Consider the following 57,671-nt stretch of genomic DNA (forward strand, 5'->3'; position numbering starts at 1 on the left):
AGGTGCTGTCGGAGCGCGTACGATCGGTGAAGCCTTCGGGTATTCGTAAATTTTTTGACATCATCAATACAATGCCTGATGTCATTTCGTTAGGAGTGGGTGAGCCGGATTTTGTCACGCCAGAGCATATCCGCCAGGCAGGTATCCGCTCCATCGAGCTGGGACATACCCGCTATACATCTAATTATGGCATCCTTGAGTTGAGAGAAGAGATCGCACGTATGCTGAATCGCCGCTATGGGCTGACCTACGACCCGGCGACAGAAATTCTGGTCACGGTTGGTGTCAGCGAGGGCGTTGACCTGACAATGCGCACGCTTATTGACCCCGGCGATGAGGTGATTTCTCCTGATCCTGGCTATGTCGCCTATGAAGCCGATATCATCTTCGCGGGGGGAGTTCCTGTTCCCGTTCCAACCTATGCCAAATACAATTTTGGTGTGCGCGCCTCCGAGATAGCCGCCGCCATTACGCCGCGCACAAAAGTGATCTTGCTCGGCAATCCCAATAATCCCACCGGCGCGGTCGTGCCCCGTGAGGAACTGGAAGGGATTGCCCAGCTTGCCATTGAGCATGATTTGATTGTAGCCGTTGACGAGGTATACAGCCGTCTCGTCTATGGAACGGAGCATATCAGTATTGCGGCTCTGCCTGGTATGCGCGACCGCACCGTCCTGCTGGATGGCTTCTCGAAGGCCTATGCGATGACCGGGTGGCGCATTGGTTACGTTGCCGCGGCGAAGTACATCCTGGAGGCTATGCTTAAAATTCACCAGTACGCGATCATGTGCGCCGGTACTGCACCCCAGGAGGCAGCTCTAGAGGCGCTACGTCATGGCGAGGCCGATGTGCAGGAGATGCATGATTCTTATGCTCGTCGTCGCCGTATGTTCGTCGATGGCCTTAACCGCATTGGTCTGCCGACCTGCGAGCCACACGGCGCTTTCTATGCCTTTCCCTCTATCGCCGGTACGGGCCTGTCGGATGAGGAATTCGCCGAAAGACTGCTTTTTGAGGAGAAAGTAGCTGTGGTTCCAGGCAGTTCTTTTGGAGCAGCTGGCAAGGGATATGTACGCTGCACCTACTGTACCGCCTACGACCAGCTCGAAGAGGCCCTGGTGCGCATGGAGCGCTTCCTGAAGAAGCTGTAGAAGTGTTGAGGAAGAAGTTGAGCGGCGCTTCGCGGAGCGCCGCTCAACTTCTTCCTCAACACTTCACCTCAACACCCTATTATTCTACTCCGCGATAGGATCCCAGCGCACACCGCCCCTATCGCGCTTCAACTCGAACAGGTTGGGCTGGCGCAATGCCCAGGCGGTATAGTCCCACAACTCGCCTGCATCTTCGCCGCGTGGCACGTTCTGGATAATTGGTCCGTAGAAGCCAACATGCGAGCCTTCTATCGCTATGGTCGGTACACCGAAAGCGCGGTAGCGTTGTACGGCTTCCTCGTGGTCAGCAAGCACATCCTGAATTGTGCTATCATCGGCCAGGGCTGCATCGACAATTCCCGGGTCCAGGTCTGCCTGTTTCGCAGCCGCCCGGATTACATCCAGCTCTTTAATGTTCTCCCCGTGTCCATGCCGGGCCGCTCCTAATGTTAAATAGAGTCGCTCGACCGCGTCGTTACCATACTGGCGGCGTGCCAGCGCCAGGGTGCGCTCGGCTGCCCATGTGCCGTCCTTCTGATAATCTGGCGTCACACCCTCCTTGCGGTTCACCACTTCGAGGCTGAAGAATCGCCAGGTGATGTCAAGTGGGCGAATCTTGCGCGCTTCGCGAATCCATAAAAATGTGCGCCATGCCAACGGGCAGGCGGGGTCAAAATGGAAATGAATACGAACCGGTGTTGTTGCTTCTGGTAATGGCATTGAAGTAAAGACTCCTCTTTTTGATTGTGTGAGTGACTATCGTCTTACTCACTTCACAAAATGAAGTAACATACATATCATACGTCGCGTTAAGAAGGGATGTCAAGGCAGGGAGGTTATCCATAAGGCTACGACTCGTTAAGAATTATGTCGAAATCTAAAAGGGATAATATGTTGCAAAAAGGACAAACGAGCATGTCCCGAATCAGGTGGCACCAGAAAATCATAGTAAGCAGACGCCGGAGAATACTGCTTGTAGCAGGTGCAATCTTTTCAATCTTGATGCTTGTGGCAATGCTGGTATCAGCATGTGGCAACGGTTCCGCCAAACATAATACCGGTACTGGCGCCACATCAAGTTCAAGCCCGAGTGCTGTTGCCGGTCAAGGATACTGGCATACAAATGGTTCCCAGATTCTTGATGCCAGTAACAGGCCTGTACGCATCGCCGGAATTAACTGGTTCGGTTTTGAAACGCCTACGTATAGCCCGCATGGCCTCTGGGCGCGTAATTATAGAAGCATGCTGGATCAGATAAAGAGCCTGGGCTATAATACGCTCCGTTTGCCCTATTCCAATCAACTCTTTGACCCAGGAAGCGCTCCCAATAGCATTAACTATACCCTCAATCCTGATCTGCGAGGATTAAGCAGCTTGCAATTGATGGATAAAATTATCGATTACGCCGGCAAGATTGGCTTGCGCATCATCCTCGACCAGCATCGCCCCGACTCGAGTGCGCAATCGCCGCTCTGGTATACCGCAGCCTATCCAGAGTCGCGCTGGATTTCCGACTGGCGCATGCTTGCCAATCACTATAAAGGCAATCCGATGGTTATCGGCGCGGACCTGCATAATGAGCCGTATAATCCGGCCTGCTGGGGCTGTGGCAATCCCGCGCTCGATTGGCGATTGGCGGCAGAAAGAGCGGGAAATGCCATACTGGCCGTGAATTCCAACTGGCTCATTTTTGTGGAAGGCGTTGATTGTTATGAGCCGGGTGGATCGACCGCCCAAGCAGGCTGTTATGAATGGGGCAGCAATTTAGAGGGAGTAGCTACCTATCCCATCGTACTGAACGTACCCCATCGCCTGGTCTATTCTGTGCATGAGTATCCTTCGAGCGTTGCTCTCCATCCCTGGTTCAACGTTTCCAATTACCCCAATAATTTGCCCGGCGTGTGGGATGTTCATTGGGGCTATATCTACAAAAAGGGCATTGCGCCTGTGTGGGTAGGCGAATTCGGCACAAAATTGCAGGTGAATTCAGATAAAGAATGGCTGGCCGAGTTTGTTCATTACCTCGGCACCGGCTCCCATGGTATCAACTGGACATTCTGGTGCTGGAATCCCGATTCCGGCGATACGGGCGGCATCTTGAACAACGATTGGAAGACCATCAATACGGTCAAGGAATCGTATCTGACCGGTATTATGTTCCGGTTGAGTGCTACCTCAGCCGCCTCAACAACTCCATCCTGAAATACAACGCTGTATATACCGGTGCCGGAAACTTGCAGTCAACGAGCTGCTCATTCACGGGCCAGAAGGCGATTGTATTACAAACGAAATCTGATCAGGCCTGGTAGGTAAAAGGAGCGTATCGTCTCCGGGAATTTGAATAGATACCTTGTCGATTCCTGGCTTATTTGTCAGTGTTTCCAGAGCTACTTGCTTACTTTTCCCTTCGATAAGCTGTGCGAGTTGTTGTTCCTGTGCTGTGTTGAACTGGTACACCCATAAACCCGCGGCGCTCACCTGTATGCTTATCGTTCCATTACCCGGATTTGACAGCGTCGCATTTATGAAAGTTGTCTTGATTGTTCCTACTAGTGCATAACCCGGACCGGGCTTGGACGCAGCCTGGGCTTTGAGTAGTGCTACAGCCATAGCAATCGCTCCGGTGTAATCGTAGACCTCACCAGAGCATGTGAAATGCACCGTTACGGTGACGTTCGATGCTCTATCACCCGCCTGATGATTGGAGACAATGTTTGGTTTACATTGCGGAGTGCTGACCATACGTTGATTCGACTGGATTTGCGGTTGCAGCACTTGCTGTGGATCAGGTGAGTTTGCGTTAATCAACGTAGTAGCGGCGTTATTGATATCGCTCTGCTGCACGGCAGTATACTGTTGCGGGTCTTTCCCATTAGTAAATCTGAGTGATGAATTAGTAAAAACGCTGTATGACAACTGCCCGTATTGATTGTTATTAAAAATATTGTTTCCTATCGTCCCTACTTCAAGCACATGGGCAGGGCCGCACTTTTGTGACCATGTAGAAGGTGAAGGAGCAGGTGGAAGTGTTTCCGTTGCATCCAATACCATGTGAAAGAAAGGAGCATCCGGATATGTGTTGCTGTAGACGGAACCTACTAGCAGTGTAAGAGAAGAAGAGGTATCAAAATTGTCGATGCAAACTGTGCCTGACGCGTGTGTACCCGGAATCGTGCCTGTGCCCGTGGCATTGACCGTCAAAGAGTTTGAGGGCGTGCTGGCCGAGATCACCTGCGCTCCTACTTGATGCTGGGAATGACTTGGAGTTCCTGTTACCGCCGAAATCGTGAAGGCGTTTTTCAAATCATCGGTGGTTGGGATGATCGTTACAGTAGCGGAACTGGCAATTGCAGGTCCCTGAGAATGAGCAGGCGGGTTACTCCTGCTAGTGACGCTGCCAGTGCCCTTATTGAAGAGGGCCGGGCCTGCATAAACAATTCCACCGCCGACGAGTGCCACAATAAGCACAATCAATGCGGCGATTAAAAATGGTTGGCGCTTTTTCTTGCGAGCAGCCTGTACAGGTGGTTCTACTGCTGCTGTAGCATCCAGTTCTCTCAAAGGCGGAAAAATAGTGCCTGATCTGGAAGCTTGTTCCATTGTTCCGCTTGCCGGTAGCTTTAGTTTATCTGGCTCAGCCAGGACGGGGTCCTGAATGGGGGTGGCAGTAACGGTGGCTGCTGGTGGAGTATCTGGTGGTCGTACATATGCTACCGCGTAGCTTTCAGGAGCGGGGGTGTTCGAGGAAGGCTTGACCGGTGCAGAAATATCAAATCCTGGTGCGAAAACAAGAGGTGTTGTCCTGTCTGAGCGATCCAGATCAACACCGGAAAAGGCTCTCTGAGCGCCTGTCATTCCATCTACCGCTTGGTTGAAGGCATTGGCGAAGGCGCTAATCGAGGTAAAACGCTCTTTAGGGTCTTTTGCCAGAGCATGTAGAAGAACAGCATCGATTTCACTTGAAAGCTGAGGGTTCAAGCTGCCTGGTGATTTTGGCTGTACGTGAAGATGCTGGTACATCATGTTTGCTGGCCCACCTTGGAATGGCAGGCTTCCAGTAAGTAATTCGTAAGCCATAACCGCCAGGGCGTACTGGTCCGCAGAAGGCGTTGGTGTACCCTCCCACTGTTCTGGGGCCATGTAAGATGGCGTTCCTCGAATAGACTGGCTCGCGCTCGAAGTTGCTGTAATAAAGCGTGCAATGCCAAAGTCTGAGAGCAGCAGGTCGGGAAAGCCATTGACATCTTCACGAGTGCGTAGCAGGAAATTGGACGGTTTCACATCCTGATGAATTACCTGGCGATTGTGAGCGTGTTGGAGCGCGGCTGCGGCTTGTTGTACGATTTGCTTGACTACCTGCGGTGTTAGCAATGTCCCATTTATATGCTGGCGTAACCATTGGGCTAACGACCCTTCGGCGCGATAAGGCATCACCATGAACATGATGGTCGTATCGCCGATCAGCTCTTCTCCCACATCGTACATGGGGAGAATATTGGGGTGATCGAGCTTGGCAATAGCTTTAGCCTCGCGCAAGAATAGGCGCACTCCATCCTCACGCGCTTTTTCCGTTGAATACGGGCCTATCTCAGCCCGTATCACCTTGATAGCTATATGCTGTTCGATACGTGCATCTTCAGCGAGGTAGACATCGCCCATGCCGCCGCTCCCCAGGATGCGTATCAGGCGATAGCGACCAATTTGCTTTCCCTCGAGCGACATCGTAACTTCCCCCTAAAGTAGAAAAAATAGAAAGAAAGCGCATAGCAAATGTATCTCTCATAATTATAGCATGGGCATTTGAAAATGTATAGTTTCTTTTCATTCCCTGGTCGAAGGCTTGGTCGCGCGCTCAAGGGATGCAAGGCGAACAAATGCCTCTCTTGTAGAGTGTCCGCATATGTCTTCAGATGGTTGCAATCTATTGCAGACTTCCGGTCGCTCCGGCCTACCGAAGAGCGCGCAGCGATTGTCCTTCGTCAGGTGAATACAGCGCACCCCGGCTGGTTTGCCATGAGGCATACCAGGAATAGGTGACGATATCGATAGCGCAATACAACAGGCTCCGCAGCCAACCCGGCAGTCCATTCCTCCTCCGCTTCTCTCCAGAACATTGCTAAACGATATGCGAGCTATAATGCTACCGTGTAGCCGGTATCGTCAAGGACTTCTACGATTTTCTCCAGCGCGACCTTTTGAGGGTCATAGATCAGGTGAATACTTTTCGTCGGAATATCAACCTGAACGCTGCTCACTCCCTCGACGTTTCCTACTGCCTCCTCGATAGCGTGCTGGCAATGCTCGCAAGAAATGTCTGGCGCTATCAGTGTTGTCGATTGAGTCATAGTTATTTCTCCTTCTATTGATTTCCCCTACGCCACGGCGTAGGAGCCGATTTATCGTACACATCGCCGATTGATCGGCCCCGCGTCAATTCTCACGATAATTCACAAAGTGCATTATCGCGCCCCGCCAGGTCTTCTACTGATTCCCAGCGATAGTATAAAGCTGAATCAATTCCTGGATCACTGCCTCTTCGCGGTCGCCCTTGATTCCTTCGGGGACGCAGGTGCGCAAGTGTCCTTCCAGGATGATCGCCTCCAATTTTTCCAGCGCTTTGCGCACGGCATGCGTCTGGCGTAAGATGTCGATACAGTACTTGTCGTCCTCCACCATCTTACGTATTCCAGCTACATGTCCCTCGATATAAGAGAGGCGTTTCAACACCTCCGGTTTGCGCTCTTCTTGCATCTAGATGCTCCCTTCGAAAGAAACTTCTCTACCGTCCAAACCTGCGCAATCGCAATGAATTGCTCACGACTGTTACCGATGAAAGTGCCATTGCCGCTGCCGCGAAAATGGGTGCATTCTCTCGCAAGAAAGGGATCAGCGGCGAGAGGATCGCCGTAGGAATGAGAATCACATTGTAGGCAAAGGCCCAGAAAAGATTCTGCCGGATCGTGCGCAGCGTAGCCCGCGAAAGGTTCAGCGCGGTCACAACACTCTTCAGATTGCCCTTGACCAGCGTAATATCCGCGGCCTCCATCGCGATATCTGTGCCCGTACCCATCGCGATACCGGCATCGGCCTGTGCCAGTGCCGGAGCATCGTTGATGCCATCGCCGGCAAACGCGACGAGCAGTCCGCGCTCCTGCAAGCGTTTGACCTGGCCGGCTTTCTCTTCCGGTAGCACCTCCGCAAGCACGTGTTCGGCAGGAATGCCAACCTGGGCCGCGATTGCCAGTGCCGCGCGCCGGTTATCTCCGGTAATCATCCAGACCTCTAAGCCCTGTTCCTGCAATTGTCTGATAGCCTCTTGCGAGCCCGCTTTGACAGTATCGGCTACGGCCAGCAACCCGGCCAGCTTGCCATCGATAGCGACCAGCATAACCGTCTTGCCCTGTCCCTCCAGGGTTTCCAGTTGCTTCTCTAATGCATCGTATGCTATAGCTCGCTCGCGCATCAGTTGTCCTGTGCCGGCCAGCACGTCATGCCCGTCGACGACTGCTTCCACACCTCTTCCGGCCAGTGCCGCGAATTTTTCAGGAACAACATCGAGCGCGATGCCTCTTGCCGTGGCGCCCTCAAGAATCGCGGCGGCTAAAGGATGTTCGGAACCCTGTTCTGCCCCGGCAACCAGCCGTAATATGTCGCCGGCTTGCCAATCCTCAACCGCAATCGTGTCAGTCAGTTCAGGCTTGCCCTTCGTGATGGTGCCGGTCTTGTCAAGCAGCACCGTACGAGTTGCTGAGATGCGTTCCAGGCTCTCGCCGCCGCGAATCAGAATACCCTGCTCCGCGCCCTTGCCCGTCCCAACCATGATAGCGGTCGGGGTCGCGAGTCCTAATGCGCATGGGCAGGCAACGACCAGTACGGCAACGGCGGCAACGATAGCGACAATCCAGGGATTGCTCGCGCTCATCATACCGGCGGTCGTGGGAGCTATGCCCGTGAGATTGCCAATAATGGCCCAGGCGATGAATGTTAATGCCGCGATTACCAGCACTGCCGGTACAAAAATGCTCGCAATCCTATCGGCCAGGCGTTGGATGGGAGCCTTTGAGCCTTGCGCCTGCTCGACCATACGAATAATATTTGCCAGTACCGTATCGGCTCCAACTTTCGTGGCCCTCATGCGCAGCAATCCGCCCTGGTTGATGGTCGCACCGATCAACTCATCGCCTTCACTCTTCTCAACGGGTATGCTTTCGCCTGTAATCATTGATTCATCGACCGAAGAAGACCCCGAAAGCACAACTCCATCGGCGGGAATCTTCTCCCCTGGCCGCACGATGAGTTCATCACCGGCCCGTACCTGCTCAATGGGAAGCTCTATCTCTTTTCCCGAACGTATCACGCGGGCGGTATGTGCCTGCAAGCCCACCAGTTTTTTGATAGCCTCGTTAGTCTGTCCTGTTGCGCGTGCCTCAAGATACTTGCCGAGGAAGATCAGGGTGATGATCAGGGCCGTCGTATCATAAAAAGTGGTGCCACCAACAATCTGCGGCAAAAAGGTCGCGACTACGCTCAGCACATAGGCCGCCGTCGATCCAACAGAGACCAGCGTATCCATATTGGCGCTGGCGTGGCGCAGGTTTTTAATGGCCCCACGATGAAACTCCCAGCCCACAAGCGCCCATACAGGTGTAGTCAGGGCCAACAGCAGGTAATTTTCGCCAGGGAAACGATTCATGAAAAACATGCTCAGGAGAGCAACCGGCAGGGTAAGCAGGATTCCTACAATCAGCAGATTGCGCTTGCGAGTAATCGCTGCCTGCCTCCGCCGGCTCTGTTCATCCTCTTGCGACATGATCGATGCGGCTACATCTTGAGACTCGGGCAGGTTGCTGGTGGATGCTATCAACTGCATTTGCTGTGTTGGTGAAGCATGCGGATAGGCTTTGTATCCTACCGCCTCCACTTTCTGCGCCATCCGCTCTATATCCGTCAATGCTGGATCATAGATGACGGTTGCTTTCTCTGTAGCAAGATTGACACTGGCGTCCTTGACCCCAGGCACCTTCTTCAGCCCTTTTTCGATCCGCATGGCGCATGAGGCGCAGGTCATTCCTTCTATCTCAAAAACAGCAGAGTTCTCTCCAGCGGCCGCTATCCGAGCCTGTGAAGTTTTTTCCGCCGGCATACCTTTTGTACCGGTAACCATAATCAAAGCCTTTAGTTTTACGTCGTTCAACAACCCATACCCCCCTGGTAGGGGTATAGATAGTATAAAACTTTGATGGCTGGTTTGTCAAATCAAAGCCGGAATTGCCAAAAAGTATGTTGTTACCGCCGGCTTAGCCATAGCGAAGGGAACCATAGGGGTTCAGATCGTGAAGACATGCCGAGCAGGTGCTCATAAAAGGCCAGTGTCTGTTGAACCATACGATCGCGGCTAAAGTGCGAGACGACTTTTCTATGCGCGACAGCTCCCATGGCGGCCCGACGCGCGGGATGTTTTAACAGCATAAGAATTGCCTTTGAGAGCGCCCAGGGATCATCTGGCGGTATCAGCCAGCCATCGACAGCATGGGTAATGACTTCAGTGGTGCCGCCGACATTTGTAGCGATCACCGTTCTGCTCGCGGCCATAGCTTCCAATAATGTCATTGGAAATGTTTCTCGCCGCGATGGCAGGACAAAGATATCGAGGAGCCTGTTCAGTACGGGGACATCTTTGCGCGTGCCCAGAAAATGCACGGTATCTTGCAGGCCAAGCTCATCGGCGAGATGGCCCAGTTCTGTGGCTTGAGGCCCATCGCCAACGATGAGTCCAATAATATCCGGGTACACGTCGGCCACCTGCCGCATGGCATATAGAAAGGTATCCACACCCTTTTCTTGCGAAAGGCGGGTGGATGTGCCAATAATCAACCTGCTCTCCAGGCCTAGTTCCGCGCGCAGGCGTTGTAGGGTTTCGATATCGTCCTCAAAATGTTCGGGGCCAATACCTTTATAGATCACCTCAATATTTTCCGCCGGCACCCCTACACTCTTGAGAAGGTGAGCAATGCCCTGCGATATGGCAATGGTATGAGCGCCGGTCATATGGCTGAGAAGGGCGTCACGGGGGCGAATAACGCCGTTATGAGCCGTGTTGACGATAGCGTGTACACCCGTTTCCTTTGCCGCCAGGCTGGCGTGCAGGTAAGCGGGGTAGAGATGGCTATGTACCACATCTGGCCGTTTCTTTTTAATGAGGGAAGCCAGATTCGAGATAGCGTCCCGATCAAGAAGGTAGTCTTCATTGACCCATGGGTGAACCATTTCCACAAACTGCGCTCGTATATCGAGCCTGGCGAGTTGCTCGCTCAATGGGCCTGGTCGCGGGCAAATAACTTCGACATTTATCCCCGATTTCTCAAGCCCTTGCACGAGATCGAGCACATGATTCTCGGTTCCCCCGATGACAGAGTTGCCAACAATTTGCATAACTGTAAGCATAGCAACACTTCCTTGTAAAAATAATGTATTGGCAGCATGCTGCCAATCTTTTGCCCGGTCATCTCTTAATCACTTTCCCTCTGGCTTCCCAGCGGAGCAGTTTAGTCTCCCCGAATATCTCATGGAATAAGTATAATAGATTTTATGGAAAAAGTCGAGGATTTTGTGGCAGCATAGCAAAATATGCTGCCCTGATAACTATAATAAGAGGTTGATTACAGTAAACATTTTGCTATGAAACAATATGAAGCAAATTGTGTACGAATGATATAATTATGCGCCGGGCAAGCGCTCAACCTTGAGCTCGTCCGGTTGTCGCTTATCCAGGAACCTTACCGGTAATTCTACTGAAATTCTTTTTGCTTCGCCTGCAAACGTAACTTTCCTCTGGGAGAATGCGTGATTCTTGAAGAAGCTTATTTTATCTATCGTTAGACGTTCATGTATAAATCCCTGCTTTTCTGAGGGCTAGAACAGGTCGCCAATAGTTTATCATGGCATTTGGTAAGTGGTTACGGGCGGGATTAGAGGATGAGCCAAAGAAAAATACAATTCCCGTGCTTGATGGCGTCCGTGCGTTCGCCTGCTTGATCGTTATCTGGTTTCATATCTATCGCATACCGCGCGATCTGCATATCTGGAATACGCCGCCGTCGGACCATCCATTACTCAACTCTTTTCTTTACTTCGGCAGGTATGGTGTGACGCTCTTTTTTGTCCTTTCAGGCTTCCTGCTCTTTCTGCCATTTGCGAAGGCGCTGCTTTTCGAGAAAACGTGGCCTTCAATGCGCCGCTTCTACCTGCGGCGTGTCTTCCGCATTATCCCGGCCTATTACCTCTCGCTGATACTCATTGTCCTGTTTCTCCAGAGACAATACTTGCAACCACAACATTGGCCAGACCTGGGATTGTTTTTGAGCCTCTTCATGGATGCTTCCCGGGCCACCTTCAAACAACTCAACGCGCCGTTCTGGACGCTGGCAATTGAGTGGCAGTATTACATGCTTTTACCGCTGCTGGTGCTGGCTATACGGCTCATCGCCTGGCGCGTCAAACAGAACTATCGCCTGCCTGCGACAATCGTTTGCCTGCTGGCATTGATCGCCTGGGGGCTTTTCTCGCGCTACTTCGGCACCTATTTCAGCCAGCATCCATCAGCAACGTTCCTGGTTCCGCGCTCTGTACTCAATATCTTCCTGATCTTTACCTATGGGCAAAGCGGAAAATATCTCGAGGATTTCGGCGTAGGAATGTTGCTTGCCCTCTTTTATGTGTATGCACAGCATCCTTCGATTTCTTCAAGGGTCCGTGAGACCCTGCAAAATTGGAGTCCCTGGCTTATGCTCGCCGGTCTGTTGTGCCTGTTCGCTATGATTCTATGGAGTTACAATCAGAGATTTGTGAATGTGTGGCCGTTTTTCAGCAGTCCGATCTTCTTGCAGAGCAATTACCTGGTTGGAGAACTCAGCATCTCGCTCTTCTTCGGTCTCTGCATTCTCGCATTACTTTTCGGAACAACCTGGCTCAAACGCCCATTGGAATGGTTACCGCTGCGCTGGCTTGGGATGATCTCCTTTAGCCTGTACATGTGGCATCTCCCACTCATCTTCGTTTTTATTCGCCTGGTGGGACTGCCTTTGCTCAAAGGGTGGTCGCCTGAGCAGTCCTATGGTATTTACTGGCTATGGGTGCTGGTCGTGGTTATTCCGTTCAGTTTCTTATTTTACAAATGGGTAGAGCAGCCGGGTATGAAGTTTGGTGAGCGGTTCTACCGCCGCAAGCAACACACACCTGGCAGGACAGAACAGTCTTCGCTACCTGAGCACGAGAAACAGGCGGCCTGAGTAAGTTGCCGTTCCACATCTTCCAGAAGATATAATAAAAACATCGTGCGCACTTCATACCAGGATTTTGAAATCGATGAACTTCAGCGAAGGCCATTTAAAAGAGAAAAGAGCATCCAATGTCTTCAACCGAATTACCGCAAGGAATGGCAGAGAACAGCATTCCCCTGCTGCTGGGCCATCCAGCCCCTGCCACGCTGCTCATTCCCGAACTACAACAGGCCATGCAGCGCTTCATCAGCGCTCCTCAATACGCGATGGCTCTTCAATACGGCCCGGAGCAGGGAACACGCAGCCTGATCGATTTTCTCGTCGAAAAGATCAGGCGCGCACAGGCGCTAACTATTTCGTCGCGGAATGTGATGGTAGTAGCGGGTTCGACACATGCTGTCGATATGCTTTCCCGGCTGTACGTCAAACCAGGAGGCGTGATACTCGTTGAGGCGCCAACTTACGTAGATGCCTTGCATATTTTTCGCGATCATTCCATCAAATTGTGTGCTGTCCCAATGGATGATAATGGCCTCATACCGGCAGCATTAGAAGAACAGGTGACAAAGCTTTATGTCGCTGGCAAACATCCCGGCATGCTCTATACCATTCCGAACTTCCATAATCCAACCGGGAGAACATTGTCTGAAGCCAGGAGACGCGAGATTATCGAACTGGCCCATCGCTACGGCTTCCTCATTGTAGAGGATGATGTCTATCGCGACCTCTCTTTTGAGGGCAACGTGCCGGCAAGTTTCTATGCGCTGGCGAATGGCGAGCAAGCCGTGAGCATCGGCAGCTTCTCGAAGACCCTGGCCCCCGGTTTGCGCCTCGGCTGGCTGGTTGCTTCTGAGAAGATCATCCAGGAATGCGTCAACTGTGGCACAACACAAATGGGAGGTGGCGCGAATCCTTTCGTGGCCAGCATGGTTGCCGAGTATTGCCGGAGCGGAGATTGGGAGAAACACATCGAATACGTGCGACCGCTCTACAAATTGCGGCGTGACGCTGCCCTCGCTGCCCTTGATAACTATATGCCTGCCGGTGTGACATGGACGCGTCCCGCGGGCGGCTTTTTCCTCTGGCTCACTCTCCCTGACAACATCTTCGCGCAAGATGTGAAGCGTTTAGCCTTTCACAATGGTGTATCGGTCGCGGCGGGAGATGGATTCTTCGTCAATCCTGCTGATGGTACGCATAACCTGCGCCTCGCCTATAGCTGCGCTTCCCTCAACGATATCGACATGGGGATACGCATTCTGGCGCACGTTATTGAGCCGTAACCTGCTTCCTTCACCCTTTCTATAATTTCTTCTACCCCCTTCATTGCCCTGTAACCGTCTGACGTATTGCCATTAGGAAAAGAACTCCTGCATGATCATGTAATATTCTCTTCAATACAGTAAGGATGTGAAGCCGAGGAGAAATCATTGGTTATTGAACAACTTTATCGCTATGAAAGGAGAATATATCATGCCTCATCGCAGGTTATTCTTGTTTGCCAGCGGTCTCCTTCTGGTAGTGCTTCTTGCTGCTTGTGGTGGTTCCACAAACGCCAGTACTTCTAATAGTGCGAGCTCAACACCGACAACTGCGCCTACGACCGCGCCCACCAGCGCCCCGGCTGCCATGATACAGACGGCGACAGTCACCGTGAAAGGTCAATCCATAACGGTCCTCACTGACGCCCAGGGCAAGACGTTGTACTACTTTACTCCTGATATGCCCGGCAAAAGCGCCTGTACGGGCGGTTGTGCCCAGGCCTGGCCGCCGCTACTGTTTTCCGGCTCAGGGTCGCCTACCAGCGCCACTTCCTTGCCTGGAACATTAAGTGTTCTCAATGACGCAAATGGCAATCAGGTGGAGTACAGCGGCTACCTACTCTATACCTATTCGGGGGATACCGCTCCTGGTCAGGCCAACGGCCAGGGTCTGTTCGGCAAATGGTTCGTTGCCGAGCCTGATCTGGTTTCATATGTTGTCAGAGTGGCAACAGTCACGGTGAAAGGTAAATCAGAGACGGTACTCGCCAATGCTCAGGGCATGACGTTGTACTACTTCACCCCTGATTCGGCGACTAACATTGCCTGTACCGGTGGGTGTGCTCAGGCCTGGCCTCCCTTGATCTTCAAAGGCTCAGGCTCTCCCGAAGGTGATGCACCTCTCTCTGGAAAACTGAGTACGGTCAATGGAGCAAATGGTGTTCAGGTAGAATACAATGGACATCCGTTGTATACCTATTCGGGGGATACCGCTCCTGGTCAGGCCAACGGCCAGGGTCTGTTCGGCAAATGGTTCGTTGCCACGCCCAGTCTGGCAGCATAGAAAAATGGTCATTGCTGGCACATGCATATATGCCAGCAATGACCATCTTATTAGAAGTCAAGCCCGGCAAGCTCATCCTCCATGCAAGAGGAAGCCCAGACCTACACCGGCCAGAGTGCCAATTGTGACAACGGCGAGAAACTCCAGTCCGGCCCGGATCGGCCCTTGAGAGGTATAGCGGGCTTTGATCGCACCAAGCGCGAGCGCGGTAATGGCTGTCAGCCCATATGCCCACCATTGGACGAAAGGCAGGCTCAGGAATACTGGTATGGTGGGGATAAGCCCGCCGATTACAAAGGAGATTCCGACCTGCGCGCCCTGCGCCCACGGGTTGATTTTTGTATCTTCGACAACTCCCAATTCGTCATGCACCATGGCTCTATGCCAGCGATCCTTATTCGCGGTGAGATGACCAACGACCTGGTGTAGCAGCGGGCCTGAGAAGCCTTTGTTGCGGTAGATATCACGCAGTTCCGCGCGCTCTTCTTCCGGCTCGTGTTCGATCTCAAAACGCTCAATCGCGATGCGCTTATCGAGTACCTGTTTTGCTGTACGGGCGGCCAGAAAGCCACCCAGGGCCATAGAAACGCCCCCTGCCAGCACCTCGCCCAGCACTACCAGCAGCAATCGCCCTGGCGCAACCTCGCTCACAGCCATAATAAACACAAGGGTGGTGACCAGCCCGTCGTTCAATCCGAAGACGATATCTCGCAGCCAGTCACCTCCATGTGGATGTTGTTCTGTATGCTGCTGCATCGCTACTTCACCTCCTTCAGGTATACGTATCCTATTGTAGCATAGCGTGTACAAGCCAGGAGATTCATATCGCAACCAGGAGATAATTCTTTAGTGATATCCTTATCACGAGGGATTTGGTGCGTTGGCTACGATGAAGCAGCATTGAGGAGTTTCGCCGCCGGTGCATTGTTCGTGGATTGGCGTACCGACCAGCTCCGTAAGTAGGGCTTCGGCGAGACGGCAGACTTCGGGATGACCAGGTACTATAGCGGCAAGCGGACAACTATATCCGCGAATAGCATATGTTCCATCGCTCTCTTCGAGTTCTGCCAGGCCACCGAGTTCATTGAGAATCTCAATGGCTATTTGCAGGCGCGCGTGCAGGTCTCCTGCCGGCACGTTCCATTGCGCAGCCAGGCGCCGGCCCGTTGTGCGCAGTAAGACTTCTACCTGTTCCGCGGACATATTTTCGCATAGAACCTCCAGCAGTTGCCGCATTACAACCCCGTATGCCCTGGGGAATAAATTTTCGGCATCTGTTGTGAGGTCATAGACATAGGAGGGTTTGCCACTGCCGCGACGTACCCCTTGCTGGTGTACCAGCCCATCACGTTCAAGGGTAGCAAGATGCGCGCGCACCGCGTTATCAGTGAGTCGAAGCGCCTGCGCAAGTTCCTCTACTGTGCGGCTCTCGCGACGAAGCAGTAGAATGATCTGTCCGCGTGTGCTTGCGAAAAAGCGTTGATTCCAGTGCTGTTGAGACATACATTCCTCCGATCCTGCTGCCAGTATACCCGACGCGCTGTTGTTTTGTCAAGAAAGTCAAATAAATCATTGACTTTCTGTGATAAATATGGTATACGAACATGTAGGAATTGCTTGACGCAAGGAAGCGCTATTTCTGATCCGATTTTTATTGATAGAAGGAGTGTTTCTCATGTCTGAGACGCCGACCCCTGTTTCTGTACCTGAATCTTCTGCTCCCCGGCAGCCTTTTGCGGAGCGATTCAGTGATTCACTACAACATCTCATCCAGGTTGTAGTTGGTTCCCAGCGCAAGCCGCCGCGGCGCTTGAAAAGTTTCCTAAATGGCACCTGGTTTGGGCATCCCCTGCATCCTGTTATCACTGATGTACCCGTTGTAGCCTGGATACTGGCAGCTGTCTTTGATATCATCTGGTTGATCTCTCCGGCCAGCAATACCTGGGCAGCATATGGAGCTTTTGTTGCTGTTATTACCGGCCTGTTGGGTGCGCTTGGAGCAATCGCGACCGGATTGACCGATTGGAGCGATACCTATGGTTCTGAGCGACGCATTGGTCTGAATCATGCCATCTTCAATGCAATCGCAACTATTCTCTATCTCATTTCGTTTGTGCTGCGGCTGCTGGCCGGTCCGGGTGATACTATTGCCTCGGCCATTCCTGGCTTCGTTGGGCTGGTCAGCCTGATCTACGCGGCCTATCTTGGCGGTGAGATGGTTTTTTCGAAAGGAACCGGTGTCAATCATACGGCCTGGGAGGTGGGAAGCGAGGACTATGAAGCGGTGCTACCGCTTGCAAGCGTCGAGGAGAACAGGCTGTACCGGGTGATGGTGGCAGGCACTGCGGTTGTGCTGCTGCGTCGTGGGACGCAGTTATCCGCCATTTCCGCGACATGCCCGCATGCTGGTGGTCCGCTGGATGAAGGAACTTTGGACGGCGATGTTGTGGAATGCCCCTGGCACGGTTCGCGCTTTTGCATGCGTGATGGTCGTGTGCTGACCGGCCCGGCGACTGTGAATGCCCCTCGTTACGATGTGCGTGTTCGTGACGGTCAGATCGAGATCAAACGCAGTGGCGATCATTAAGGAAGAAACAGAGATAGATACAACGAGGGAGAAACGTCTTGTTTTACCAGAAGAGCGATGAGAGACGGAATGAGGATGAGGCGAATCTTCATTGGTCTTTGGAACTGAATCGCCGCGTTATTTCGCGCGAGCAAATGCGCACGTTTGAGGGTTATATCAGTGAGATATTCGCTGCGTTTGGTTTAGACCTGAACACCTCAGCAACCGAAGAAACGCCACAACGCTTTCTTCAGGCGCTGTTCGATGCAACGCAGGGATACGATGGCGATCCAAAACTGCTCAAGGTATTCGATACAGAGTACCGTGGTGATTCGGACCATCGCCTGGGCCAGGTAATTGAAGGGCCTATACCATTCTTTGCTTTATGTGAGCATCACGGGCTGCCATTTCATGGGCATGCCTACATTGGCTATATTCCTCACGAACATATTATTGGTATTTCCAAGCTAACGCGGCTCGTGCGGCTCTTTGCCAGGCGCTTTACGGTGCAGGAACGGTTGGGTGAGCAGATTGTCACGGCTTTCGATGCGATGCTTCAACCACGTGGCGTGGCAGTCTACCTTGAAGCCCATCATCTCTGCGTCGAGATGCGAGGAGTGAGTGAGACGAGTTCTCTTACACATGCGACGTTCTGGCGTGGTGAGTACGAGCGCAACGCTTCGCTGCGCGTTGAATTCTTGCTCGCGTGCAGTGCTGATACATAGGGATAGCGAGTGTTGGAGCGTTGTAACCACTAGCACAATCCCCCAAAATGTGCTATATTGTATATACATCGACAATACTCGCTTGCCTCTTTGTCGATCAGTATGAGCAGAGCTGCTCCTGGGCGATGATGCGCGTTCTCGTAGTGTTACCGTGTTGTCGTGGTTTCCCCGATGTTGCTGGCCACCAAGATACGGCTGTCCCTTATGTTTCAATACTGACCGTCAGCACAAACCAGGAGGATACCTTATGTCTTACAATGAATTTCGCAGTCCTGTTTCTATCGATTCAGCCCCGCGTGGCAGTCGTTGTGAGTGGTGCGGAAAGCCAGCCGAGGTGCAATTAACAGCTATCGGTGGAACGTCCCATAACGAAAGTGGGCTCTTCTGCCGTTCTTGTGGCGAAGATTTTTCTCGCGCCGTCATAAGCGCTTCAAAGCAGACCAGGACGTCTGCTGCACAGCTACAAGCCTGATGAAGTAAATAAAGGATCAACAAAAGAGAACAGGATGCCGAACTGGAACCCTGTTCTCTTTTTTCGCCTTCTTTATGCAGGCTCATGCGTTATGCATAACGCGCCATATACTTTTCGATATCGAACTCTTTGGCCTGCGCCTGTAGCTGTTGAGCTGCCTGATCCATCGTTTGCCGCTCATCCTGGTAGAACAGGCCCACGAATGGTTTCTCCGTCTCCATGGCCAGTTCCATTGCCTTGAAGCGATTATGCGTATCATGGTCGGCAGGAATGGGCGTCACGTTCGCTTTCCATACATCCATTGTATTATAGAACGTGGGGCATGGGCTGAGCGCGTGAATAAACGAGAAGCCATGATGGTTAATGCCTTGCTCGATCAGCGCGGCCAGTTCCTTTGGCTTGGAAGAAAATCCTCGCGCTACAAAACTGACGTTCAGGCTGAGCGCGGTCGCGATTGGATTGAACTGCGATGCCAGCAGGCCATAGGGGGTTGACTTGGTGGTATGCCCGGTTGGGGAGGTTGGCGATGTCTGCCCTTTTGTCAACCCATAGATTTCATTATCCATCACTACCACTGTAATATCGATATTGCGCAAGGCGGCATGTATCAGGTGACCAGCGCCGATGCTGAAGAGATCGCCATCGCCGCCGACCGCTACAACCGTCAGGTCGGGACGCGCCATTTTCAGCCCTTGCGCCAGGGGCAGGGCACGACCATGCACTGTATGAAAGCCAAAGGTCTTGACAAAATGCGGCAAACGGCTCGAGCAGCCGATACCCGATATCACAACCGTCTCATCGGGTGGCAATTTGAGGGTCGCCAGGGTATTATAGACCGAATTCAAGACGCCGAAGTCGCCGCACCCTGGACACCAGGTAGGCTTCACCTCACTTTTAAAATCTTTGGGAGTAAGAGTCACTGTTGATTGAGCCACGATTAGCGAACCTCCTCTATTGCCTGCAAAATTTCGCCGGCAGTAAATGGAATACCTCCAAATTTATTGACACGGATGGGCTGTAAACCATATTTCGCACCCAGCAAATTGGCCAGTTGCCCAGAATAGTTACATTCAGGTACAATTACGGTCTTCACTGAGCTGATAAACTCTCGTATGGCCCGGTCGGGTAGCGGTGAGAGAATCTTGGGATGCAAAGCCGCTACTTTGTAGCCCCTGGCCCGTGCCCGGTCAACCGCCTCTTGAATCGTGCCCTCCGTCGAGCCCCAGCCGATGATCCCGATAGTAGCATCCGCGTCACCGTAGCGCTGCGGCTGCGGCAACTCTTCCGCGGCAGTTTCGAGCTTGCGGAACCTTTTCTGCATCATCGCGGTATGATCTTCCGGCTCGTAGTCGGGGTGCCCATGCTGGTCATGCTCCAGACCGGTTGCGACATAGGTAGGTACGCCATGTCCGGGCGTTGTGATAGGAGAGATGCCGCTTGTGGTATAGGCGTAGCGGGCATATTCATGCTCTTCCGCCACCACTTCAGCCAGGTCGCCGATATTTGCTGCATGACCATTGTGTCCATTGCCGTTTGCCCCATTGGCTTTCACCTGCACGCGCTCAACGATCTCCATTGGCTTGAAGACGCTGCGATCAACGCTTTCCACACGCGCTGTCAAGGACTGGTCCGTGAGGAAAATGACGGGCATCTGGTAGCGCTCTGCCATATTAAAGGCCTGTATTATCAGTCGATAGCAGTCCGCAACATCGGCGGGAGCCACTATCATGCGCGGGGTATCACCGTGGCTTGCGCTAAGGGCGAAGCTCAAATCCGACTGCTCCATCTTCGTCGGCATGCCGGTGCTGGGGCCTGCGCGCTGGGCGTCGACGACCACGGCCGGTAGCTCAGCCATCGAAGAGAGTCCAATCAACTCGGCCATCAATGAAAGGCCTGGACCAGAGGTTGCAGTCATGGCGCGTTTTCCGCCGAACGAGGCGCCGAGTACTGATGCCAGGGCTGCCATCTCGTCTTCCGCCTGCAGGAAAGTTCCTCCTACCTGCGGCAATTCCTTGGCCATTGCTTCCATAATATCGCTGGCCGGCGTGATCGGATATCCGGCAAAGAAAGCGCATTTCGCCGCCAGCGCGCCGGCGACAACTGCCTGGTTCCCGTTGAGTACCACCTGGTCAGCCTTCTCTACCGCGCCTAAACGGTACGGGTCACGTTTGGTCACATGTTCTTCTACATACTTCTTCGCAATATCCAGGGCCAGCATATTCTTTTCCATCAAGATGGGATTGGATTTGCGCGACCGCGAGAGCTTGGACTCCACGACCTGGACGATTGCCTCGAGGGGTGGGCCAAATAAAGCGGAGATGGTGCCAAGCATGACCATATTTTTCGTCTGGAAAAGCTGTACTTCTTTGCGGGCTATCTCATTGAAAGGAACTGCATAGGTGATCAAATTATCTGCGTCGGGTGTGAAATCAGAAGGGTCATAGATGAGAACGCCACCGGGACGCAGGTCTTTTCTATTGCGATCATACGCCTCTTCATTCAAACAAATCAGTACATCGGCATAATCACCCATTGACTTCACGGGTTCGTCACTGATTCGCACCTGAAACAAACAAGGTCCGCCGAGAATTTCGGCAGGGAAGGTGCGGAAGGTATACACATGATACCCCCAGCGCGCGGAGGCCAACGCGAGGATATCGCCACCGGAAATGGTTCCTTCGCCCGATTCGCCTCCAATTCGGATCGTCACTTCATTCGCCATCGAATGCCCCCTTACAGGAAAATTTTCGACCGCGCCATCCGTGATAAAGAAAGTGGCGCGGCCTTTTACTGTTCATCTGAACGTTTCGTATCTGCTCCAGAGTATCTTAATGGTGTGGAATGTTCCAGCATCTTAATAACAGGAGAAACATACCCTACTTTAAACTGACTTCTATTATATCATACTTCACACGTTACGGTACAAGCATTTCCACCGGCTTCTAGCAATAGGATGAAACTGAAAAGGGATTTGCCGGTGTCTCCAAAAAAACGTCGTAAAGGCTCTTCCCAATTTGCGGTAACTATGCTACAATACGTTCCACGAGGGCCCATAGCTCAGCGGTTAGAGCAGCCGGCTCATAAAAAAGTGCGCCTATGCGCTTTTACGCACCATGCCTACAGAGGTAGGCGGCACTGAGGTTAATGTGTCTAAAGCAGGGTCTTACCTGGAAGGGAAACCGGAAAGGGACAATAGCATGACCTGGAAAAGTCTGGCGAGGTAGCAGTGCCTCTTCAGGCAGCTACGCTGTATATGGTTAAGGCTGAATTGCTTGAATCCCAGTCTGCGCAATGTGGAGTTAGTAAGCGCGGTTATGAGGCTTATTAAAGACCTCCTCCACTGCGGATAGGACGAATGGGGAACCTACGTACAGACGTGGTGCGTAAGGGAACTTAGGGATCACCTAAATGTTGAGAGACACATGGTGACGGAGTGCCCATAGTACTCAAACGATCAGGGTAATGTCTGATACACGGGGAAGGGGCACAGGCAACGAAATCGGTTGTTGAGAAAACGCAAGAGTTTCTCAAAGACAAAGTAGTTGCTGGAGAGCCGTGTGCATTGAAAGGTGCATGCACGGTTCGGGAAGAGATAATTGGAAGCGTACTAAAGTAACGTGCCCACTATCTCTCTACCTGGTTGGTCGAAGGTTCAAATCCTTCTGGGCCCATTTTTAGTTTATAATCAGATGCCATTCTATTAACCATGCTGATTCCGGTTTTTGAGCTGAGTTAGTCGACGGTGCGCTCCAGTATTGCCAATCTCGTCAACCGGAATCTAATAGACCTTATTAAGTTCAGCACTGTATACCCCAAAGTATTCACATTGCCCTCGATAGTGGAGCCAGTCCCTTTTCTGCTAAAGATCAGGTAAAATATATAATCTCTTCATTTGTTTGTTTATAATTGACGAGAACATGCGGAAAAGGTAACAAATAATAAAACATGCATCTGAAAAGGTTGTGAAACTACTGATCCTTGCTGTAACGTGCCATCAAAGAAGAGGTCATCACTTCTGAAGGAATGTAGACGCGAAGAAAAGGAGCGAGCGATGGAAACATGCATGCTTGGATACGAACGGGCTATCACGGTAACGGAAATTGCTGCCTGGGCGAACGGGTTAATCGGCAAAGAAGTGCCTGGCTACCCTGAGTACCTGGTCGTGAAGGTGCTTCAATTCCAGGTGATGCCCACACAAAATGGTTATGATGCCATGCTCCTCATCGATGTTAGAGAAAGGCCGGGCGAACACGATCAAATAGCCCTGAGCGAGGCGGATATTCAGGTGATCGAACAACTTACGTCGACCATCACAGAAGCACCTGAAGGCGAAACTACATTGCCGGAATAAGATTCGTATATCGCATCAAATACCAGGCATTTCTGTCATCATAGCCGCTGCAGAATGTGCTCCAGTACTCTGCCGGGAGATAAGTTTTCCATTGGCATTTCTTGTAGTGTCTCGACGTAGGGGCCAGCAGGTCGTTTGAGTGTCGGATCGGTCGGACCGAAGAGTGAGAGTGTTGGAATGCCTAATAGACCTGCTAAGTGGCCGATGCCCGAATCATTGCCCAGGAAAAACCTGCATTGCCGCAGCTGGCGGGCAACCTCCAGCAATGGCTTGTTTGCCAGAATCATAAGATTCTCTGATTTCATGTCGCGCGCAATATCCTTGAGGACAAGCGAAAGCGTTTCGCCCTCGGATGGTCCTGCCAGCAAGAGGACAGGATATTTGCGGCGCAAAAGACCATTGATGACTGTCGCGAAATAAGAAGCTGGCCAGCGTCTTTTTTCATCGGTCGAACCAGGATGAACGGCGATAGGAGGTATGTAATAACAGAAGGTATTACCTCTTTCCCAGGTGGGAGGAACGTATTCGGCAATAACATTCTCGATTCCAAGTGCCTGCAATCCTGCTGCCTTCGCCATAAAATCTGCCACGTGCATTGACCCTGACTCAATGGGATCTTCGGGCACGACAAAAACAGACTTTACACCCGCATTATGTAAATTCCGGCTGATTACCCCTCCCATATCAACCTGCCAGCAGATCATGCAATCCGTCTTCCCGAGTAGGGCAAGCAATTTCGGACTGCGAATACCTTTCGAGGAGGATAGCTCTTTCCACTGCTCATCTTTGCAGTCAAGCACTTCATCGGCAAGTTCCCACTCCAGAGCAAGCGGCAAAACAAGCCCGTAACTGACAAATGTAAGATGAGCATCAGGATATTTCGCTCGCAGCGCAGAAAGAATAGGAAAGACGAACAATGTATCTCCAATATGATCGGCGGAAAGGAAGGCAACAATATTCAAGATGGTTTTTCCCCTCTAGATGGTTTATCTGTAGCATATTTTATCCCAATGCGAAAACTTCTGCCTCCCTTCGACGCACAAACAGGAGCTGATTTTTTACAACTATGCCAGATAGCGTCAGGAGATTTCTGAAGGGCATCACTCCGTGTGATGCTGTGTTTAAAAAAACGTGCAACAGAACACGAAAGTACTACGTGATAAGAGTGAGCGATAGCAAACTAGCATTGCTCTCAAGTCACGCTTGATGAGCAGAAAAGGAGGTCAAAATGCCTGCTGAAGATACTCCATCTTACGAGCGACATCCAGAAGAAAGGACAGGCGAGCCGTATATCTATCACTCTGTAGACCCTACGAATCCCAGTCCAAATCCCGGAGGCCCCAGTCCAATGCCTGGTGGGCCAAATCCTCTTCCAGAAGCCGTCCATCAGTCTGGCGGAGATGATCCTAGTCCAAATCCTGGCGGGCCCGATCCAGCTCCCGGAGGCCCCGATCCTGTTACCGGCGATATGTCTGCCACCCCGGATTATGTGCCTGTAGGCTCAGGCGACAATCCCGGAGGCCCCAGTCCAATGCCTGGTGGACCAAATCCAGTATCGGAGCCGGGAATTAGCCGGCCTGAGATTCATCACGTTCCTGTTGAAGATCCCAGTCCGAATCCCGGTGGTCCCGATCCTGCACCAGGCGGGCCGAATCCTGTTGAGTAGCGTTCAGCACTAAACTTCGCCAATAATGCATGGATATATTACCAACGACAGGACCCGGGCTTTCGTTGGTAATACAGCTCTCAGGGGTCATATCAAAGAGGATCACCGGACAACAATTCTTCGATGAGATCAAGTAATTTGTTCAGTTCTACCGGTTTGCTCATGCCGACTAGCTTTCGCCGGCGAAAATCATGTTCGAGCACCCCGGCGGTAAGCAAAATGCCGGGGGTATGTTCGAGTCCCTCGGTAGCATGAAGGCGGTCGTATAATTCAATGCCATTCATGCCTGGTAAATGGTAATCCAGGAGGAACAGGTCGGGCTTGACATATTCGATAATGTTGAAAGCCCTTGTGCTATCGGCCACCAGGATTGCGCGATGAGGAGTTTCCTGCGTGATTACCTGCACAAGCAATTCTCCGATAGCAGCATCATCTTCGGCTATCAAGACCGTTTTCATCGCTGCGCGTTTACTTTGTGAGGATTGGGTCTCCCTCTCTGACATTCCTTCTCTCCTATATCTATCTACTGTGGCGAACAGCATGAGCAGAGCAGTTTCTTATGAAAACGTCTTTGGCGCAAGCGAGGTTTCAAAACGGAGAAGATCAGGTGTGCTATAATTTTTTCTAAAGCAATAAGCGCTCGGCTAGCTCAACTCACATGAAGTTCGACCTGTATGAGCAAACAAGAGAAATTAGAGGAAGTCGAGGTCACCAACCTGCCCGAAACGAATAACGCCGTGACGGGTTGGTCCTCGCGTTTATCACATCTATTCCTTGCCTGGCAGCATTCATTCAATCGCCGTTCCTGGCATTTTATGACCCTGTGTGCTATTTTTGTATTGGCGCTGGTAGCAGTGATTGTAATCGTGTCCAGCCTGCAGGCGAACCTCACACCCGGACCTGCCACATCCATAGTTCCGAGCCATGCTGCCACAGCTATTCCCACTCATTACGTCTCTCTTAATCGGCCTCTCGCCGAATATAGCGGTCATGCTGGCCTGGCGATCAATGTGGTATGGTCACCGGATGGGACACGCCTGGCCTCTGGTGGTAGCGATTCTACCGTCCAGATCTGGAATGTCAAGACGAAGCAGCGCCTGCTCGTTTATCGTGGTCACTCTAATGAGGTGCTTGCGCTGGCCTGGTCGCCGGATGGAACACGCCTGGCATCCGGCAGTCGCGATGGCACCGTTCAGGTATGGGATGCCCGAACCGGCAAACGGCTTCTTACGTATCAGAGCAATTCTGGTACAGTCTATAGCGTCGCCTGGTCGCCGGATGGGACGCGGATTGCCTCTGGGAGCGATGATGGAGAGGTTCAGGTATGGAATGCAAGTTCGGGCAAGCGCCTTTTCAGTTATTATGGTCATGATAGCGCAGTTCTCGCCCTGGCCTGGTCGCCGGATGGAACGCGTATCGCTTCCGGTGGCCTGGACAGAACGGTACAGATATGGGATTCCAGCACCGGAATTCCCTATCTTACGTATAATGGGCATGCAGACAGTGTCACAAGCATCGCCTGGTCGCCCGATGGTACCGAGATCGCATCCGGCAGTTTTGATACCAGCGTGCAAGTCTGGAATGCGCAAACAGGGAAAACTCTCCTCACCTATACAGGCCATCTCAATACGGTCTATGGCGTCGCCTGGTCACCTGATGGACGGCGCATCGCCTCTGGTAGCGGGGATGGTACCATACAAGTCTGGGATGCTCTCACAGGGAAGCATCTTCTTATCTGCCGTAGTGAAGCGCTTGCAGTTGCCTGGTCGTCGGATGGAACTCGTCTTGCCTCAGCCGGTAGTGATGGTCTTGTGAAAGTATGGAAGCTGGCTTAATCGGATTCATCCTCTAACGGCTTGCCTTCTAAGCTGCTAAGATGATGTGCCGCGTGGTACTACCCTTGATATTGTCACTGTTGTCAAGGTCAGTAACGTGTACTAATTGATGACTATTCGTGATTAATGAAGTGATATTCTTCAAAAAGGTATGAGGTTATATGCAAGAGGCAAAAGATACTACTGGAAAAGCAGCGAATCACCCACCCACACAAACTTCCGCCGTCGTACTGGCCAATGAAAAGTCGGGTAGTTTTGCAAAGAATAAAGAACAACTGGAAAAAACACTCGACTTTCTACGCCAGCATGGTTGGAATGTCGAACTCGAATATACAAATTCAAGCGATGATGCGCGCCATGTGGCTCGCGAGGCCGTCTCACAAAAAATGGATGTTGTTATTGCCGTTGGCGGTGATGGAACAATTAATTCAATCATCCAGGAACTGGCGGGAAGCGAAACGGCGCTGGGCCTCATCCCAACGGGCACTTTCAATGTATGGGCCACTGAAACGGGCATTCCTATGGATATTGTGGGGGCGGGCGATGTCCTTGTCAATGGGAAGGTGCGCCGTGTCGATCTTGGCTACGTTTACAACCGCTATTATCTTCTCATGGCCGGCATTGGTTTTGGTGGAACGGTGACATATGCGGTCAAGAAACGATCGCTGAAACGTCTCGGCATTCTGGGCTATCTCATCACCGGTATACGGCTGGGCCTCGGCTTTGAGAGTTTTCATACTACGCTTGATATTGATGGACATAGAAAGAGAACACATGCCCTGCAAATTGTCGTGGGCAACACGCAGTTGTATGGAAGCCTGCTTCGCTTTACCTGGAAAGCCAAAAGTGATGATGGTCTCCTTGATCTCTGTGTTGTACGCAGCCCTAAAAAGCTAGAACGCATTGTAGTGATGCTCGATTTTTTACTACAGCGCAGGGAACGCCGCAAATGGGTTACCTATACGACCTGTAAAACTGTTGAAGTGCGCACCCGCAAGCCGGTTAACTTTCAAGTCGATGGTGAGCCACTGGGACATACTCCCGCGACGTTTAGCGTTGTTCCAGGGGCCTTGAAAGTCATTGTGCCGCAAGAAACACCGGAAGACCTCTTCTCGAAACCGTAAGCCCTACCTCTCAATTCATCCACGCCTGATGCTCTTTCGATAAGCTCTACCGCAATAAAGCTAAAGAGCTTATCGAAAGAGAAAAATTTGTGATGCTAAAAAATAGGATTTTTGTCCTATCCGCTTGTCTGCTCATTTTTTTGCCACTATAATTTCCGTAGAAAAGTTCCATGGAATTATTCTTTGAAAATATGGAAATCTGAAGAATAATTGCCCAGGAAATACTTCTAACATACAGGGGGAAGGAATCAGAAAGCCCTATTGCTCGCTTTACAGCAAGCTTTTACTCTCTCTTTGAGAAAACGAGATCGGGTGTGAACAGCTATCTATCCTTTAGAAAAATCATGCCTCACGTGGGAGCTTCCCCAATGCTAGGGGATGGAGAACCTGGATTCTAATTTCTAACTAAAGAAGAGGTAGATCAGATGATGACTACAGAATACCAACATTTTGGCAAATATGAGTTACACAAGAGAATCAGTCGTAATGCAAATGGCGAGTTCTGGAAAGGCTACGATCCCGAACTACACCAGCCAGTCGCCATCAAAGTGTATTACATCAACCAGGTAGATGCGACTTTTATTTCACGATTTGCGCAACGTATGGGAGTCCTTACTTCTATACACCATGCCAATATCGTACCCATCCAGGATTTTTACATCGCTCCCTCTAAGAATGCTGATGAGGCTGCATCCTCTGTGGCCTGCATCGTTATGGACTACATCGAAGCTCCGACCCTGGCGGACTATATTCGTAGTACATCGAGCCTGGGCAAGCTGCCGCCGGGTGCTGAGCTTCTTCATCTTTTTACCTCGCTTAGCCTGGCCATTGATTACGCTCATCAGAACGGTATTATCCATGGGCATATCAAACCATCCAGTATCTTACTTGGTAAAAACACTTCTTCCCAGAACAAGATCGGTGAACCCTTGCTTATCGATTTCGAGTTGTCCGGCATCCTGCAAAACAGCAGCAGCTTCTCCGAACCCTACTACCTCGCGCCTGAGCAGATAAGAGGATATCCCGCCAACGAGCGGAGCGATGTCTATACGCTTGGTATCATTCTCTATGAACTCTGTACCGGAGTACTGCCATTCCGAGGGAACAGGCGGGTCGCTATCATGATGCAGCATATAAATGCGCTACCTACGCCACCGGCTCTCTTGAACCCCACTATTTCGCCCGCATTGACGAATGTCATCATGCGCAGTCTTGCCAAGGACCCTGGAATCCGATTTGCCAGCGCGTCATCCATGACCGTAGCCCTGGCGAAGGCCCTCAACATGGCTGTTCCTGAAAATCTGGTTCGTTCTGCCTATCTGTTGGATTTGTTGAGTGATTCGGATGCCACACGCCCGAATAACCCGGTAGTCGCGCCGCGCATTATGCAGCCACTTCACATAACCTCTCAATTTGATCGCTCAACTTTTGCGCAAAATAGCTGGCCGTGGTCAGGAGCTTCTATAGTGGAGGCAGTACAGGCGCCGGAAAAGTTGTCTCGTGAGCAGGTTGGACGAGATCATTCAAGCGCAGCCTCTTCGCGTCCCACCCCCATTACCCCCATCCCCTCTATGGAGCCTTTTCCTTTCACGCGTCGACGCCGCTTTTACAAAACCTTGATTATCATCCTCATCATTTTCATCTTACTCAGCAGCATCATCACAGTGGGCGCGATATTACTTTCCTCGCGGGCGAGTCCATCCAATTCCCTGGTAGGCCATGCCTACCTGCTCAACAGTGGACAATTAACCGGTACTACGCAGGGCATTAATAGTGAGTTACAGATAAACCTGGCTAACATACAGAATCTTGCTGCCGGCACAAGCTATTATTGCTGGTTATTGGGCGATAAAACTAACACACATGTAGCCCCGCTCCTGCTGGGTCAATTAGCGCTCAATCATGGCGCGACCAATTTTCTCTATCCAGGTGATCAGCAACATGATAATTTATTGGGAACGTACAGTCGTTTACTCATCACTGTTGGTCGCACAAACGCTGCTGCAAGCGATCCGTTACGTGATACTGCTAGCTGGCGTTACTATGCTGAAATCCCTCAAACACCTATTCCTGGCGATGTGCTGCACTTCAGTATGCTGGATCACTTGCGTCACCTGCTTGTTAACTCTCCTGAGTTAGCACTTCGCCAGATTCAGGGAGGCCCTGCGATCTGGCTTGTCAGGAATACATCCGATGTCCTTGAACTTGCAAATAGTGCCGGGAACGATTGGCATAATAAAGATGCCAGTTCCTTGCGCGCGCAAGTCATCCGTATTCTTGACTATATTGATGGAACCGCCGGTGTTCAAACCGATGTACCCAAAGGTACACCTCTTCTGACCGATCCCGCGATCTCTCAGGTTGCCTTGTTAGGACCAACACCAGGGCAGCTACAACCACCCGGTTCTCTCTACACTAACAAGCCTCTTCCTGGCTACATTTACCTTGTCGGCATGTATACAAACGCGCTGCTTCAGGCGCCTCAGGCGACACCAGATCAGCATCAACTGGTAGCGCAGATTACTACAGGTCTGAACGAAGTAAAAAGCGCCCTGGATCAGATTCATCGTGATGCAGTTCGTCTTATACAGTTAAACAGTGGTCAATTATTGCAACCCGCGTCACTCTCTATGCTCAATGATCTGACTATGCAGGCGCAAAATGCCTATGCCGGCCAATTTGATTCCGTTACCGATCAGTTGAAAGGGGGAGTACTCTCGATTTATGGCAACCTCCAGCGCCTGGCAACTTTTGCCGTAATGCCATATACAGGTTCAGCCCTATAAGCAAAAGATGACGCCCTGGTGAATATTACAAACCAGGGGATCATGTCATTCTTCGCTGCGCTCAGAATCCCGCAGGCCACGGGAGATTCTGAGCGCAGCGAAGAATGACATGATCGATCCTCGTTGTTCATTTTCAGTGGGGACAGAGTTCTGAACAATCACGGTTCCTGAGAAATGTTGCGTAGTTCTGCCATACAAGGTATAGTATAAGAAATAGCCATCATCACAACAAACCGGAGACTATTGGAGCATGGACTCATCGCAACTGACAGTGGGAGTTGCCTTTTTAGCGGGGCTGGCATCATTTCTCTCGCCCTGCGTCCTGCCTCTCGTACCTATTTACCTGGCACAACTTGTTGGGCAAGGCATCTATCAATCAGCAGGAGATGGGGAGCTGCATGCGGGCCGCTTTATCACATTCCTGCACGCGCTCACCTTCATGCTGGGCTTTACCCTGGCTTTCGTCGCCCTTGGGGCCACCGCCAGTACATTGGGAGGATTTCTACGCGCCAACCAGTTCCTGCTGCGCCAGGTGGGTGGGATTGTCCTCATCATCATCGGCCTGCACCTGACAGGGCTGCTCAAATTGCCTTTTCTCTATTGGCAGAAACGCTTTGAATTTCATCCCAGTCGTCCCAGTTACCCGGCCTCTTTCGTCATCGGCTTGATTTTCGCCATTGGCTGGACGCCCTGCATCGGGCTTATCCTTGGGCCAATTCTGGCTCTCGCGGCCAATGCAGCAACGCTGCGCCAGGGGGTCTTGTTGCTGCTAGCATATTCGCTTGGCCTCGGCATTCCATTTCTACTCCTGGGCCTGGGATTGGACCGCTTTAGCAAGATATTGAAGTGGCTAAAGCCGCACCTGGGAAAAGTTGAAGTTGGAACCGGCATCATCATGATTCTGGTAGGGGTGATGATCTACTTCAACATGCTCATCTACCTGAATCACTATTTCAACCTGGGTATTAACCTGTAGGGGCCACGAAGGATTTTTCACAGCCCTGAGCCTGTCATTCTGAGCGCAGCGAAGAATCTATGTCTCATACCGCTGAGATTCTTCGCTGCGCTCAGAATGACAGGTCACAGAGTACTTTCCGATTTTGACAGTAGAAATTCGTTATCGGCCCGGTAGTGCTGGCTACCAGCATTCCTCAATATCTGCTCGAATCTCCCTTTCGATTTCGCGGTCGAATTCGATAGGCTCGCCAATAGGAGTGCGCGCCAGTCGCAACACCGCTTCGCGCAGGTGAGCCGGGGCGCGTTCGATTGTACAGCGCTCGTGGATGAGTCGCTTGATTTTCATATCAAAGTGGAACCGGCAATTACAACTGGAGCAATTCGAGAGGTGCTGCTGTACTATCGTGACCTCCTCGGCACTCAGTTCCCGGTCAATATAAAGATGGAGACGAGCCACGCTCTCAATACAACTCATAACAAATCCTCAATTTCCCAGAGCCTGCTAATTTTAAAACATTCTTTACCGGCTCATCGTGTAACTCTTATCTGATGATACTAACATATGAAGAGGGGCTTTCATTCCCGTTAAGAGTACGCTATACTAGCCAGGAAAGATCAGTGATGGGTATAGAAGCCAGATGATGGACTTTAGTGATCGACTTCCATTATCGTTTATGGTAGAAATCCCCAGTAGGTTGGTTGAAAGAGGAACATTGCATGTCCGATGAGCGAGAGCCAGTGGCGAAAGCTATAGAGCAAAAGCCGGTGGAATCTAATATATCGAATAACGAGGCCACACAAAATGGTGTCACAGAAGATTTTGAGGCAGGCGTCCTGGCCCAGTTGGATAGTCTCTATCGTACTGCGCTACGCTTGACCCATAACCAGCAAGAGGCCGAAGACCTGGTGCAGGAAACCATGCTCAAGGCATTTCGTTTTGCCGATAGCTATCAACGGGGTACCAATCTTCGTGCATGGCTCTTTCGCATCTTGAACACGTCTGCCATTAATCGTTTTCGCAAGCAATCCACTCACCCTGTCACAACTTCTCTGCCAGAAGGGGAAGATTTTTATCTCTACAACCGTATTCGTGACATGACGGGCCAGGAGTTGAGCGCGGCGGCGGAAGATGAAGTATTGAGCCAGTATCTGGATGAGGATGTATACCGCGCCTTAAACAATCTCCCTCTCAATTTTCGCATGCCCGTGATCCTCGCCGATATCGAAGGCCTTTCATATAAAGAGATTGCCGAAGCCTTACAGATTCCCATTGGTACCGTCATGAGCCGTATCTCGCGCGCGCGTCGCCAGTTACAGCAGTCGTTGTGGGAATATGCCAAAGAAAAAGGGTATGTGCCCGCCGGAGCGCCGCCAGACTCGAACAAGTCAGATGGAAAGCAAAAATAAGGGTTTGCTTTCCGGTTTGAAAGATGCCTGGCATCCGCAGCCAGGCATCTTGCTATTCGAACTCATGCTATACCATGCTGCCGGCATCGCGGCGTAAGGCTTCATTACCGGAACGTGTAAGCGTCACGTCAACACAACGGCGATCCGTCATATTCTCGGCCCTCTTGACCAGTCCTTTACGTTCGAGGCGCGCAACTGCTTTTGTCGCTGCCGCGGAACTCACACCTAAGGCGCTTGCGATCTCACCTACTGACCAGCGTTCCCGTTGAGCAAGAAAAGTGAGAACTTCGAACTGGCGGGGTGTAAGATTTATTTGTTCTCCATGTACTGTCGTCATTGGTTTTTCTCCTGAAACAAGCGAATTTCGAAGTGAATGATATCCGTGCAATATGTCTTGACTATGCCTGTATTCAGAAGACGTTCTGGAAGGGAAAAACGGGTCACCTGCGGGATTACCGGAGTAATTTGTTCAACGTGATGATCGCATTCGGGGTAGGACTTTCCGCGATAGGAGCAGCGTGTAGTGTAAAGAAAAAGACACTTCCCTCACCTGCTACTCCATTGCTCTCTAGCCAGATGCGCCCACCCATGGCCTCAATCAGCCGCTTGCTGATATAGAGACCTAACCCTGCGCCACGGGCAGGGCTGTTCATATCACGCTCGAGGCGTACAAAACGTTCAAAAAGGCGTTCCTGTTGATCCAGTGGTACGCCCAGGCCGTAATCCCGTACTCGCACCTTCACCATCTCGCCATCTAACTCACCGGCTATCTCAATCCTACTGCCAGCAGGAGAGTATTTAATAGCGTTACTCATCAGGTTGAGCAATACCTGGCGCAAGCGCAAATCGTCAGCCATCACCTGTATCTGTGCCGGGATATCGACGCGAACAGGCCGGCCTTCGCGTCGAATGACACCGTCGAGTATCTCCAAAATATGCTGTACCGGGCCGGCAAGCGGGATCGGGGCGAGTCGTATTTGTTCAACATCTACCTGTACGCGGCTCGCATCCATAATGTTTCCCACCATAAGCGTCAATTCGTCGCAGCCACGGTGCGCTTTCGCGATAAAGTCGGCGCGTGTATGGCCTGGGAGCGTCTCATGGTATTGCTCCAGCAATTCGATATAACCCTGTACAGCAGTCAAAGGAGTACGCAACTCATGTGATGCCGTGATAATAAACTGATCCTTCAGGAGATCCAGTTCCTTCTGCCGTTCATAAGCAGCTCGCAATGCGATAGTGATCTCTGCATTCTCCATTGCCGCCACGCACTGATTTGCGAACATACTCAATACACGCTTCTCTTCATGCGAAAACACATGCGGTCGAACATAGGAGAGCACCAGTATGCCAAATTGCTGCTCCCCCTTGCCCAGCGGGAGCCATGCGAATGGCAGGTGAGGAATCTGTGTTAAGCAGGTTGGCATAGTTGCCAATCTTGCCGGACTCGCCTCGATAGTGTTACCCGTATCATAAAAGTAAGCAGACCAATCACGCGCCTCAAGGCCGGTAATATCTTCCGGCAGGGCCAGGCGAGCCTCCGGCCCCTTATGAATAACCCGCTGTAGCGATCCGGTAGCGTCATTATGAAGCCAGATTTCAGCCCCGGCCCCAACAGCTTGCGCGACGGCCCCGGCATAGGCTTCGGCCACCTCCTCAATGCTCGTATACGCCTTCTCCAACATCGCGTTAGCGCTATACAAAGCGTTTAAAGTCGCTACATGGCGACTGGCGTGCCGGTACAAACGCCCCGTCTCCAGAACCGGTGAGAAACGACCAACAATCATGTGGATGGCCTCAAAGTCTGGTCCTGCGAACGGCTGGCCGTCTCCTCGTTCGCCTAAAAGCAGCAGGCCGATCATCTTGCCCTGCGTCCACACAGGAGCCAGCAGAGGATCCGCGCCCTCAGAAACGGTGGTAGAGAGATACAACGCAAGGCCTGATGGTTGCTCCGTGTCCGACTTAGAAGCTTCACTGAGCAACAGTGGACGCCTGGCCTGCTTCACATGACGAATAAGGGGAGCATTCGCGTCTATCCAATCGCCTTTTTCGAGAAAGGGGAATGTTGCATGCTCATTCGCTGCCGATTGGACTGTTTGCAGTACCATCTGCACAAGTTTAGCGCGCGATACATCGTGAGAATCGCCCTCCTTGAGAGCAGGAGCGATATGATAGCAACCGGTATCTTCGTCCAGGACGAGCAGGCAGACTTCCTGGGTTTCGAATGTATTTACTACTGTCAGGGTAAGCAATGCTGCTGCTTCCTCAAGGTTGAATGCTTCGCGGCTTAGCAAATCGGGGTTATTGACAAGCCGGCGATAATGAGCCATTTCATTGAAGAATAGTTTTTCTGTCACTACACGGGCCAGCCACCATGTACAGGGTCCCAGGATTATAAGGCCGGCCGCTATGCAGATCATGGCAGCGGAAGCATCATTGGATAGCAATAGATTACAGAGCATGACCACGAAATAGCCAACTATCGCCAGGCTAATGCTGCCTGCTATCCACGTGACTGCCCGGCGAATATACATATCGAATATCAGAATCTGGTAGCGGAGAATCGTATAGCCCAGCCCTAAAGGCAAGAGAATGGCGGAAAGTGTGCTTAATTGGGCATCAACTACATATTTGTTGGGAAGACCGAAGAGCAGGGGTAGCAAGGTCAATAAAAGAAAAGGCGCAAAAGCCAGTAGAACGCCGAACACAAATATACGCAATTGCTGCCGCTGGCGCAATGAAGATTGACGGAATGAGACAATAATGGTGACGAGGATGACCGTTAAAACGAGCAGGTAATAGCTATAATCCACGGTATTGAGCCAGCTGGGGAGACCCGGTGACCACAAATCGAGAAGCACTTCATTCAATGCTGTCACTATGCTCAGAAGTATGATCGCAACCGCATATATGTATAGTAATTGGATGAAAAAATGGCGCTGAACAGGCTTTGGCTTACTGGCGGATGATGAAGATAATGCAAGATAAGACCTGGGAAACACTAACAGCAGGACGGAGAAAGTTGAAAGGGCCAGCGGGCTGCTGGCATTGTTTATGGCTGAAAGAATCGGATTGTTTAATGCCGCACCTGTTTCTGAGGCGAACGCGACCATCATGGCAAAAGAAAAACAGAAAAGCAGGAAAGCTACATAACGATTGCGCGCGTAGAGCCAGATCAAAGCCCCAATCGCCAGAAATATCAATCCTATAAAAGCCGAAAAACCAAAACGTGTCCAGAATTGAAAAGAAGGCGAGGTATTGGCAGCTTCGTGAGAGAAAAAAAGTATCCCATCGATAGCCGACAGCAGGCAATAGACCGCGAGAGCGATCATTATAGCCAGCAGACGCCCCGCTCTGATCCGTATCCAGGACATGTACTTCATACGATTCTCCCCCCTGATTTCCCACCACTTCGACTTAATAAACCAGGCATTCACCGGCATACTGCTTTTAGATGCCTAGCAAAAAATGCAGCGCGGGAGAAACAGGCTTCTGAACCTCAATCTCCTGTAATCGTTCCCGAGCGCGTTCGCGATAGAGCAGGCAAATACCCCAGGTTGTAATTATTCCCTCTTGTAATGCCTTGCTCTGTCGTCTACTCTCCCCATCGGAATTTTCTGCTGCTTTCTGAAGAGAGGTGCTTATTTCTGCTGCGAGTACTACGGGCAGTGTTTTCTTTCCCCGCTTTAAATCTGATTTTATGCTTGTTCTTGTTGTATCGGTCGCCTCAACAATTACAGCATCCTTCTCATCTTGTAATAAATAATACAGGTCATGACAATCATTGTCAAGTTGATGGGCTATTCCAAGCAGCTTGCCCAGTTCCGAAAACTGCTCGCATAATGTATCATCCGCTCCTCCACATATTGCTCCAAGCCGGCAAGCAAGGCGCATAATTGAACCGGCCTTGCCGGACGCTATCTCTATACACTCTTCATGAGAAAAGTCCCCGGCTGATCGCGATTCTGCCAGTAAATCCCGGTGCTGGCCAGACGTGGCGGTAAGGGCGCATTCCTGCAAAGTATTGAGTAGACGTATGATGATGGCAGGCTCAATAGCCTGCTCGCTCAGAGACAGGATTGCCTGGTAGGACAATGTTAAAAGCGCCGTGGAGGCATTCAACACGCGCGGTATACCAATAGACCGGACGATGGGAGTCTGATCCTCATCCTCAACATCATCCAACAGGTCAAGCGCACAGACGAAACATTCCACTGCAACTGCTACACTGCTTGCGTATTCAGGATGTATATCTGGAGAGAGATGGTGCGCTATGAGCAGCGTCAAAAGCGACCACATACCGGCAGGAAGCACGGGAGCCAGAGCGCCGATTTCTGTATCAGGTTGGGAGAGAAGTTTTCCTGCACCTTTTAGGGCATGCACGACATCATTTTGTAGTAGAGGGTGTAAGGTAGCCACAAGACGATGAAGCCGCTCGCGAAGGATGCCTTGTTGAGCGGCTATTGAACTCGCTGAAAACTGAGAAGCGTTACTCATTTCAGGAGCCATTCTGATACATGTAAGAACCTACCTACCCTATCTTCTAATTGAGGAAGTCTGTTGGTACATCCAGGTACTAGTGAGACCAAAAATTGAGCGAAGGCTCCAACGGCTTCTCCATTGCCAGGTGCGGTACCAGGCGCATGATGATGCGAGCTACTCTGGGTGAAAAACCCTCACGCATAATGACGGTATCCGGAGAACTTACAAGTTCCTTACGCAATACTTCGTCTGTTGAGACGCGATGAACAAATTCTTGAATCTGCAGTTCTTCCATGAAAGTAAATCCTCTCCTTCTACTCGCCCCGGCCAGTATTCCACAGCACTTCCTGTTGTTGTGGTGGCACGACGGGGGAATATGCCGTGCTGTTGTACTGAAATTGACACGCTGTCTGGATCACTATAAGCGAAGCTCTCATTGCTGAGATGGAAACTGAATCGCACGCAGCATTATAGAGCCGCTTTTCGACGCACTACATGTCTGGAAATACGAAAAGCGCACTACACTACTGGGAATACTGAAAACACAACTCAGCAAGACATAAGGATATACGGTGCAACACTACAAGAACTAGAAAAGGGATGAAACTCTTCTTCCAGGCTACTAAACGGTTAGGTAAGATAATTATACTCAATGAACGTGGAAAATGCAAGGGGTTAAGGGATGAAAAATGCTTTTTTGTGGAAAGCAAGAGAAATGCGAAAGCTAAATGCACAATATATCTCATCTTTCGCATTTCTCAATCTTAGAACTTACTCACCGCCTGCACCGGAAGCGCCTTCGACAATCACCGTCTCTCCAACGCTCCTCTCGATTGCTTCCAGTTCAGCCTCGGAACCTTGAATAACCGGCCCCTTGAACCAGAAGCGTGCGCTTACAAGCCACCAGATACCAACGATGAGGAGGGTACCCAGTACTGCCACAGGAGCGTAATTGAATGTCGCCACGCTTGGAGTGGAGGTCGTTGGCAGCATGAACAGGATCGAAATGAAAATCACCCACAGCACCGCAATGATGCCAATTGGCTTGCTCCACGCCCCAAGATGCCACGGTCCGGGTTTGAAATCCTTCGCGAAGAGGCGCAGGAGTATCGGCAGGGCGTAAGCAATGTACAGGCCGATTGTAGCAATCGAGGTCACGGCAACATAGGCCACATAGTCAACCACCGTCGGCACCGCCAGGATGAATGCCGCCACTGCCGACAGGATGATGGCATTCTGCGGTGTGCGCCCCCTGTTAAGGGTATGCCAGATCCGGTGTCCGGGAACCGCCCCGTCACGCGAAAAGGCATAGATCATGCGTGAGTTCGAAGTGATCGAAGACATGCCGCAGAAAAGCTGCGCAACTGCGATACCCGCGAACAGCAGCGTGCCAAGCACAAAGCTCAAACGGCTTTCCAGGATGTAGAGTACCGGGTTGACGAAGCCTCCCGCAGCTGCCAGGTCCGGCGTCGCTGCCACAAGACCCATCAGCAGCGCGTAGCCGGCAATAGCCGAGACCACAACAGACATCACCACACCCCAGGGCGCGCGCGTCTCGGCGCCCACCGTCTCCTCAGTCATATGCGCCGAGGCGTCATAGCCCGTGTACGTATACTGCGCCAGGAGCAGGCTCAGCAAGAAAGCGTACCAGATTGGAAAGCCCGTCGCATTAAATTGCTGGTTGGGGGTAAAGAGCGTTCCGGCATTATTGAAGCCTTGCACATGAGATGCGGCGACCGGCGCGGCGCAACATACGCCCGCCGCGCCTGGATTGAACTGGAACGCGGCAAGCACAGCGACAACCAGGCTCACTACAATCGCGGCAACAAAGAAAATGTGCCATCCAACGCTCACATCGTTCAAAAACGCCACGATGCGCACGCCAAAGATATTCAGCAGCGCGTGTACGGTCAGCACAATCGCGTAGATCAACAGCGTCGTCCATTGCGTCGCGGGATCAATCACGAAAGAACCATTCATCACCACAGGCGCCGTGGCCGGAATCGAGGAGAACCAGGCATGCAACAGCACATCGATAGTCACAGCTGCCCCGTAGTCGATGCCCGCCGTGATAGCGACCTGGCCGATCAGGTTGAACCAGCCCGTAAACCATCCCCAGCCGGGTCCGCCTAGCTTGGAAGCCCAATAATACAGGCCACCAGCCGTGGGATAGGCGGAAGCAAGTTCAGCCATCCCCAACGCCACGATCACGACAAAAATGGTCACAAGCGGCCAGCCAATCGAGGCCGCGGCAAAGCCGGATGTCGTCGGTACAAGGTAAAAGAGCGTCACACAACCGCTCAGGATGGAAATAATGGTGAAAGAAATTGCGAAGTTGGAGAAACCGCCCATAGCGCGGAAGAGTTCCTGCGCATAGCCCATGCCATGCAGGCGTTTGATATCTTGCGCAATGAGCTGTTCTTTCGTAGGTCGGCTAGATGCACTCAAGAAACACCTCCCATTACATTACAATGTAGATGATGCAGGGTAGGACTGTTGTTAAGAATCATCGCAGGCGAACCTGCCACAGGTCGTGTCATGTTGAGCCTTTCGCTTCGCTCGAAGGTGAACTCCGCGAAGAATCTCTGCCTCGTCGTGCCTGGTTCCCTCCTTTCGCTTAAAAGATAGGAACAACTCCTTTTCGATTGCTACCTGGATATTTTAAGAAGGATAACACAAGATACTTGTATTGGCCCAATTATAGCATAATTGTCTATGATGTTGAGCTTCCGCGTCAAGTCTTGATTAGCTCCATTTAGAACAGGGAAGGTGTGCATGGTGACCATAAGGAGTATTGCACCTGTCCGTTTGACGAATTTCGCCAATGCCAGTACAATCAAGACGTACAGAATGAGAGGTGACTATGACAGAAAATACGTACTTGAATAGAGATGAAGAAGAGGATACAGATAGCTTGTCGCTGCCCGCGCTCGATCCCCTGGGAGTTCTCAGCAGCACTCGTTATGTAGTGGAGCAAGGCGAAAAAGCCTGGATCAACCGCAATCGTCTGCCCGATCTCGCGGCTACGCTTGTCGCCGCTTATCCACCTACATCGAGTTCTACATGGTATGAACGCTATCACTTTCATGATGGGACGGAACGCACTGTGAACTGGTTGCTCGTCCTTGATGCCCTGAACTTCTGCTTTTGGGCCGAAAAGGGCCAGCAGCGCTGGCACATCGAGTACCATGGAGAAACATTGGGCGGCTACTGGGCAGAGGCAGCTGCATTGACGCGAGCGGTCGAAGAAGGCATCCCTCTCTGGGATGCTGATTTTCTGAGTAAGATCAGCCGCGAGCAACTGGCGCATATTTTTCGCAGCGTCCCTGCTAGTGGGTATACGGATGGAGCACCTATCCCCCTATTTGAGCAGCGCCTTCAAAACGTGCATGAAGTGGGACGCGTCTTGTTGCAGCGCTACGACGGGCAATTCGCGAACGCCATCGAACAGGCCGATCACAACGCCGTCAAGCTCACGTTGCTCCTCGCGCAAGAATTTCCCTCATTCAATGATGTAACCTTGTATCGTGGTCATGAAGTGCGTTTCTTCAAACGGGCGCAAATCTGCGTCGCCGATCTTCACGGAGCGTTTAGCGGCAAAGGATGGGGCAGTTTTGCCGACCTCGACCAGCTTACCGCTTTTGCCGATTATAAGGTGCCGCAAGTACTGCGTCATTACGGTGTCCTCTCATATTCTCCATCGCTCGCCGCGCGCATCGAAGCGCAGGAACTGTTAGCTCCTGGCAGCGAGGAAGAGGTGGAGATACGGGCGGCTACCATCTGGGCCTGTGAGCTATTGCGGCGCGAGATAGAACATCTCACCGGCCACACCATCACAGCGGCAGAGGTCGATAATCGTCTCTGGCATACCGGTCAAAACCTGGCTGAGGTGAAACCATATCACCGGGTGAGAACAATATATTATTGAGCATGTCAGGAATATTTATGCAATGAAATTACAACTCTTACTGGCAGGCTTAGAAGAGCCACCGCTGGCCTTTCCAGGGATGAATCAAAATAGCGAGCAGGCCGAGATTACTTCGCTGGCATATGATTCGCGGCGCGTGCAGCCGGGCGGGCTTTTTGTCGCCGTTCCGGGCGCGCATACCGACGGGCGCCGTTTTCTGGCCGATGCTGCCCGCAATGGAGCGGTTGTCGCGCTTGGGCCTCAGATCGAGGAATCTTCCTTGCCTCTCCCATATATAGTGGTTCGGAATGTTCATAGCGCGCTGGCTGACCTGGCCTGCGCCTTTTACGGCTACCCGGCGCATCAACTCTGCACCATTGGCGTAACCGGAACTGATGGCAAGACTACCACCAGCAATCTCATCTGTACGCTGCTAGAGGCCGCCGGTAAGCGTACCGGGCTTATGACAACCGTCAACTTCAAGCTACCCGGGCAGGAATGGGAGAATGCTACCCGGCAGAGTACGCTGGAAGCGCCGGAAGTACAGCAATTGCTGCGCCGCATGCTCGATGCCGGGGCGACACACGCCGTGATCGAGGCTACTTCGCATGGGCTTGAATTGCAGCGAGTACGAGGATGCGAATTTGATATCGGCGTCGTCACAAATATCACCCATGAACATCTTGATTTTCATAAAACTATCGAAAACTACCGCCGGGCGAAGGCACGCCTCTTTGAAATGCTCGATCCAGAACGCGACAAACCGGTACGGAGGCAATCTGTCGCCATTCTCAATCGCGATGATGTCTCTTATGACGTGTTGAAGCCCTATTGTCGCGTCCCTATTCTCGATTATGGCATCGACTCACCCGCGGCAGTACAAGCGGTTGACCTGCAATTGCGGGCCGCCAGCACGCAGTTTCGCGCTATTCTGCCCGGTGTGGAGATACCTATCGAAACACGGCTCGTAGGGCGTTTCAATGTCAGCAATTGCCTGGCCGCCATTGCTACCGCATACAGCCAGGGAGTGAAGCCAGGTGCGATCGCGGCTGCTCTGGCAGGTGTCACAGGAGTATCAGGCCGTATGGAGCGTATCGATGAAGGCCAGCCGTTTACGGTTATCGTCGATTATGCTCATACTCCTGATAGCCTGGAAAAAGTACTTGCCATCCTGCGTCCCCTCACTCCTGGCAAGTTGATGGCGGTCTTTGGCTCAGCCGGAGAGCGCGATGTGCAAAAACGTCCTATTATGGGGCATATTGCCGCGCAGATGTGTGATTTTTTCGTTATTACAGATGAGGACCCCCGCGATGAAGATCGCGTGCAAATTCTGCGTGACATTGCCAGGGGCGCCGAGTCTGTAGGGAAACGTGAAGGCCCGGATTTCTTATGCATCGCGGATCGCACACAGGCCATCGCAACGGCGTTTGCCAGGGCGCAGGCAGGTGATACCGTATTGCTGGCAGGCAAAGGTCACGAACAAAGTATAATTATAGGAAGAGAAAAGTTGCCCTGGGATGATCGCCGCGTCGCTCGCGAACAACTGCGTAAGTTGTAGACATCGCGTTACCATCAGTCCATGTATCACGTTGCAACATGTGAAATGCGAATGCTCGATTGATCGCCCTCGCATGTCATCCTGAGTGAAACGAAGAATCTGTCGTTGCAACATGTGAAATGCGGATGCTCGATTGATCGGCCTTTCTGGAGTTGATATGGTACCAATCTGGTTGTTATTGATTTTCATTGCCTGTGCGCTGCTTAGCTTTTTGCTGTCGTGGGCGGCCAGACTGCTGTTTCCCAAATTTCGCAGCGGAGAATATAAACCTGGCCCTCATCGCTCCGACTTGCCGGTCATGCCAGCCAGCGGGCGAGAGATCAAGACGATAGAACTACCTCTGGTCGGTGGGCCGGCTCTCACGCTGTCCATTATCGGAACTGGCATTGCTGCCGGCTTTCTTTTCAATCTCCAGCCTGAGCAATGGACATTGTTACTGATTGGTCTCGGCGCGACCGCAGGGTATATGGTGGTGGGCTTTATCGATGACTGGCACAAGGTGTTCAGTAATGAGGGCATATCACAGCGCCAAAAACTGTTCGGGGTCTTGTTTGTCTCCATGGTGGCCGCCTTTCTTTATTACTGGCTTGATTCAAAAGGACGGCAACCGTACTCGCCTTATTCAGATATTATGGGTCCTCTTTTTCAGGCCATTCCCTATGCCTGGCTCGTGTTCCTCATGCTGATGACCGGGGTCATTGGCAGCGTTACCTCGCTCTCGGTTGATTTTAGCGATGGACTGGATGGCCTGGCAGGTGGCCTGGTTTTTAGCGCTGCGCTGGCTTTTGGCATCATTATTACCGGTATTATTGATACAAATCATCCCGAAGGCATCGTGTTGGAGATCTTATCACTCTTATGTGCTGCCGGTGTCCTCGGCTTTCTGCCGCTCAACTGGCCATCTTCATGGGCCGCGCGACGAGGAAGCGCAAAACGACGCGCAAAAGTTTATATGGGCGATAGTGGCGCCCTGAGCCTTGGTGGTATTCTCGCTATGATCGCCATTTTCTCGCGTAACGAAATACTCCTGTTGATGATCGGGGGCGCGTTTGTATTAGAAGGGCTCTCGGCCTTAATTTCGGCGCGAATGTTAACGCCTTTCTTCCGTCAACGCTTGCAGTTGTTACGCTTTGCCAGTCTAAAAGAATATGTTCCTCATACTGAATTTCCGCTGCCCTTTCTTGCTACACCGCTGCATCATCACTTTGACCTGCTCGGATGGGACCGTCGCCGGCTGGTCTACGGGGCCTGGGCACTCGGCGCGTGTTTTGCCGCGTTAGGTGTGATGGTCGTCTATGCCCCGGAAACCTGGCAGCGCTACCTGGGACGCATACTCGTACTGCTGCTGGCATGGGTGGTCTGGTCAAGTGGTTCCTGGACACGCCGTTACTTTGTCGGCAAACATCCCGCGAAGCGCCCGTACCGGCGGCGCCTGGCGCTCTTCTATGGTTTCCCTTACAGCGTCATGGGCATACCCCTGTATCATCTTGTCGAGGTGATCGAAGCCAGCGAAGACGTGATTGAGACACCGGCTGAAGAACTTGCTCTCTGGAAGCGTATGAACATCTTTGATGCGCGTGCCATGCTTGGCCTCTATTGCTACCGCGCGGGTTATTACCCTGCCGCCCTTGCTCAATGGACGCGTATTCCAGAAAGCAACCGCAAATTGCGCCCGAATATCTCCAATCTGCTGGAGGAGCTAGATAATCGCCTGGCATTGGAAAATCAGGAGACGCAGCCCATGCGCAGGGATCAGATATTGCGCACGCCCGTACTCACAGGCAATCTCCCACCTGCCGACTTGCCGAACCCGCACGAACCGGTCCGCAGCGATGAAACGTTCGATCCCCGATTTGGCATGAGGTAAGCAACTTTTGCTCTATCCGTGATGATGTGTTATAGTTCACTTAACCTTTCCTTAATATTCGTATAACATTCCACAGGCTTTTTGTGAAGCGGCAAACAGTCATAGCCGCTCAAAGCTGTTACACTTAGAACAACGGCCCGTCACCTGCCGGAGCTTTTGTAAAAATGCCGTAGGGAGAGCGGCTGGTCCCTGTCCTCGTACCCCAACCAGGACAAGGACAGGCCATTGTCCCTACAGCGGAGAAGGTTAAGATGCGATTCTGTTTCATCGTTGAGGAGCAATATCGAAATGACCCTATGCCCCTGGTCATCGCAGACCAACTGCTCCAGTGGGGACATGATGTCGATGTGCTGGAACCACATGCAATGGTTACCTGCCTGAATAACCTCGCGCAGCAAGGCTACGATGCGTATGTACTCAAATCGCTGGCAGACGGTCCCGGACTCTCTATCCTGGAAGCCGCGGAGGCAGTAGGTATTCCAACGATCAATAATTCTCGCGCGATCCGGCTGGTCAGAGATAAGGCTGTGGCCGTCGCATTCGCGCGCGCGCATGGTTTGCCCATCCCTCCAACCTACTTTGTTGCTCACCCGCGTCTCCTTAAGCAAATTCCGGAGACCGATTATCCCATCGTCGTGAAGCCGAGCAATGGCAGTTCCTGTCGCGGCATCTATCGCCTCAACCGCCCGGCTGACCTGGCGGAATTGGAGATTGCCGAGGCGAACGACAGTTTCTTCCTGGCTCAACGTTACGCAGAAAATGCCGGATTTGATATCAAAGTCTATGTAACAGGCAAAGAGGTCTACTCTGCCATTGCAAAAAAATCACCCTTGCACTCAACGGTTGAGGAACATTTTGTGCCATTAACGCCGCAGGTGCGTAAACTGGCTCTAGAGGTTGGCAAGCTCTTTGGATTGGATATCTACGGCATGGATATCGTCGAAACCCCTTCTGGCCCTGCGATTCTCGATATCAATGATTTCCCCAGCTTTGGCGGCGTGCCGCGAGCCGTCATAAGGGTCGCTGAATATGTCCTGCACGCCGCCAAACGCGCGGAAATTCGACGCATGAACCATACTGGACAGCGTAAACAAAAAGCGCTGCTGGCGAGTTGAAGCTCAAAAAGAGATCGATAGCAGCGTATTTATTCTATCAAAACATAACACTATGACATAGTTGTTAAAATAAATTGCAGAGGAGAGGTATATGGCAGCACAAGCACAGATAGCATCGTCATCGAGACGTTTTGGCGCGGGGCGATTGTTCACCTGGATGATGGGCATCGTCTCTTTTGGCCTGCTGGCATACCTGGTGTTTCAGATTGCCTATCAATTCGTTGTACCCCCACCGGCTCACCGGCTCATCCTGATCGAGGATTACCCACTTCCTAGCGGCCTACCTACTCCCGCCCAGGAAAAATTGCTTGTTCCTGGCGCTGCCCAGCAGACCTTACTTACCCCCGGCGTGGCGATCGATTTCGATCATTTCGACTTTGAGGCGCTGGATGTAGCCACGCATCGCCTCTTTATCGCCCATAGCGGACCCACTCCTGACCTGCTGGCGATGGATCACAACGTGGATTTCAACGAAGGGCGCGATGGGCCATATGATGGGCATATTGTTGTCTTTGATACGCAGCTGGTAAAGATCATCGCGCGTATCAATATCCCCCAGGTCGCTGGTATTGTGGATGCCCCTGACCTGGGCGAGGTGTTTGCCGCCAGCGATAGTGATCAGAGCATCATCTACGCCATCAATGTACGCACCCTCAAAACCACACCGATCCGCCTCGGCGACCTCGAAAGCCCTGATGCCCTCTTCTATGACCCGGTTGGCAAAAGGATTTTCGCCTCTGACCCCGGCACACCGGCCAACCCGACTAAAACAATGAATGTAGCCAGGAGCAATGAGAACGTCGCCGTCATTGATGCCGTCCATGATAAACTGCTCAGATATATCAACCTCGGTAACCTGCCGCTCTTGCCGGGCGAAAAAGTTCCCGCGAATATGATTGCGCCTGGCAATATTCCGCTCTACGGCCATGATGTAGGGCATAATGTGTACGATGAGGGCTTGCAGCGCCTCTTTGTGACCTCTACCGTCCTGCCAAATGCCGATGATCCCAATCCATTCGTCTTGCCGCCGCGCGGCACAGGCGAGTTCTTTGAAATCGACCCGGCCAACCCAACCAATCCGATTGTGAAGGAAATCGACCTGCCGGCTACATGCAGCACTCCGCATGGACTTGCTATTGATGAAGCGCAGCAAATTGGCTTTATCGCCTGTGTGGACCTGGACGCCGCTACCAACCTCTTTTCCAATCTCGTCAGGGTTGATTTAAGGACCATGACGGTGATTCCTACCAATCCCGGAACCACTCGCCTGGAGGGCGGCCCGGATATCATCAGGATAGACAAAGATAGCGCCAGGAACATCGATGTGTTGTTTGTAGCCTGTAAAGCCGGCATCTCCATTTTTGACATCACGCCCGGTCATTTTCACAAACTCGGTGATGAGATCCTTGGTAAGCAGACACACTCCATCGCCATCGACGAGGCAACGCAAACAGTCTACCTGCCGATCATCGTTGGTGGAAGGCCGGTACTGAGAATTGCCAGGTATAATCCCGATGGGCAGTCCCTCGCGTGAAAAGTCTTCTCTGTTCTTTAGAGAACCGGACCAGGGGCTTTAGAGCGATGTATGTAGTATTGGGCTACGCGACAGAATTGGCCACCCGAAATGGAGCCAGATCAATTTTTCGATAAACTCAGTAGATTTAAACGCCAATCCAGCAAGAGCTTATTGACGGTGAGAGCAAAGCAGGTATCTTTGATGTACCTGCTTTGCTCTTGATCGCCGAGCAAATGCCTCTTTTTCGTCTTAGCTATACTCCTCGGTGAGCGTCTGTACGGGGCTGTTGTTTATGTTCGCATAGGATCCCACGGCCCAGAGGTTGGAAGAGCTCACTGCTGCCACACTATTCAGGAAGTTTTGAGCTGTCCCAGCATTAGGACTGGGGACGGTTTTCCAGCTTTTCCCATTCCAATGTTCGATCAGTGTCTGGCCAGCAGTATTGTTATTCGCATAGGCTCCCACGGCCCAGAGGTTGCTGCCACTTATCGCGGTTACTCCTATCAGGGAGTTTTGAATTGTCCCCGGGTCAGGACTGGGGACGATCTTCCAGCTTTTCCCATTCCAGTGTTCAGTCAGCGTTTGGGTAGGTGGGCTAGAGGGAGCACCAGAATACCCTACCGCCCAGATGCTGCTAGCACTGACGGCAGCTACTCCAGAAAGTTGGTTGGGAACGGTTCCTGTGTCTGGGCTGGAGACGACCTGCCAGCTTTTCCCATTCCAGTGTTCAATCAGCGCCTGGTTGGTCCCATTGCTGTTTTGATAGGATCCCACGGCCCAGATGTTCGTGGAACTGACAGCCGCTACGCCATTGAGGAAGTTGCTACCAGTCCCAGCGTCAGGGCTTGGTATGATCTTCCAGCTTTTCCCATTCCAGTGTTCGATCAGTGTCTGGTCGGTGCCACTACTGTTACGGGTATATCCTACCGCCCAGATGTTGGTTGCACGGATGGCCACCACTCCGACGAGTTGGTTGTAGTCCATCCCAACATCAGGACTGGAGACGACCTGCCAGCTAGTGCCATTCCACTGTTCAATCAATGTCTGGCTAGGACTACTGCCGTTTTGATAGGATCCTACGGTCCAGATGTCGCTGGCATTGACAGCCGCCACACCATTCAGGGAGTTGTCCGTTGTCCCAGGATCAGGGCTGGAAACCACCTGCCAGCTGGTGCCATTCCACTGTTCAATCAATGTCTGGGTGCTGGTGCTATCATAGATTCCCACAGCCCATACATTATTCGCTGAAACGACAGTTACTCCGTTCAGGTCGTTGAAATTTGTGCCGGGACTCGGGCTAGAAACCACCTGCCAGGAGGCGGCCTGGACAGGTGGTGAGCCGAGCAGGAAAAGTGTAACCAGCAGAGCCAGGAAAGTGGCAGTCGAACCTCTCTTCATATATGCCTCCCCTTCTGAGATTTAAGATGTGACGAATTGCAGCACCGCCGTGGGGGCAAAGTAAATGCGATCACCATTGTTGAGCGTGAGGTGGTCGATGCGCTGGCCGTGGTAGAGCATGCCGTTCAGGCTGTCCGCATCCTCGATCACCCACCCCCCGTTCTCCTGGCGTATCCTGGCGTGCAATCGCGATACACGCTGCGAGGGTATTTGCACATCATTTGATGACAGCCGCCCAACGGTCATGATGGGTTTGTTAAGCGCTCGTTCGCCGATGACTCTGCCGTCCAGCTCGATTCGTACACGCGCTTGCTGGGGAAGGGCAGGCAGCACTACCTGCTGTTGCTGTTGGCGCTGCCGGCCGTTTCCATCCGGGCGCGCAGGGGCATAGATGGGCGGCTGCGGTTGGCCGAGCGGTGGGGGCGAGAATGGCACGTTTTGTCCTGCCGGAGGCACCGGTACAGCGGCAGCCTGGAAACCGGCCGGGCGTGGTGGCTGTGCTGGCACCTGTTGCCGCTGCCATTGCTCGTAGGCATCCAGCGGCACGAAGGCCGAACGGATAATGGACTTCTCGGCGGCCTTTTCCAGGTTATAGCGGTTCTGCTCCGCCAGCAGCGCCGCGAAGACCCCACCTCTGCGCTTCAACTCCTGGAATGTTCCCTGCTCGGCAATCTGTCCATTCTTGAGTACGATGATCTCCTCGACATTGCCCAGTGTGCTCAGACGGTGTGAAATCATGATCACCGTGCGTCCAACAATCAATGTTTCCAGCGCGTGTAGCACCTCGGACTCCGATTCGACATCCAGCGCGGCGGTCGGTTCATCCAGGATGAGGATGGGGGCATCGCGCAGGATGGCGCGCGCGATAGCCATACGCTGGCGCTGGCCTCCCGACAGATTCTTGCCCTGTTCGCGAATCATGCCATCATAGCCGCCGAGGTCGCGTATGATAGTCTCGTGAATGTTGGCCTTTTTCGCCGCCTCGATCACTTCATACAGCGGCGCGCCGGGCTTGCCAATGGCAATATTTTCGGCCACCGTCCCCTCAAACAACACCGAGTCCTGTAACACCATGCTCACATTTTGCCGTAGCACAGTCAGCGGGTAGGCGCGGTTATCAACGCCGTCAATCTTCACCGAACCCTGCTGAATTTCATAAAAGCGTGGGATCAGCTTGACCAGCGTTGTTTTACCGCCGCCGGAAAGGCCGACGAGCGCGACCTTCTTTCCCGCGGGAATATGCAGGTTGATACCCTTGAGGATAGGTTGATCTGCCGCGTAGCCAAAGACGACATTCTCAAAGCGAATATCGCCTTTCAGCTTGGTTGGCCCGGCATAGGGCGTCTTGCTCTCTAATACTTCTGGCGCCTGGTCCAGCACCTCTTGAATGCGTTCCGCGCCGGATGCGGCAGTGCCATAAAGGGCAGTCAGTTTAGAAAGGTCGCGCATCGGCTGGTAGAGCAGGCCAAGGAAGATGAGGAACAGCACCAGCGTGCCGATATCCACGCTAGCGGCCGGAATGGTGAAAAAGCCGAGTCGAAAAGCGTTACCGGCGGCGACGTAGCCTCCGACACCGATGACGGCCGCCGTACCCAGTGATACCAGGAAGCTGACGAGAGGAGCGAATTGCGCCTGCAGGCTACCGGCGCGCAATCCTGCCTTGCGGTTCTTATCGACGTAATCGCCAAAGCGCAGCGCTTCCCTCTCTTCGCGCGTGAAGACCTTGATCACGGTGAGCGCGTTGATATCTTCGGTCGCTACATCCGCGACCTGGCCCGATGCCCTGGCCGCCGTCTTCGTAGCCGCCTTGATGTTCTTCGTATAGCCCAGCGTAATCATGAACAAAGCGGGCACAATCGTCAGCGCGATGACGGTGTAGGCTGAGCTGAGGAAGAGCATGACGGCCACAATCACTGTCAGCGTCAAAACGGCGGCGAGCAGGTCTACCAGGCCATCGGTGACGAGTTTCTCGATGTCGGCGATATTGCCGGTGATGCGTTGCACCAGATCGCCTTTCTTCTGCTTGCCATGCCAGTCGAGCGATAGGCGTTGCAGGTGTTCAAACAACTGGTTGCGCAGTCTGGCCGTCAAATGTTGCGCGATATAACTCGCGAGGTAGAGGTCCAGGTAGGCCAATAACGCGGATATTGTGCCAAAGACGATGAGCATCAATACCGAAAAGATGATCACACCGTTGGTACTATGATGGGTAGTGACTAATATGGGATTTGGGTCCGAGGGTGAAATGGGACATGGCGTCAATCCTGGCGTCTGATTTGGACCGTTTGGCGTCAATGGAGCAAGCGATGGATCAAACAGGGGGATGTCGAATTTATCGAGTAAGGGATTGAGAAAGCCGAAGGTGCAGGCTGGATCGTTACCAGCATTGGTGACCTTGGCCGGAATAAATTTGAGGGGGAATGCAGCGGCTATAGTGCTGACTACCTGCAAAACGGTCACTATGATGGCAAGTGCGATGAGCAGGCGGAACCCTTTCAGGTTGCGAAAGAGAAATTTGAATAATAACATTACATCCTCCTGAAGTTAGTTGAGAGGCATGCCGCGATCTCATCAAGCATGGCAGACAGTTCTTTGGGTCGCGGGCTATTAAGGCGATTGACACGCCGGGTAGCGATTTTGAAGATGAGCGCGGCTTCATAGAGCTGGGAGCGCTCGAGAATACCCTGGATAGCTTCCTCTGATGTGTCCAGATCGCGCATAGCTTGCGCGTAGGTTGAGACAAATTCGTGACTTGCCGCCTCGAACCATTCGCGCATGCCGGCACGCCTGTACCAGAGTCCGTTTGGGCGCAGGTAGGCCAGAAAATAGCCAACGTCCAGCGCAGCATCCGCCAGGCAGAAACCATCAAAGTCAACCACGAACACCTGGTGGCTGTGGAAGAGCAGCTGGCTCGGCTTAAAGCCCCCGTGTGCCGGTCGATACATATCTGGTTCGAGCATTTCCAGTCCGCTCGCCAGTTGCTCCGCGAGTTGCTGCACTACTTCGGCCTGCGCGGGGTTATGAGCGGCGATGAGCGCGGCTCGCTCGCGGGCGCGCCTGGCTTCTTTGGAACCCCTGCGTGGTCCGGTTTCATTCGCTCGCACTGCGCTGTTGTGCAGGCGAGCCAACGCAATCGCCGTCATACGCAGTTCTTCGACGGGAATCGTGATGGCAACGATTTCGCCACCTTGTCCGCGTTCGATGGCGGGCTGCATTGCCTGCGTTCCGGTGATAGCTCGCTCCTGCGGATCAGCAGGTTGTATGGCTTCATTCAATGTGATACCCAGGTCGGCAAGCAGCCCAAGTGGTCGTGGCAGTATAGGCGACCGCAATTCCTGGCCGGCTGTGCGGTTGCCAGGCATAGCCACTTGCTCATCATAGAGCCGCTGCTGCAATGCCTGCACAGCCTGAGCCTGCTGTGGGTCAGCGTATACTTTGCCGTAGAGAATCATCTGCCGGAGTTCCTCCCCCTGTGCCAGCGTAAGATGGTAGCGCACCACGCAGCGGCTGGCCGGCTTATAGCGCACTGCCTCCGCCCTCGCATTCACAAGCCGCCAATCATTATCTTCAAGCAGTGTTCGCGCTGCTTGCTGGAGTGCGGCAAATACCGGGCCTTCCTGACTCGTATCGCAACTTGCTGCCAGCGCGGGCAATCCGTTGTCTGCCGGGAAAGCCTGAACCGATAGACCCAGTTCCTCGGCGCGCAGCACACCCGATGGTTGCACTTCTAGCGCTGCTTCCTGTGCCTCACCCCTATCAAAACGAATATACGCGCCATCCAGTGCTTTTTCGTCCAGCGTCAGGCTGACTAACCGTTGCGGGTCCTGTGTATGCCCGGCGCCGCGGTATCCCGGCTTATCAACCGCATAGATTACCGCCAGTCCGCGTGCCGGTTTACGACGCAGGTAGCGCACAAATAATCCCACCTGCTTGCCAGGTTCTGATGATAGAGGCTGGTGAGCGCGCTCAAAAAGGCTAATAACAATACCCGGCAAATCTATAATAGAAACAGTTGATTGAACCAGCTTTTCCACCAGCTTGACCAGGGCGCGGTCGGCCCCAGGGACGCCACGAAAACCGGGAAAGCCGTTGACATCGACAATGATTGGCCCTTTTGCCGTCATCAGTAGATCGACACCATAGAGGCGCATATTGAAGATGCGACCGATCTCCAGCGCAATATGTGCCCAGTCTGCCGGCAGCTCATCTGCTGGAATGACGAAATCTTCTTTTGATGCCTCCGGTTCTAGCGGCGTGCGGCGACGCGCAGCGAAGATCTGCTGGTCAATAACCCACAGCTTGATATCCCATCCGTCGCCGGCGGCGTATTCCTGGAGCACCACCGGCTCCTCACTCCAATTGTTTGCCAGTTCTTCCAATTGCTCCCTGCCGCGAACCAGTGCGACGAGGTCTCCACGATGGCTGAAACGACTTTTAAGGATCACAGGGAAGCTCAGCTTCGCAAGAAAAGAAGTGTTTGAAGCAAGTGCCTTCAGGCTCTCAAAGCTGACGGTATGCGGCCAGGGCAGGTTTGCCTCACGCATGCGCTGAGCCATCAGAACGCGATCCTGGCATGTTACTGAGGAGGCCCAGCTATTGACGACGAGCGCGCCCTGCTGCTCCAACGCGCGCGCAACTTCCAGCGCCTGTGGCGCGTGCGATTTCAACAGGTAGAGGTCCGCTCGCGGGTATTGTGCCTCCTCCGCAATGGCCTCTTTACCGGTGAGTGGGCGCACATCCAGCAGGCGTATCGTGTGATTGCTACGTAATGCTTTCAAGACTGGCGCGATCACCGGATGACGAGGTGTTTCCGGGTTATCCATAATCAGGCAAATGTGCATATCTTTCACTCCTTAAGACAGCATATTATTGCAGCTTTGCGCAAAAAAAGAAACCCAACCAGTACTTTGCCTGATCTTCAATCCCTGATAACCGGTTTTAGAAGAAATAGATTGGGCCACCATAAGCGCTCCTTACATCTTTTGAAATCTCTTTGCCGAAGGGATATGTTTGCTTCTACTACCTTATATTATTGATCAGAATGAATGGGTTTGCGATGATGCATTTCACGCGAACAATGTGAATATTTACCGCCTGCCGGGGAAGGCGACCAGGGAGTTCACAAGGTAACGCTCTTACCAGAACTATATTCGTTCAAAATGTCGTCGCAGCTCGGCATAGGGTTCTTGCAAGTGTTCTTGTGCGACGAGAGCCTCAACCTTTTTTTGCAGAGCTTCCCTATCCGTGTGCCCTATGCGCCGATCCAATGCCAATGCTTCTACCCATACGCTAAGAGCTTCAGAGTACTGTTGCTGCGCTAGATACAGCTCTCCCAGGCGATGCAAGATTGCGCAGCGTTCGGGAGTAATATTCAATTCGTTGGCAATGTCGGTGGCCTCCTGATAAAAATGCTGGGCAGCGGCAAAATCCCCCATGAGTCGCGCTATATCGCCCAGGCCACGCAGCGCCCTGCACTCGAATTGGCGCGCACCCTGCGAATGTGCCAGAGCAAGCGCTTGCTCGTATTGTTCCCTGGCCACCATAAAGGCGCCCTCTTGCTGCGAAAGCGCCGCCAGGGCATTTAATGTTCGCGCCTGGTCTATACTATCTCCAATACTTTTGAAGAGCGTCATAGCATCTTCATAATACGTGCGAGCAAGCTCCAGATTGTGCTGCTTACGTGCGATATCCCCTTTTACTCGCAAGGCCCATCCTACCCCGCGGTCTGCCCTATTCTCACGGAAGATCGCCAGCGCTTCCTGGCTTGACGCTTCGGCCTGTTCGAATTTTCCCTGGTCCACGTAGACAGCGCTGCGGTCGGTCAAGACCCAGCCCTGCCAGAAACGCAATCCCTGCATCGTAAAGAGTCGCAGTGCCTCTTCGTAATCCATCAGCGCTTCCGGGTAGCGACCAAAGGCTTCGTAAATGGTGCCGCGATCTCGCAGGGCCTGGGCAATCCCTTCATCGTTATGGAGCGAACGGAAGCTGTCGAGCGCGCGCTCAAAATAGTCAAGCGCTTCGGAATATCTTCCTGCCCCGCGATTGACCTCGCCCAAAACCAGGTGCATCCATGCTATGCCCCTGATATCGCCGGCTTCTCCAAAGAGTTCCAGCGCCTCCTCTGCATGGGCCCTGGCCTGCTGGAATTGTCCCTCTTCACGATAGAGCATCGCGAATTCGTAGAGCGCCCAGGCCTGCTCGTCCGGCTCATGCTGTTCGCGATGGAGCGCCAGGCTGCGTGTAAGGCAGCCGATTGCCGCTTCGTACTGCCCCTGTTGGCGCAGGATTGCTCCAAGACAGCATTGAAGTCGCCCTTCGCCCGTTTTATCATCCAGGCTTTGCGCGAACTGCACTGCTCGCCGCAGAATTGTGCGCAGTTCAGAGACTTGCCCATGACCGCATAATGCCCATGAAGCCTGTACCGCAAGGCGAACGGCTTTTCGCAGATCCTGTGGCTCTCCTGCTTCAACCAGGTGTTCGAAAGCGGCGAACCACTCCTCAGAGGTGGGATGCGGTCTGCTGCTGTAATAAGCGGCGGCGACCCGGTGTACGCGATGATGTTCGTCTGCCGGCAGCAGCGAATGGGCATATTTACGTACCTGCGTGTGGATGCCGTAGACGCGGCCATCAAATTGCATGAATGAAGCCTGCACCAGTTCATCGCGTGCAGTGCTCCAATTTTTTTGTAATTCTACCGGAATAGCAAGGGCGGATTCGGCCTCTTCAAGCTCAATGGGCGACCACTTTTGCAAGAGATGTTCTCCATCCATACGTTTAAAGGCTCGCAACGCATCTGTCTTTCGCGGTTCAATCAAGAGCAGAATCTGTTCTGTCGTGAAAGGGAGTTTAAACGTTGATAGGTATGGAAGCAGCAACTGTGCCGGTTGCGAGAGAAGATGATACGCCACATCCAGAACGGCCCATACTCCCTCCAGAGGAGACTCGCGCAACACGTCGCGCACTTCCTCAAGGGGACGCGTCGCCGCTTGCGGTTGATACACCCGGCCATCAATCGAACGCGCCCTCCCCACAATGAGTTCAGCGCCAAGGGGATAGCCATCCAACAGGTCGCAAATCTCCTGTAAAATGGCTCTCTGTTCAGGGTCATCCAGGTGAATGCGTTCGGTGAGGCCATTTTCTTTTGCCAGTTCAGTAAAGAGATGAAGCAGGTCCTCGCTCGTCATTTTGTCGACCCGGTAGTCATACCAGTTGTAGTTTGCGCCGGCCAGGGCAGCAGCAATGGATGGATCGGAGTGTGAGGTGGCCAGAACCACGACCTGCTGCGGCAGCTTACTGAGGAATCGGTGCCACATCGTAACCGCTGTGCGCTCCTGAACTTCATCAAAGCGATCAAGCACCAGCAGGCACGGCATTTCCCGGTTATCCAGCGAACGAAACGCCGAGAGAACTACTTGCTCGGCATAGTGTATATCGGATGAATGTATGGCATTGATGACAACATGCAGTTGATGCGCGATCTCCAACAGCGCATCAATGAAAGATCTGCCTCCCTGCAAAGAAACGCCAATAATGCCGCCAGGAAACTTCCCCTTATTGAGCCTTGCCGCCTCGAATGCCAGCGCGCTCTTACCGATCCCTGCCGGGCCAACCAGCGCAATATGATGAACTCCCTGGCTCAAGCGAGGCTGGCTTCGCGACTCAGTCCAATCATCATCTTCTCCAATTGCCTGTGAGAGCAGGGTTGTGATGTCGCGTAGTTCCAGAGTGCGGCCCACAAATGTGCTGGGGGCGCCCAGGTGAGCGAGCGGGTGATCAAGGTCTTCGTGACTCTCATGTGTACTCAGAAAAGCTACCGGTCCCTCCCTTCCCTCGACCACCTTGCGATATAACACGGGGATAAACCAGCCGTGAAATTTCTTGGCCGGCAACATTGCCTGGCGGGCGCGTGCCAGCGCTTCCTCCAACGTGCGCTCTTGAGCCAATGCGGAGTAGAAATGGAACATAAAAATAGGGCTGGCTTCATCCTGCAAATTGAACGGCATGGCTACGACTGCCGGCACCTGTGACATCACCAGCGCCGTTGCTAATGTAGCATTAACGGCGGGTCGCCTGCGCCTCTGGCGTGCCTTCTCGTCTTCTACTTTGGCCGTCTCGCAAGCAGAGAAAACGGCCAGGCGTACATCACTACTGATGAGTAGAGAGCGCAGCGTTTCCGTATCAACCAGCCTTGTCTTTCCCTCGTCGTCACAGAAACACAGGTACGTTTGCGCTTCTACACGATTCAGGGGCGTACCGCAAGCAGCGCAATTGCGGGCCGTGGGAGGGTTCAGTTCATCGCAATCTTCGGCGGGGCAGAGACGACCATAAGTACCGTGCCCATCAAAGTGGATAGCATAACAAGGAGCCATTTCTTCTCGCTCATCCAGCATACTGACGCCACCATACGAACTCAGATAATCGACCAGGTGGTCGTATGTCGCCGGCTCCAGGCGCTCTATGAACAGCAACCCTTTCTCTCGCAAAGGAGCGAGACCTCGAGCAAGCGCCTTAAAACTGCTCTCCGTTTCTAATGGGGGAAGATCACACGGGGATGCTCCTATATAGAGTAATTTCATCGGCGGATAGACCGGTAATTCTTCCCTTTTCGCGTTGTCCTCTATCATCAGGGCGCGTGTAAGGGTGAAAATACCGGAAGCAAGCAGGAAGTGCTCGCCGTTATGCAGTAGTTCCCACGGATAGCGCACAAACTCTTCGCATCCCGGAGCGAAACAGAGCGTCAGGGCGACGGTACCGCGCTTATGGAGCGTGCGCTGAATCACCTCGCGCATCACTATCCGAATAGAGCGGCTTGAAGATGCGCGAGAAGGTGCGGCTACATCTGATCCACATAACGCAAGAAAGAGTGTTTCCCCAATCTCACGTAGTTCTTCGTCCTCAATCAGTGAATTATTGAGCTTTCTGAGCAAGCGATTGAGCTGCGTAGGGGTATAAGGGTTGACAAAAGAACCTCTGATGGTACGCCCGGAGTGGCTCTCCTTTACCTGTAGTTCAATATTGCCACCCTCGCCCTTACGGAAAAGTAGCGTCACTGTCTCACGCATGTAATCGGCATCTCCCACAATCCAAAATACTGCTAAACGCCTGGACGCGATTGATCCGTTGAGGCGAGCGACCACAAGGGTACGCCGTTACGGGCCACAGTTAATTGAAGTAAATCGTCCAA

At 52.4% G+C, this 57,671-nt stretch carries 42 protein-coding genes (1 of these 42 only partly in view); 19 read left to right on the forward strand and 23 right to left on the reverse strand.

What is annotated here, in order from left to right; all coding sequences use genetic code 11:
* Nucleotides 1–1,151, forward strand: partial view of an aminotransferase class I/II-fold pyridoxal phosphate-dependent enzyme gene (locus VFA09_11460; protein HZU67883.1) — the 3' portion only. It extends 19 nt beyond the left edge of the window; only the last 1,151 of its 1,170 coding nucleotides appear in the window; its start codon lies beyond the left edge, outside the window; its stop codon occupies nucleotides 1,149–1,151.
* 84 nt (nucleotides 1,152–1,235) lie between these two features.
* Here VFA09_11460 and VFA09_11465 read toward each other — a convergent pair whose 3' ends face one another.
* Complete coding sequence (locus VFA09_11465) at nucleotides 1,236–1,871, reverse strand: DsbA family protein (GenBank protein HZU67884.1); 636 nt, start codon at nucleotides 1,869–1,871, stop codon at nucleotides 1,236–1,238.
* A 282-nt stretch (nucleotides 1,872–2,153) separates the two neighbouring features.
* On the opposite strand from VFA09_11465, the gene VFA09_11470 reads away from it, so the two are divergent.
* Nucleotides 2,154–3,353 (forward strand): glycoside hydrolase family 5 protein, encoded by a 1,200-nt coding sequence (locus VFA09_11470; GenBank protein ID HZU67885.1) that lies wholly within the window; start codon nucleotides 2,154–2,156, stop codon nucleotides 3,351–3,353.
* Between the two features lie 54 nt (nucleotides 3,354–3,407).
* Here the strand turns inward: VFA09_11470 and VFA09_11475 are convergent, their stop codons facing one another.
* The 6 genes from VFA09_11475 to VFA09_11500 form a co-directional block, all read right to left on the reverse strand.
* Nucleotides 3,408–5,873, reverse strand: a complete 2,466-nt coding sequence (locus VFA09_11475) for a serine/threonine-protein kinase (protein HZU67886.1) — start codon at nucleotides 5,871–5,873, stop codon at nucleotides 3,408–3,410.
* A 99-nt stretch (nucleotides 5,874–5,972) separates the two neighbouring features.
* Nucleotides 5,973–6,239 carry a YkgJ family cysteine cluster protein gene (locus VFA09_11480; GenBank protein ID HZU67887.1) on the reverse strand — a complete coding sequence of 89 codons (267 nt, stop codon included), beginning with the start codon at nucleotides 6,237–6,239 and terminating at the stop codon, nucleotides 5,973–5,975.
* Between the two features lie 44 nt (nucleotides 6,240–6,283).
* A complete protein-coding gene (locus tag VFA09_11485; GenBank protein HZU67888.1) occupies nucleotides 6,284–6,496 on the reverse strand; it encodes a heavy-metal-associated domain-containing protein in 213 nt (70 codons plus the stop codon).
* A 136-nt stretch (nucleotides 6,497–6,632) separates the two neighbouring features.
* Nucleotides 6,633–6,902 carry a metal-sensitive transcriptional regulator gene (locus VFA09_11490; GenBank protein HZU67889.1) on the reverse strand — a complete coding sequence of 90 codons (270 nt, stop codon included), beginning with the start codon at nucleotides 6,900–6,902 and terminating at the stop codon, nucleotides 6,633–6,635.
* 28 nt (nucleotides 6,903–6,930) lie between these two features.
* Nucleotides 6,931–9,345, reverse strand: coding sequence for a heavy metal translocating P-type ATPase (locus VFA09_11495; GenBank protein ID HZU67890.1), 2,415 nt, complete (start codon nucleotides 9,343–9,345; stop codon nucleotides 6,931–6,933).
* A 92-nt stretch (nucleotides 9,346–9,437) separates the two neighbouring features.
* The gene (locus VFA09_11500; protein HZU67891.1) at nucleotides 9,438–10,595 is read right to left on the reverse strand and encodes a glycosyltransferase; all 1,158 of its coding nucleotides are present in this window, start codon (nucleotides 10,593–10,595) and stop codon (nucleotides 9,438–9,440) included.
* A 494-nt stretch (nucleotides 10,596–11,089) separates the two neighbouring features.
* On the opposite strand from VFA09_11500, the gene VFA09_11505 reads away from it, so the two are divergent.
* The 3 genes from VFA09_11505 (at nucleotide 11,090) to VFA09_11515 (ending at nucleotide 14,755) form a co-directional block, all read left to right on the forward strand.
* Nucleotides 11,090–12,439 (forward strand): acyltransferase, encoded by a 1,350-nt coding sequence (locus tag VFA09_11505; protein ID HZU67892.1) that lies wholly within the window; start codon nucleotides 11,090–11,092, stop codon nucleotides 12,437–12,439.
* Nucleotides 12,440–12,558: 119 nt separating this feature from the next.
* Nucleotides 12,559–13,713 carry a PLP-dependent aminotransferase family protein gene (locus VFA09_11510; protein ID HZU67893.1) on the forward strand — a complete coding sequence of 385 codons (1,155 nt, stop codon included), beginning with the start codon at nucleotides 12,559–12,561 and terminating at the stop codon, nucleotides 13,711–13,713.
* 190 nt (nucleotides 13,714–13,903) lie between these two features.
* Nucleotides 13,904–14,755 (forward strand): hypothetical protein, encoded by an 852-nt coding sequence (locus VFA09_11515; protein ID HZU67894.1) that lies wholly within the window; start codon nucleotides 13,904–13,906, stop codon nucleotides 14,753–14,755.
* 72 nt (nucleotides 14,756–14,827) lie between these two features.
* Here the strand turns inward: VFA09_11515 and VFA09_11520 are convergent, their stop codons facing one another.
* On the reverse strand, nucleotides 14,828–15,511 hold the full coding sequence (locus VFA09_11520) for a VIT1/CCC1 transporter family protein (GenBank protein ID HZU67895.1): 684 nt from the start codon (nucleotides 15,509–15,511) through the stop codon (nucleotides 14,828–14,830).
* A gap of 105 nt (nucleotides 15,512–15,616) precedes the next feature.
* Entirely contained in the window at nucleotides 15,617–16,258 is a 642-nt protein-coding gene (locus VFA09_11525; GenBank protein HZU67896.1) for an ArsR family transcriptional regulator, read from the reverse strand.
* A gap of 172 nt (nucleotides 16,259–16,430) precedes the next feature.
* On the opposite strand from VFA09_11525, the gene VFA09_11530 reads away from it, so the two are divergent.
* Nucleotides 16,431–17,342 (forward strand): Rieske 2Fe-2S domain-containing protein, encoded by a 912-nt coding sequence (locus tag VFA09_11530; GenBank protein ID HZU67897.1) that lies wholly within the window; start codon nucleotides 16,431–16,433, stop codon nucleotides 17,340–17,342.
* Between the two features lie 38 nt (nucleotides 17,343–17,380).
* A complete protein-coding gene (locus VFA09_11535) occupies nucleotides 17,381–18,046 on the forward strand; it encodes a GTP cyclohydrolase I (GenBank protein HZU67898.1) in 666 nt (221 codons plus the stop codon).
* A gap of 561 nt (nucleotides 18,047–18,607) precedes the next feature.
* Here the strand turns inward: VFA09_11535 and VFA09_11540 are convergent.
* The gene (locus tag VFA09_11540; GenBank protein ID HZU67899.1) at nucleotides 18,608–19,453 is read right to left on the reverse strand and encodes a 2-oxoacid:ferredoxin oxidoreductase subunit beta; all 846 of its coding nucleotides are present in this window, start codon (nucleotides 19,451–19,453) and stop codon (nucleotides 18,608–18,610) included.
* Between the two features lie 2 nt (nucleotides 19,454–19,455).
* Nucleotides 19,456–21,240, reverse strand: a complete 1,785-nt coding sequence (locus VFA09_11545; GenBank protein ID HZU67900.1) for a 2-oxoacid:acceptor oxidoreductase subunit alpha — start codon at nucleotides 21,238–21,240, stop codon at nucleotides 19,456–19,458.
* A gap of 1,329 nt (nucleotides 21,241–22,569) precedes the next feature.
* Between VFA09_11545 and VFA09_11550 the strand changes: the two genes are divergently transcribed.
* A complete protein-coding gene (locus tag VFA09_11550; protein HZU67901.1) occupies nucleotides 22,570–22,869 on the forward strand; it encodes a hypothetical protein in 300 nt (99 codons plus the stop codon).
* Nucleotides 22,870–22,907: 38 nt separating this feature from the next.
* Here VFA09_11550 and VFA09_11555 read toward each other — a convergent pair whose 3' ends face one another.
* Nucleotides 22,908–23,831, reverse strand: a complete 924-nt coding sequence (locus VFA09_11555) for a glycosyltransferase family 9 protein (protein ID HZU67902.1) — start codon at nucleotides 23,829–23,831, stop codon at nucleotides 22,908–22,910.
* A gap of 266 nt (nucleotides 23,832–24,097) precedes the next feature.
* Here VFA09_11555 and VFA09_11560 point away from each other — a divergent pair, with 266 nt between their 5' ends.
* On the forward strand, nucleotides 24,098–24,535 hold the full coding sequence (locus VFA09_11560) for a hypothetical protein (GenBank protein HZU67903.1): 438 nt from the start codon (nucleotides 24,098–24,100) through the stop codon (nucleotides 24,533–24,535).
* Between the two features lie 92 nt (nucleotides 24,536–24,627).
* On the opposite strand, the gene VFA09_11565 is transcribed toward VFA09_11560, so the two are convergent.
* Complete coding sequence (locus VFA09_11565; protein HZU67904.1) at nucleotides 24,628–25,038, reverse strand: response regulator; 411 nt, start codon at nucleotides 25,036–25,038, stop codon at nucleotides 24,628–24,630.
* A gap of 171 nt (nucleotides 25,039–25,209) precedes the next feature.
* Here VFA09_11565 and VFA09_11570 point away from each other — a divergent pair, with 171 nt between their 5' ends.
* The 4 genes from VFA09_11570 (at nucleotide 25,210) to VFA09_11585 (ending at nucleotide 31,256) form a co-directional block, all read left to right on the forward strand.
* Nucleotides 25,210–26,370 carry a WD40 repeat domain-containing protein gene (locus VFA09_11570; GenBank protein HZU67905.1) on the forward strand — a complete coding sequence of 387 codons (1,161 nt, stop codon included), beginning with the start codon at nucleotides 25,210–25,212 and terminating at the stop codon, nucleotides 26,368–26,370.
* Between the two features lie 161 nt (nucleotides 26,371–26,531).
* Nucleotides 26,532–27,494, forward strand: coding sequence for a diacylglycerol kinase family protein (locus VFA09_11575; GenBank protein ID HZU67906.1), 963 nt, complete (start codon nucleotides 26,532–26,534; stop codon nucleotides 27,492–27,494).
* Between the two features lie 425 nt (nucleotides 27,495–27,919).
* Complete coding sequence (locus VFA09_11580; GenBank protein ID HZU67907.1) at nucleotides 27,920–30,280, forward strand: serine/threonine-protein kinase; 2,361 nt, start codon at nucleotides 27,920–27,922, stop codon at nucleotides 30,278–30,280.
* A gap of 250 nt (nucleotides 30,281–30,530) precedes the next feature.
* Nucleotides 30,531–31,256, forward strand: coding sequence for a cytochrome c biogenesis CcdA family protein (locus VFA09_11585; GenBank protein HZU67908.1), 726 nt, complete (start codon nucleotides 30,531–30,533; stop codon nucleotides 31,254–31,256).
* A 162-nt stretch (nucleotides 31,257–31,418) separates the two neighbouring features.
* Here the strand turns inward: VFA09_11585 and VFA09_11590 are convergent, their stop codons facing one another.
* On the reverse strand, nucleotides 31,419–31,712 hold the full coding sequence (locus VFA09_11590; GenBank protein HZU67909.1) for a zf-HC2 domain-containing protein: 294 nt from the start codon (nucleotides 31,710–31,712) through the stop codon (nucleotides 31,419–31,421).
* 242 nt (nucleotides 31,713–31,954) lie between these two features.
* Here VFA09_11590 and VFA09_11595 point away from each other — a divergent pair, with 242 nt between their 5' ends.
* Complete coding sequence (locus tag VFA09_11595) at nucleotides 31,955–32,644, forward strand: sigma-70 family RNA polymerase sigma factor (GenBank protein ID HZU67910.1); 690 nt, start codon at nucleotides 31,955–31,957, stop codon at nucleotides 32,642–32,644.
* A 67-nt stretch (nucleotides 32,645–32,711) separates the two neighbouring features.
* Here the strand turns inward: VFA09_11595 and VFA09_11600 are convergent, their stop codons facing one another.
* The 5 genes from VFA09_11600 to VFA09_11620 form a co-directional block, all read right to left on the reverse strand.
* Nucleotides 32,712–32,981: a MarR family transcriptional regulator gene (locus VFA09_11600; protein HZU67911.1), complete on the reverse strand. Its 270-nt coding sequence runs from the start codon at nucleotides 32,979–32,981 to the stop codon at nucleotides 32,712–32,714.
* A gap of 115 nt (nucleotides 32,982–33,096) precedes the next feature.
* The gene (locus tag VFA09_11605) at nucleotides 33,097–36,027 is read right to left on the reverse strand and encodes an ATP-binding protein (protein ID HZU67912.1); all 2,931 of its coding nucleotides are present in this window, start codon (nucleotides 36,025–36,027) and stop codon (nucleotides 33,097–33,099) included.
* Between the two features lie 67 nt (nucleotides 36,028–36,094).
* Nucleotides 36,095–37,141, reverse strand: coding sequence for a polyprenyl synthetase family protein (locus VFA09_11610; protein HZU67913.1), 1,047 nt, complete (start codon nucleotides 37,139–37,141; stop codon nucleotides 36,095–36,097).
* A gap of 79 nt (nucleotides 37,142–37,220) precedes the next feature.
* Entirely contained in the window at nucleotides 37,221–37,421 is a 201-nt protein-coding gene (locus tag VFA09_11615; protein HZU67914.1) for a hypothetical protein, read from the reverse strand.
* Between the two features lie 476 nt (nucleotides 37,422–37,897).
* Nucleotides 37,898–39,574, reverse strand: coding sequence for an amino acid permease (locus VFA09_11620; protein ID HZU67915.1), 1,677 nt, complete (start codon nucleotides 39,572–39,574; stop codon nucleotides 37,898–37,900).
* A gap of 415 nt (nucleotides 39,575–39,989) precedes the next feature.
* Between VFA09_11620 and VFA09_11625 the strand changes: the two genes are divergently transcribed.
* The 5 genes from VFA09_11625 to VFA09_11645 all read left to right on the forward strand — a co-directional run bounded on the left by VFA09_11625 (nucleotide 39,990) and on the right by VFA09_11645 (nucleotide 47,107).
* Nucleotides 39,990–41,054 carry a queuosine salvage family protein gene (locus VFA09_11625; GenBank protein ID HZU67916.1) on the forward strand — a complete coding sequence of 355 codons (1,065 nt, stop codon included), beginning with the start codon at nucleotides 39,990–39,992 and terminating at the stop codon, nucleotides 41,052–41,054.
* Between the two features lie 22 nt (nucleotides 41,055–41,076).
* Nucleotides 41,077–42,591 (forward strand): UDP-N-acetylmuramoyl-L-alanyl-D-glutamate--2,6-diaminopimelate ligase, encoded by a 1,515-nt coding sequence (locus tag VFA09_11630; GenBank protein ID HZU67917.1) that lies wholly within the window; start codon nucleotides 41,077–41,079, stop codon nucleotides 42,589–42,591.
* 157 nt (nucleotides 42,592–42,748) lie between these two features.
* Nucleotides 42,749–44,458, forward strand: coding sequence for a hypothetical protein (locus tag VFA09_11635; GenBank protein HZU67918.1), 1,710 nt, complete (start codon nucleotides 42,749–42,751; stop codon nucleotides 44,456–44,458).
* Nucleotides 44,459–44,709: 251 nt separating this feature from the next.
* Nucleotides 44,710–45,573 carry a hypothetical protein gene (locus VFA09_11640; protein HZU67919.1) on the forward strand — a complete coding sequence of 288 codons (864 nt, stop codon included), beginning with the start codon at nucleotides 44,710–44,712 and terminating at the stop codon, nucleotides 45,571–45,573.
* 91 nt (nucleotides 45,574–45,664) lie between these two features.
* Entirely contained in the window at nucleotides 45,665–47,107 is a 1,443-nt protein-coding gene (locus VFA09_11645) for a hypothetical protein (GenBank protein ID HZU67920.1), read from the forward strand.
* 231 nt (nucleotides 47,108–47,338) lie between these two features.
* On the opposite strand, the gene VFA09_11650 is transcribed toward VFA09_11645, so the two are convergent.
* The 4 genes from VFA09_11650 to VFA09_11665 form a co-directional block, all read right to left on the reverse strand.
* A complete protein-coding gene (locus VFA09_11650) occupies nucleotides 47,339–48,487 on the reverse strand; it encodes a hypothetical protein (GenBank protein HZU67921.1) in 1,149 nt (382 codons plus the stop codon).
* Nucleotides 48,488–48,508: 21 nt separating this feature from the next.
* A complete protein-coding gene (locus tag VFA09_11655) occupies nucleotides 48,509–51,016 on the reverse strand; it encodes an ABC transporter transmembrane domain-containing protein (protein HZU67922.1) in 2,508 nt (835 codons plus the stop codon).
* Entirely contained in the window at nucleotides 51,016–53,328 is a 2,313-nt protein-coding gene (locus tag VFA09_11660) for a phosphotransferase (GenBank protein ID HZU67923.1), read from the reverse strand. Before VFA09_11660 ends, VFA09_11655 begins: the two co-directional genes overlap by 1 nt.
* A gap of 303 nt (nucleotides 53,329–53,631) precedes the next feature.
* Entirely contained in the window at nucleotides 53,632–57,549 is a 3,918-nt protein-coding gene (locus VFA09_11665; GenBank protein HZU67924.1) for a tetratricopeptide repeat protein, read from the reverse strand.
* Nucleotides 57,550–57,671: the final 122 nt, after the last annotated feature.

This window comes from Ktedonobacteraceae bacterium (assembly GCA_035653615.1).
GTDB lineage: Bacteria > Chloroflexota > Ktedonobacteria > Ktedonobacterales > Ktedonobacteraceae > DASRBN01.

Coding starts and splice junctions, on each gene's coding strand:
- VFA09_11465 (HZU67884.1), bottom strand. CDS start 1,871: ATGCCATTACCAGAAGCAACAACACCGGTTCGTATTCATTTCCATTTT.
- VFA09_11470 (HZU67885.1), top strand. CDS start 2,154: ATGCTTGTGGCAATGCTGGTATCAGCATGTGGCAACGGTTCCGCCAAA.
- VFA09_11475 (HZU67886.1), bottom strand. CDS start 5,873: ATGTCGCTCGAGGGAAAGCAAATTGGTCGCTATCGCCTGATACGCATC.
- VFA09_11480 (HZU67887.1), bottom strand. CDS start 6,239: ATGGACTGCCGGGTTGGCTGCGGAGCCTGTTGTATTGCGCTATCGATA.
- VFA09_11485 (HZU67888.1), bottom strand. CDS start 6,496: ATGACTCAATCGACAACACTGATAGCGCCAGACATTTCTTGCGAGCAT.
- VFA09_11490 (HZU67889.1), bottom strand. CDS start 6,902: ATGCAAGAAGAGCGCAAACCGGAGGTGTTGAAACGCCTCTCTTATATC.
- VFA09_11500 (HZU67891.1), bottom strand. CDS start 10,595: ATGCTTACAGTTATGCAAATTGTTGGCAACTCTGTCATCGGGGGAACC.
- VFA09_11505 (HZU67892.1), top strand. CDS start 11,090: ATGGCATTTGGTAAGTGGTTACGGGCGGGATTAGAGGATGAGCCAAAG.
- VFA09_11510 (HZU67893.1), top strand. CDS start 12,559: ATGTCTTCAACCGAATTACCGCAAGGAATGGCAGAGAACAGCATTCCC.
- VFA09_11515 (HZU67894.1), top strand. CDS start 13,904: ATGCCTCATCGCAGGTTATTCTTGTTTGCCAGCGGTCTCCTTCTGGTA.
- VFA09_11520 (HZU67895.1), bottom strand. CDS start 15,511: ATGCAGCAGCATACAGAACAACATCCACATGGAGGTGACTGGCTGCGA.
- VFA09_11525 (HZU67896.1), bottom strand. CDS start 16,258: ATGTCTCAACAGCACTGGAATCAACGCTTTTTCGCAAGCACACGCGGA.
- VFA09_11530 (HZU67897.1), top strand. CDS start 16,431: ATGTCTGAGACGCCGACCCCTGTTTCTGTACCTGAATCTTCTGCTCCC.
- VFA09_11545 (HZU67900.1), bottom strand. CDS start 21,240: ATGGCGAATGAAGTGACGATCCGAATTGGAGGCGAATCGGGCGAAGGA.
- VFA09_11550 (HZU67901.1), top strand. CDS start 22,570: ATGGAAACATGCATGCTTGGATACGAACGGGCTATCACGGTAACGGAA.
- VFA09_11560 (HZU67903.1), top strand. CDS start 24,098: ATGCCTGCTGAAGATACTCCATCTTACGAGCGACATCCAGAAGAAAGG.
- VFA09_11565 (HZU67904.1), bottom strand. CDS start 25,038: ATGTCAGAGAGGGAGACCCAATCCTCACAAAGTAAACGCGCAGCGATG.
- VFA09_11570 (HZU67905.1), top strand. CDS start 25,210: ATGAGCAAACAAGAGAAATTAGAGGAAGTCGAGGTCACCAACCTGCCC.
- VFA09_11575 (HZU67906.1), top strand. CDS start 26,532: ATGCAAGAGGCAAAAGATACTACTGGAAAAGCAGCGAATCACCCACCC.
- VFA09_11580 (HZU67907.1), top strand. CDS start 27,920: ATGATGACTACAGAATACCAACATTTTGGCAAATATGAGTTACACAAG.
- VFA09_11585 (HZU67908.1), top strand. CDS start 30,531: ATGGACTCATCGCAACTGACAGTGGGAGTTGCCTTTTTAGCGGGGCTG.
- VFA09_11590 (HZU67909.1), bottom strand. CDS start 31,712: ATGAGTTGTATTGAGAGCGTGGCTCGTCTCCATCTTTATATTGACCGG.
- VFA09_11595 (HZU67910.1), top strand. CDS start 31,955: ATGTCCGATGAGCGAGAGCCAGTGGCGAAAGCTATAGAGCAAAAGCCG.
- VFA09_11600 (HZU67911.1), bottom strand. CDS start 32,981: ATGACGACAGTACATGGAGAACAAATAAATCTTACACCCCGCCAGTTC.
- VFA09_11605 (HZU67912.1), bottom strand. CDS start 36,027: ATGAAGTACATGTCCTGGATACGGATCAGAGCGGGGCGTCTGCTGGCT.
- VFA09_11610 (HZU67913.1), bottom strand. CDS start 37,141: ATGAGTAACGCTTCTCAGTTTTCAGCGAGTTCAATAGCCGCTCAACAA.
- VFA09_11615 (HZU67914.1), bottom strand. CDS start 37,421: ATGGAAGAACTGCAGATTCAAGAATTTGTTCATCGCGTCTCAACAGAC.
- VFA09_11625 (HZU67916.1), top strand. CDS start 39,990: ATGACAGAAAATACGTACTTGAATAGAGATGAAGAAGAGGATACAGAT.
- VFA09_11630 (HZU67917.1), top strand. CDS start 41,077: ATGAAATTACAACTCTTACTGGCAGGCTTAGAAGAGCCACCGCTGGCC.
- VFA09_11635 (HZU67918.1), top strand. CDS start 42,749: ATGGTACCAATCTGGTTGTTATTGATTTTCATTGCCTGTGCGCTGCTT.
- VFA09_11640 (HZU67919.1), top strand. CDS start 44,710: ATGCGATTCTGTTTCATCGTTGAGGAGCAATATCGAAATGACCCTATG.
- VFA09_11645 (HZU67920.1), top strand. CDS start 45,665: ATGGCAGCACAAGCACAGATAGCATCGTCATCGAGACGTTTTGGCGCG.
- VFA09_11650 (HZU67921.1), bottom strand. CDS start 48,487: ATGAAGAGAGGTTCGACTGCCACTTTCCTGGCTCTGCTGGTTACACTT.
- VFA09_11655 (HZU67922.1), bottom strand. CDS start 51,016: ATGTTATTATTCAAATTTCTCTTTCGCAACCTGAAAGGGTTCCGCCTG.
- VFA09_11660 (HZU67923.1), bottom strand. CDS start 53,328: ATGCACATTTGCCTGATTATGGATAACCCGGAAACACCTCGTCATCCG.
- VFA09_11665 (HZU67924.1), bottom strand. CDS start 57,549: ATGCGTGAGACAGTGACGCTACTTTTCCGTAAGGGCGAGGGTGGCAAT.